Annotated in this window: 42 protein-coding genes (1 of these 42 cut by a window edge); 26 read left to right on the forward strand and 16 right to left on the reverse strand. The window is 68.4% G+C overall.

From position 1 onward, the window contains the following. Positions 1 to 738 carry the 5' portion of an MFS transporter gene (locus VK92_RS01270; RefSeq protein ID WP_021159225.1) on the reverse strand. The gene continues 612 nt to the left of window position 1, outside the view, so only the first 738 of its 1,350 coding nucleotides appear in the window; the start codon lies at positions 736 to 738; its stop codon lies beyond the left edge, outside the window. A gap of 180 nt (positions 739 to 918) precedes the next feature. Continuing rightward, a complete protein-coding gene (locus VK92_RS01275) occupies positions 919 to 1,878 on the reverse strand; it encodes an MBL fold metallo-hydrolase (RefSeq protein ID WP_048023110.1) in 960 nt (319 codons plus the stop codon). A 177-nt stretch (positions 1,879 to 2,055) separates the two neighbouring features. Here VK92_RS01275 and VK92_RS01280 point away from each other — a divergent pair, with 177 nt between their 5' ends. Next, positions 2,056 to 3,705, forward strand: coding sequence for an IclR family transcriptional regulator (locus VK92_RS01280; protein ID WP_048023112.1), 1,650 nt, complete (start codon positions 2,056 to 2,058; stop codon positions 3,703 to 3,705). An 836-nt stretch (positions 3,706 to 4,541) separates the two neighbouring features. Here the strand turns inward: VK92_RS01280 and VK92_RS01285 are convergent. Continuing rightward, positions 4,542 to 5,024 carry an Lrp/AsnC family transcriptional regulator gene (locus VK92_RS01285; protein WP_021159229.1) on the reverse strand — a complete coding sequence of 161 codons (483 nt, stop codon included), beginning with the start codon at positions 5,022 to 5,024 and terminating at the stop codon, positions 4,542 to 4,544. A gap of 284 nt (positions 5,025 to 5,308) precedes the next feature. Between VK92_RS01285 and VK92_RS01290 the strand changes: the two genes are divergently transcribed. From VK92_RS01290 to VK92_RS01305, 4 genes are all read left to right on the forward strand, one after another. Next, the gene (locus tag VK92_RS01290) at positions 5,309 to 5,956 is read left to right on the forward strand and encodes a LysE family translocator (RefSeq protein ID WP_048023113.1); all 648 of its coding nucleotides are present in this window, start codon (positions 5,309 to 5,311) and stop codon (positions 5,954 to 5,956) included. Positions 5,957 to 6,076: 120 nt separating this feature from the next. Next, a complete protein-coding gene (gene kch, locus VK92_RS01295) occupies positions 6,077 to 7,252 on the forward strand; it encodes a voltage-gated potassium channel protein (RefSeq protein ID WP_021159231.1) in 1,176 nt (391 codons plus the stop codon). A gap of 189 nt (positions 7,253 to 7,441) precedes the next feature. Continuing rightward, positions 7,442 to 7,873 carry a YqaA family protein gene (locus tag VK92_RS01300; RefSeq protein ID WP_048023115.1) on the forward strand — a complete coding sequence of 144 codons (432 nt, stop codon included), beginning with the start codon at positions 7,442 to 7,444 and terminating at the stop codon, positions 7,871 to 7,873. 139 nt (positions 7,874 to 8,012) lie between these two features. Beyond that, on the forward strand, positions 8,013 to 10,004 hold the full coding sequence (locus tag VK92_RS01305; RefSeq protein WP_048023117.1) for a methyl-accepting chemotaxis protein: 1,992 nt from the start codon (positions 8,013 to 8,015) through the stop codon (positions 10,002 to 10,004). A 50-nt stretch (positions 10,005 to 10,054) separates the two neighbouring features. Here VK92_RS01305 and VK92_RS01310 read toward each other — a convergent pair whose 3' ends face one another. Then, the gene (locus VK92_RS01310) at positions 10,055 to 11,707 is read right to left on the reverse strand and encodes an acyl-CoA synthetase (RefSeq protein ID WP_048023118.1); all 1,653 of its coding nucleotides are present in this window, start codon (positions 11,705 to 11,707) and stop codon (positions 10,055 to 10,057) included. 167 nt (positions 11,708 to 11,874) lie between these two features. Here VK92_RS01310 and VK92_RS01315 point away from each other — a divergent pair, with 167 nt between their 5' ends. The 6 genes from VK92_RS01315 (at position 11,875) to VK92_RS01340 (ending at position 21,018) form a co-directional block, all read left to right on the forward strand. Further along, the gene (locus VK92_RS01315) at positions 11,875 to 12,630 is read left to right on the forward strand and encodes a Crp/Fnr family transcriptional regulator (RefSeq protein ID WP_021159235.1); all 756 of its coding nucleotides are present in this window, start codon (positions 11,875 to 11,877) and stop codon (positions 12,628 to 12,630) included. 238 nt (positions 12,631 to 12,868) lie between these two features. After that, on the forward strand, positions 12,869 to 16,036 hold the full coding sequence (locus VK92_RS01320; protein WP_048023120.1) for an efflux RND transporter permease subunit: 3,168 nt from the start codon (positions 12,869 to 12,871) through the stop codon (positions 16,034 to 16,036). 39 nt (positions 16,037 to 16,075) lie between these two features. Continuing rightward, positions 16,076 to 17,305: an efflux RND transporter periplasmic adaptor subunit gene (locus tag VK92_RS01325; RefSeq protein WP_048023122.1), complete on the forward strand. Its 1,230-nt coding sequence runs from the start codon at positions 16,076 to 16,078 to the stop codon at positions 17,303 to 17,305. Positions 17,306 to 17,310: 5 nt separating this feature from the next. After that, positions 17,311 to 18,822, forward strand: coding sequence for an efflux transporter outer membrane subunit (locus VK92_RS01330; protein ID WP_082160850.1), 1,512 nt, complete (start codon positions 17,311 to 17,313; stop codon positions 18,820 to 18,822). Between the two features lie 28 nt (positions 18,823 to 18,850). Then, complete coding sequence (locus tag VK92_RS01335) at positions 18,851 to 19,546, forward strand: heavy metal response regulator transcription factor (protein WP_021159240.1); 696 nt, start codon at positions 18,851 to 18,853, stop codon at positions 19,544 to 19,546. After that, the gene (locus VK92_RS01340) at positions 19,543 to 21,018 is read left to right on the forward strand and encodes a heavy metal sensor histidine kinase (protein ID WP_048023126.1); all 1,476 of its coding nucleotides are present in this window, start codon (positions 19,543 to 19,545) and stop codon (positions 21,016 to 21,018) included. The genes VK92_RS01335 and VK92_RS01340 overlap by 4 nt, the downstream gene beginning before the upstream one ends. A gap of 73 nt (positions 21,019 to 21,091) precedes the next feature. On the opposite strand, the gene VK92_RS01345 is transcribed toward VK92_RS01340, so the two are convergent. The 4 genes from VK92_RS01345 to VK92_RS01360 all read right to left on the reverse strand — a co-directional run bounded on the left by VK92_RS01345 (position 21,092) and on the right by VK92_RS01360 (position 25,917). Continuing rightward, on the reverse strand, positions 21,092 to 22,132 hold the full coding sequence (locus tag VK92_RS01345; protein ID WP_048023127.1) for a helix-turn-helix domain-containing protein: 1,041 nt from the start codon (positions 22,130 to 22,132) through the stop codon (positions 21,092 to 21,094). A 144-nt stretch (positions 22,133 to 22,276) separates the two neighbouring features. Further along, positions 22,277 to 23,803 (reverse strand): amidase, encoded by a 1,527-nt coding sequence (locus tag VK92_RS01350; RefSeq protein WP_048023128.1) that lies wholly within the window; start codon positions 23,801 to 23,803, stop codon positions 22,277 to 22,279. Positions 23,804 to 23,872: 69 nt separating this feature from the next. After that, a complete protein-coding gene (gene oxdA / locus VK92_RS01355) occupies positions 23,873 to 24,925 on the reverse strand; it encodes an aliphatic aldoxime dehydratase (RefSeq protein WP_048023129.1) in 1,053 nt (350 codons plus the stop codon). 95 nt (positions 24,926 to 25,020) lie between these two features. Further along, positions 25,021 to 25,917, reverse strand: a complete 897-nt coding sequence (locus VK92_RS01360; protein WP_048023131.1) for a transporter — start codon at positions 25,915 to 25,917, stop codon at positions 25,021 to 25,023. Positions 25,918 to 26,431: 514 nt separating this feature from the next. Here VK92_RS01360 and nthA point away from each other — a divergent pair. The 4 genes from nthA to VK92_RS01380 all read left to right on the forward strand — a co-directional run bounded on the left by nthA (position 26,432) and on the right by VK92_RS01380 (position 29,760). Next, positions 26,432 to 27,031, forward strand: a complete 600-nt coding sequence (gene nthA / locus VK92_RS01365) for a nitrile hydratase subunit alpha (protein ID WP_048023132.1) — start codon at positions 26,432 to 26,434, stop codon at positions 27,029 to 27,031. 44 nt (positions 27,032 to 27,075) lie between these two features. Continuing rightward, positions 27,076 to 27,729, forward strand: coding sequence for a nitrile hydratase subunit beta (gene nthB / locus VK92_RS01370; RefSeq protein WP_048023134.1), 654 nt, complete (start codon positions 27,076 to 27,078; stop codon positions 27,727 to 27,729). Further along, positions 27,726 to 28,988, forward strand: a complete 1,263-nt coding sequence (locus VK92_RS01375; RefSeq protein WP_048023135.1) for a GTP-binding protein — start codon at positions 27,726 to 27,728, stop codon at positions 28,986 to 28,988. The genes nthB and VK92_RS01375 overlap by 4 nt, the downstream gene beginning before the upstream one ends. A gap of 184 nt (positions 28,989 to 29,172) precedes the next feature. Further along, a complete protein-coding gene (locus VK92_RS01380; RefSeq protein ID WP_021159242.1) occupies positions 29,173 to 29,760 on the forward strand; it encodes a LysE family translocator in 588 nt (195 codons plus the stop codon). Positions 29,761 to 29,808: 48 nt separating this feature from the next. Here the strand turns inward: VK92_RS01380 and VK92_RS01385 are convergent, their stop codons facing one another. Next, positions 29,809 to 30,654, reverse strand: coding sequence for an AraC family transcriptional regulator (locus tag VK92_RS01385; RefSeq protein ID WP_048023137.1), 846 nt, complete (start codon positions 30,652 to 30,654; stop codon positions 29,809 to 29,811). A 170-nt stretch (positions 30,655 to 30,824) separates the two neighbouring features. Here VK92_RS01385 and VK92_RS01390 point away from each other — a divergent pair, with 170 nt between their 5' ends. Next, a complete protein-coding gene (locus tag VK92_RS01390) occupies positions 30,825 to 31,619 on the forward strand; it encodes an SDR family NAD(P)-dependent oxidoreductase (RefSeq protein WP_048023139.1) in 795 nt (264 codons plus the stop codon). Between the two features lie 27 nt (positions 31,620 to 31,646). On the opposite strand, the gene VK92_RS01395 is transcribed toward VK92_RS01390, so the two are convergent. The 5 genes from VK92_RS01395 to VK92_RS01415 all read right to left on the reverse strand — a co-directional run bounded on the left by VK92_RS01395 (position 31,647) and on the right by VK92_RS01415 (position 36,794). Beyond that, positions 31,647 to 32,021 carry a hypothetical protein gene (locus tag VK92_RS01395; RefSeq protein WP_042974870.1) on the reverse strand — a complete coding sequence of 125 codons (375 nt, stop codon included), beginning with the start codon at positions 32,019 to 32,021 and terminating at the stop codon, positions 31,647 to 31,649. 212 nt (positions 32,022 to 32,233) lie between these two features. Then, positions 32,234 to 33,304, reverse strand: a complete 1,071-nt coding sequence (locus VK92_RS01400; protein ID WP_048023141.1) for an AI-2E family transporter — start codon at positions 33,302 to 33,304, stop codon at positions 32,234 to 32,236. A 125-nt stretch (positions 33,305 to 33,429) separates the two neighbouring features. Next, the gene (locus tag VK92_RS01405) at positions 33,430 to 34,539 is read right to left on the reverse strand and encodes an NADH:flavin oxidoreductase/NADH oxidase (protein WP_048023142.1); all 1,110 of its coding nucleotides are present in this window, start codon (positions 34,537 to 34,539) and stop codon (positions 33,430 to 33,432) included. A gap of 141 nt (positions 34,540 to 34,680) precedes the next feature. Next, positions 34,681 to 35,367, reverse strand: coding sequence for a type 1 glutamine amidotransferase domain-containing protein (locus tag VK92_RS01410; protein ID WP_048023143.1), 687 nt, complete (start codon positions 35,365 to 35,367; stop codon positions 34,681 to 34,683). Positions 35,368 to 35,753: 386 nt separating this feature from the next. Beyond that, positions 35,754 to 36,794: a substrate-binding domain-containing protein gene (locus tag VK92_RS01415; RefSeq protein WP_048023145.1), complete on the reverse strand. Its 1,041-nt coding sequence runs from the start codon at positions 36,792 to 36,794 to the stop codon at positions 35,754 to 35,756. A 187-nt stretch (positions 36,795 to 36,981) separates the two neighbouring features. Here VK92_RS01415 and VK92_RS01420 point away from each other — a divergent pair, with 187 nt between their 5' ends. Together VK92_RS01420 and VK92_RS01425 are read left to right on the forward strand one after the other, a co-directional pair. Further along, on the forward strand, positions 36,982 to 38,559 hold the full coding sequence (locus VK92_RS01420) for a glycoside hydrolase family 68 protein (RefSeq protein WP_048023147.1): 1,578 nt from the start codon (positions 36,982 to 36,984) through the stop codon (positions 38,557 to 38,559). Positions 38,560 to 38,733: 174 nt separating this feature from the next. Beyond that, the gene (locus tag VK92_RS01425) at positions 38,734 to 40,368 is read left to right on the forward strand and encodes a glycoside hydrolase family 32 protein (RefSeq protein ID WP_048023149.1); all 1,635 of its coding nucleotides are present in this window, start codon (positions 38,734 to 38,736) and stop codon (positions 40,366 to 40,368) included. Positions 40,369 to 40,462: 94 nt separating this feature from the next. On the opposite strand, the gene VK92_RS01430 is transcribed toward VK92_RS01425, so the two are convergent. Next, positions 40,463 to 41,212 (reverse strand): SDR family oxidoreductase, encoded by a 750-nt coding sequence (locus tag VK92_RS01430; RefSeq protein WP_021159252.1) that lies wholly within the window; start codon positions 41,210 to 41,212, stop codon positions 40,463 to 40,465. Positions 41,213 to 41,358: 146 nt separating this feature from the next. Next, entirely contained in the window at positions 41,359 to 42,276 is a 918-nt protein-coding gene (locus tag VK92_RS01435; RefSeq protein WP_048023151.1) for a LysR family transcriptional regulator, read from the reverse strand. A gap of 249 nt (positions 42,277 to 42,525) precedes the next feature. Here VK92_RS01435 and pdxR point away from each other — a divergent pair, with 249 nt between their 5' ends. The 8 genes from pdxR (at position 42,526) to VK92_RS01475 (ending at position 50,586) form a co-directional block, all read left to right on the forward strand. Then, positions 42,526 to 44,010 (forward strand): MocR-like pyridoxine biosynthesis transcription factor PdxR, encoded by a 1,485-nt coding sequence (gene pdxR, locus VK92_RS01440; protein WP_048023153.1) that lies wholly within the window; start codon positions 42,526 to 42,528, stop codon positions 44,008 to 44,010. A gap of 94 nt (positions 44,011 to 44,104) precedes the next feature. Beyond that, positions 44,105 to 44,542 (forward strand): carboxymuconolactone decarboxylase family protein, encoded by a 438-nt coding sequence (locus VK92_RS01445; protein ID WP_021159255.1) that lies wholly within the window; start codon positions 44,105 to 44,107, stop codon positions 44,540 to 44,542. 10 nt (positions 44,543 to 44,552) lie between these two features. Continuing rightward, positions 44,553 to 44,975, forward strand: coding sequence for a cupin domain-containing protein (locus tag VK92_RS01450; protein ID WP_021159256.1), 423 nt, complete (start codon positions 44,553 to 44,555; stop codon positions 44,973 to 44,975). A 333-nt stretch (positions 44,976 to 45,308) separates the two neighbouring features. Continuing rightward, entirely contained in the window at positions 45,309 to 46,007 is a 699-nt protein-coding gene (locus VK92_RS01455) for a TetR/AcrR family transcriptional regulator (RefSeq protein WP_048023154.1), read from the forward strand. Beyond that, positions 46,004 to 46,978 (forward strand): HlyD family secretion protein, encoded by a 975-nt coding sequence (locus tag VK92_RS01460; protein ID WP_048023156.1) that lies wholly within the window; start codon positions 46,004 to 46,006, stop codon positions 46,976 to 46,978. Before VK92_RS01455 ends, VK92_RS01460 begins: the two co-directional genes overlap by 4 nt. Further along, the gene (locus VK92_RS01465) at positions 46,975 to 47,934 is read left to right on the forward strand and encodes an ABC transporter ATP-binding protein (protein WP_048023158.1); all 960 of its coding nucleotides are present in this window, start codon (positions 46,975 to 46,977) and stop codon (positions 47,932 to 47,934) included. Before VK92_RS01460 ends, VK92_RS01465 begins: the two co-directional genes overlap by 4 nt. Then, positions 47,931 to 49,085: an ABC transporter permease gene (locus VK92_RS01470; protein ID WP_048023160.1), complete on the forward strand. Its 1,155-nt coding sequence runs from the start codon at positions 47,931 to 47,933 to the stop codon at positions 49,083 to 49,085. Before VK92_RS01465 ends, VK92_RS01470 begins: the two co-directional genes overlap by 4 nt. Positions 49,086 to 49,095: 10 nt before the next feature. Then, positions 49,096 to 50,586: an efflux transporter outer membrane subunit gene (locus VK92_RS01475; protein ID WP_048023162.1), complete on the forward strand. Its 1,491-nt coding sequence runs from the start codon at positions 49,096 to 49,098 to the stop codon at positions 50,584 to 50,586. Positions 50,587 to 50,897 lie beyond the last annotated feature (311 nt).

The raw sequence follows: 50,897 nt of genomic DNA on the forward strand, positions 1-50,897 counted from the left end.
GTGGCCGCGGCCGTCGGCGCACAGCGCGGCGACCCGCGCCTTTTCATCGGCCGTGAGCCACGTGGCATCCTGCGGCCGGTCGACCAGGAACGTGAACGCGGCGAACGCGAGCAGGATCGCCGGCGCGCCTTCGATCGCGAACATCCACTGCCAGCCGTGCAGGCCGAGCACGCCGCCCATGTCGCGCATGATCCAGCCCGACATCAGGCCGCCGAGCACGCCGGCCACCGCGACGCCCGCGAAGAACACCGAGATCGCGGCCGCGCGCCGGTTCGCGGGGAACCAGTAAGTGAGGTACAGCACGATGCCGGGAAAAAAGCCGGCTTCGAACACGCCGAGCAGGAACCGCAGCACATAGAAATGCGACGGCTGCGACACGAACATCATCCCGGTCGACGCGATGCCCCACAGCAGCATGATCCGCGTGAAGGTGCGGCGCGCGCCGAAACGCGCGAGCAGCATGTTGCTCGGCACTTCGCAGAACACGTACCCGACGTAGAAGACCGCGGCGCCGAGGCCGTACATCGCGTCGCTGAAGCCGAGATCGTGCTTCATCTGCAACTGCGCGAAGCCGATGTTGATGCGGTCGAGGAACGATACGACGTAGCAGAGGAACAGGAACGGCACGATCCGCCATGCGATCTTGCGGAACAGCAGCGCGTCGTCCGTGGCGGCGGATGCGGAAGCCGAGGCGCTCGCGTGCGCGAGCGTCGCTTCGGCATGAAGCGATTGGGGCATGTCTCTCTCCAAACAGGCTGCGCGATTCGGGCGCGCAGCCGTCTCCCAGGGCGTACGTGCGCCCTGCTTTCTTGTGAGCTCGGATCACGGCGGACGGCAAGACGGCGGAACGCCGCGGCCGGTCGCCGCTTCAGAAAAAAGGCGGAGCGCCCTGTCGGACACCCCGCCTGTGCAAGCCGCTCAGTCCTGCAGCGCGGCCCACATTTCCTTGTCGCGCTGCGCGGTCCAGATGCGCGGATGCGTGATGCCGCTCGCTTCGTCGAACGCACGCGACACGTCGAACGGCAGGCAGTGCTCGTAGATGAACACGTGGCCGAACTTCGGGTCCATCGCTTCGCGCGTGAGCGCCATCGACGCCTTCAGGTCGAGCTTCTGCTCGACGGCCTTGCGGCCCTGCGCGAGCAGCGTCGTGACGAAATCCTTCGTGTAGTCGAGGCCCTTGTTCACGTCGGCCGGGTTCAGCAGCGCGGGGCCACGGCCCGGCACCAGCTTCTCGGCGTTCAGCGCGCGCAGCGCCTCGAGCGTGGCCGGCCACTGTTCGAGCTGGGCATCGCCGCAATAGCACGCGGCGTCGTATTCGACGAGGTCGCCCGAGAACAGCACTTTCTGCGACGGGATCCAGACGATCGTGTCGCCCTTCGTGTGGCCCGAGCCCACGTGCATGATCTTCACCTCGAGCTTGCCGAGGAACAGCGTGATCTCGCGTTCGAACACGAGCGTCGGCCAGGTCAGGCCCGGCACCGTCTCGACACCGGCGAACAGGCGCGGGAAACGCTCGATCTCCGACTTCATGTCGGCCTCGCCGCGCTCGACGATCATCTCGTACGTGCCACGGCTCGCGATCACGTGCTGCGCGCCTTCGTCGAAATACGCGGACGCGCCGAGCACGCGCACCGCGTGGTAGTGCGACAGCACGACGTGCTTGATCGGCTTGTCGGTCACGCTGCGGATCTTCGCGATCAGGTCCTGTGCCATCGCAGGCGTCGCGGTCGTGTCGACGATCAGCACGCTGTCGTCGCCGATGATCACGCCCGAGTTCGGGTCGCCTTCGGCGGTGTACGCGTACGCGTTCTCGGACAGCTTCGTCCAGGTGACTTTCTTCTCTTCCAGATCGGCTTGGGAGGCGAATGCTTTGGCCATGTTGCGTTCCGTGGCTGCGAGCCATGTGTTGAGGGGAGTGAGCGGATCATCTTCTCGTGCCGAATATTTGTCAATGACAAAGTCGCTTGCTATTGTCTAATGCGGGTAAACCTGCGGGCTGGCGCGATAAATGGCGTCGGATACCATGCGGGGTTTCGTCAACGGAAGAATCATCGCGTGCAGAACCACGAAGTCAGCGCAGACGATGCGCCGCCCAAGGCGCAGCGCGGGATCCAGAGTGTCGAGGTCGGCGGCCGGCTGCTCGACGCGCTCGCGCGCCGGCGCAAGCCGCTCGGGCTGTCCGAGCTGGCCGCGGCGGCCGACCTGTCGACCGCACAGGCGCACACCTATCTCGTCAGCCTGACGCGGCTCGCGCTCGTGAAGCGCGACGCGCTCACCGGCAACTACGAGCCGGGCCCGTTGTCGCTGCGGCTCGGGCTGATGTCGATCGAGCGCCAGCCGGCCTATCGCGCGACGCTGCCGCACGCGGCACGGCTCGCGGAAGCGGTCGGCCTGAGCGTCGCGCTGTCGGTGCCGGGCGCGCTCGGGCCGACGATCGTGCGCATCGAGCACGGCGGTTATCCGCTGCACGTGAACCTGCATGTCGGTTCGGTGATGTCGCTCGACACGACGGCCACCGGCCGCGTGTTCCGCGCGTTCGGCGACCCCGCGCAACTCCGCGCGATGGCCGCCAGCCAGGCCGGCGCGGCTGACACGCTTGCAGGCGGCGAGCAGCCCGTGCCGGATACCGGCGTGCCGCAGGCCGAACTCGATGCGATCCGCGCACGTGGGATCGAGCGCGGTGTCGACCTGCCGAGCCCCGGCGTCAGCGCGATGTGCGTGCCGGTGTTCGACGCGGCGGGCGCGCTGCAGCTCGCGTTGACGGTGATCGGTTCGACGGGCTCGATCGACGTCGCGTGGGACGGCCCGATCGCGGCGGCACTGCGCGACGCGGCACGGCAGGCGAGCGCATCGCTCGGCGCGGCGCACGATGCCCCGCCGCCCGCACCCGGCGCAGCCCCGGCCGCTGCGCGCGTGCCGCCCGCGCTGGCCGACGATGCGAAGGCGCAGCGCGGGATCAACGCGCTCGACAGCACCGGCGAGTTGCTGCTCGCGCTGGTATCGGCGGGCCGCGCGCTGCCGCTGCGCGATCTCGCGGCGGCGGCCGGCATGCCGGCCGCGAAGGCTTTTCCGCATCTCGTCAGCCTGCAGAAGATCGGCCTGCTGAGCCGCGACGACGCCGGCTGCTTCGGCGGCGGCCCGCTCGGGCAGGCGCTCGGCCTGATCGCGATGCAGCGCGTGTCGCCGACGCGCGACGCGGAAGCCGAGATCGTCGCACTGGCCGGCGCGACCGACATGAGCGTGGCGGCCGCGACGCTCGGGCCGCTCGGCCCGACGGTGATCCGCCTCGAGGAATCGGCGCGGCCGCAGCATGTGAGCCTCCAGGTCGGCACCGTGATGTCGCTCGTCAATACGGCGATCGGCCGGATTTTCGCGGCCGGCATGTCCGACGACGTGCTGGCCGACCTGCTCGCCGACGAGCCCGTGCGCCTCGCGGGCCGCATCGCCCCGCCGGCCGAGGACGCATTCCGGGCGCGACTCGCGACGATCCGCGCGGACGCGCTCGATTTCGCGTTCGACGCGCCGGTGCCGGGCATCGGGACGGTCGCCGCGCCCGTGTTCGATCACACCGGCAGCATCCGGCTCGTGATCGCGATCATCGGTTCGTCGCGCGGCTTCCCGCGCGGGCCGGACAGCGATCTCGCGCAGGCGTTGCTCGCCGCGACGCGGCGGCTGTCGTGGCGGTTCGGGTGGATCGGCCGGTAAGCCGACGCCTGCTTCCGCCATCCTCCGCAGCGCCCGAATCCCCCTCTCTTGTTTCAGGCGAGGCCGTGCCGGCACGGCCTCGTCGCGCGCCAGCACGGCCGCGCCAGGGCACCCGATATTCATGTTGCGAAGCAGCAACACAAATTGTCAGTAATTCTCATATAACGAAATCGCATTTCACAAAGCGGAGATGTTTCGCTATGATTAGGGTTATCCCTAACTCGCCACCTATATGGGGCTTCGTCATGCAAACGTCTAATGTCTCCGACCGTTCCACCGAATCCGCTGGCTGGCTCGCACGTATGGGCGAGCTGATTGCAGAAGCTTGGGCACTCCACCTCGAGACCTGCGAAGTCATCGCTGAAGCACACGCCCGCCTGCCGCGCTGAGCGGTACGACCGGCCCACAGCCGGCCCCACGATGCCGTCCTGATCCGCTTGCCCGGATGCGCGCCGCAAGGCCGCGGCACCCGGCAACGCCCGGCGCGGCAAACAACGTGGAAACCGGCAAGCGTTGCCCCGGCTGACTGCGCTCCCGGTGTCGGGAGCGTGTCGGGGTCGCTTTAACGCCGATGCCGGCGCCAGTCCGCCTCGACGCGGTATCGAATCGGCTTCGGCGCGCATTTATCTGACGGCTGCCCGGGCGGGCAGCCGTTATCCAGCCAGCACGCGGGAAGGCCGGACCATCGCGGACGGAAGATTCATCCGCGTTGCCGGCGGCGGTACCGAATCGCGCCGCGCGGCTTCTCCCCCGCGCGATTGCCGGCTTTCTGCGCGCATACGCGCAGCCACTAGCGCCGTCGTTTCAACGACGGCCGCCTCTCACCCCTGCCTTCCTCACACCTGAATCGACGGCACGTCCTTCATGCAGCGCAGTGCAAACATCGAGCGGCTGTGACGGATGCTCGAAATCTTGTACAGCTTTTCGCGCAGGAAGCGCTCGTAGCCGGCCGTGCCGTCCACCGCGACCTTGATCCAGTAGTCGTACTCGCCCGACACCAGATACGCCTCGAGGACCTCGGGCAGCGCGGCGAGCTCCTCGCCGAAGCGGGCGAGCGCGTCGTCCTCGTGGCGATCGAGCGTGACTTCGAGGATCACGATGTCCGCATAGCCCAGCTTCCGCTGGTTGACGAGCGCCACATAACCGTCGATGTAACCGTCCACCTCGAGTTGCCGTGTGCGGTTCCAGCACGCGGTGGTCGACATGCCGATCTGTTCGGCCAGTTCGGCGTTCGACAGGCGCGCGTTTTTCTGCAGTGCACCCAGGATCTTGCGGTCCTGGCTGTCGAGCGTTTTCGGCGAGCGTTCACGTGTGGCCATGGCAGGAAGAATCTTCTACTGAAAAGCGCGATTCTATCTGAAGGACATTCCGGATTTGTGTCGGTTTGTGTGGAAATGCGGAAGCCTTTTAATCCGGCCCCTTGATATATTTTCCCCATGCCTGTTGTCCGGCACGCTCCCCGCGACAACCCCTTCGCAGCGGGACGCACGGCCGCAATCACGAGTTGCGGTGCCGGCCAGCAGGCATGCGATTCCCCGCCGCCCGCGCGCCTATCCGGCCGCGCGGCTTCGGCGCCCGTGTTCCTGTTCCCGCCCTACCCGTCATGTCGTTCAGGCTTTACCTCTCGTTTCTCGCTGCTTCCGCCGTTCTCGTCTACGCTCCCGGCCCCGTCAACCTCCTCACCATGAACCAAGCGCTGCGCGCCGGCTGGCGCCGCGCGCTGCCGTGCGTCTGGGGCGGCACGCTCGCCGTGCTGCTGCAACTCGCGCTGACCGCGCTGTGCCTGAATTCGCTCGTGCATCTCGACGAGCGCGCGCTGACCGTGCTGCGCTGGGCCGGCGCGGCCTACCTCGTCTGGCTCGGCTGCAAGCAATGGCTCAGCCGCGCGCCGGCCGGCGGGCCCGCCAGCGCGGCAGGGCCTGCCGGGGCTGCAACGCCGGAGACCGACTCGCACCGCGCGCTGTTCTGGCGCGGCCTCGCGACCTCGGGGCTGAATCCGAAAACGCTGCTGTTCTTCCCGTCGTTCTTCCCGCAGTTCATCGTCCCTGACGCCGACTGGAGCCTGAACCAGCAGTTCCTGCTGCTCTCGGCGACCTTCGCGGTGCTGTTCGCGGGCGGCGTCGCGTCGATGGCGCTGTTCTCGCATCGGCTGAGCCGCGCACTGCAGCGGCCCGCGCGGATGCGCGCGATGAACCGCGTCACGGGCGGGCTGCTCGTCGGGATGGGCGCGATCATGGCCGGCTGGAACTGAACGGCCGCCGCTACGCGCGTCGTCGCAACCGCCGCCGGCCCCGCGAAAAAGCAGCCGATCGCGGAATGCTTTAGGGTAGCGCCTGGTTCGTTGGACATGCCCGGCCTGCCGGGCGACTGAATGAAGCACGTCACTACCCGCCTGCGGCGCCTGTTCGCGCCGATCGGCCTGCACTGGTATCTCGCCCTTCTCCTCGCGCTCGATGCACTGATGGTGCTGCGCCCGGTCGTCGACAACGCGAAGCTCGGCCGCCACGGCGCGTGGCTTGCCGATGCGCTGAACCTCGTCGACAACGCGGGGCTCGTCGTGCTGCCGCAGGTCGTGATCGCGGCCGGCCTCGCGACCATGGCCATCGGCATCTTGCTGCGCGCGCGCGTCGCATGGGTGCTGTCGATCCTGCTGCTGGTCGCGGCTGCCGCGCTCAGCGCGCTCGGCGGCTATCCGAGCCACGGCGTGTTCGCCTACACGGCCGTGCTGGTCGTCACGCTGCTTTATTACTGGCGGCATTTCGACCGCGCGAGCATCGCCGCGAGCAGCCTGTTCGCGTTGCTGAGCATCGTGTCGCTGCTGATCTACGCCACCTTCGGCGTGCTGTATCTCGGCGACGAATTCACGCCGCCCGTCCACGACCTCGCCACCGCCGTCTATTTCTCGATCGTGTCGATGTCGACGGTCGGCTACGGCGACATCGTTCCGCACGCGCCGACCGCGCGGCTGTTCACCGCGTCGGTGATCGTGCTCGGCATCACGGTGTTCGCGACGTCGATCAGCGCGGTCGTCGGCCCCGTGATCGGCGGCAATCTGAAACGGATCGTCAAGGGAGGCATTTCGAACGTGATCCGCAAGCATCATTTCCTGATCGTCGGCGCGACGCCCGTCGCGCATGCGGTACACGACGGGCTGCGCAAGCGCGGCTACGCGGTGACCGTCGTCGTGCCGGCCGGCGTCGAGCACAACTACGCGGCGGCGACCGACCTGATCGTCGGCGACGCGACCGACCATGCGGTGCTGGAAAGCGCCGGCGCGGCGACCGCGCGCGCGGTGCTCGCGTTGCGCTCCGACGACGCCGAGAACGCGTTCATCATCCTCGCGATCCGCGAGATCGCGCCGTCGGTGCGCACGGTCGCGCTCGTGAACCAGCAGCGCAATCTTGAACGGCTGCGCCTGTTGAAGCCCGACATGGTGTTTTCGCCGCAGCAGCTCGCGGGCGAACTGCTCGCGAGCACGCTCAACGACGAACCGGTCGACAAGTCGATGATCTCGCACCTGCTGTTCGGCACGGCCGATGCCGCATGACCTGTCGGGCCCGTGACCGCGTGACCGCGTGAAATCATGACCTCATGACCTCATGACCTCATGACCTCATGACCTCGCGACCTCGCGACCTCGCGACCTCGTGACCTCGTGACCTCGTGACCTCGCGACCGCATAGCCTCGAGACCGCATGACCCCCGGCGGCCGGCATGCGCCCGGTACAATCGCGCGATGTCCGAATTGCTCACTTACGGCGGCCTGTTCGCCGTGTCGATGGTCGCCGCGACCCTGTTCCCGCTCCAGTCCGAAGCCGTGCTCGCCGGCCTGCTGCTCGCCGGGCGCGAACCCGTATGGGCGCTGGTGCTCGTCGCGAGCATCGGCAACGTCGCCGGCTCCGCGATCAACTGGGCGCTCGGGCGCGGCATCGAGCACTTCCGCACGCGCCGCTGGTTTCCCGTCAAGCCCGCCGCGCTCGCACGCGCCGAGCGCTGGTATGCGCGCTACGGCCGCTGGTCGCTGCTGCTCAGCTGGGCGCCCGTGATCGGCGATCCGCTGACGATGATCGCCGGCGTGCTGCGCGAGCCGCTGCCGAGCTTTCTCGCGATCGTGACGATCGCGAAGGTCGGCCGTTACCTGGCCGTCGCGTGGCTCGTCACGCACTGACACCCGCGTTCCCGCCGCACCTGCCGGCGTCGCCATCGACGACGCGCCGCTAAAGAATTCGCCGCTGCTGCCGTATTAAACGGTCGATCAGCGGTGACGCGTGCGTTCCGCCCCTCTCCCTCCCCACTCAGGAAGTTTCATGAGATTGACCCAATTGGGCCGGGTGAGCGTCGGCGCGCGTCTTGCCGCGCTGGCGTGCGCGCTCGTCGCCCTGCTGTTTACCGTGTTCGCATGGACGCTCGCCCATTTTGCCGGCCGGCAACTCGCCGAAGAGGCACACCTGCGGATCGCCGACAACGAGCAGTCGATTCGCGCGATGGTCGACCTGTTCGACAAGGCGCTGACCGCCGAAGCCGATCGCTCGATGTCGCTGTTCGCGAGCTTCCTGCCGGCCGAGTTCTCGCTCGACCCGGCGCGCACCGTCGACATCGGCGGCGTCGCCGCGCCGACGCTCGTCGCGGGCGGCCAGCCGCTCGACCTCGACTATTCGATTCCCGACCAGTTCCTGAAGAAAAGCGGTGCGATCGCGACGATCTTCGCGCGCGACGGCGACGATTTCGTGCGCATCACGACTTCGCTGAAGAAGCAGGACGGCGCGCGCGCCGTCGGCACGAAGCTCGACCGTGCGGGCCCCGCGTACGCCCCGCTCGTCGCCGGACGCGTGTACACGGGCCTCGCGAAGCTGTTCGGGCGGCCGTACATCACGCAATACAAGCCGGTAACCGACGCGACCGGCCGCGTGATCGGCGCGCTGTTCGTCGGCCTGGACATCGGCGCCGAGCTCAAGCTCGTCGAAGACGGCATCCGCGCGCTGAAGATCGGCAGCAACGGCTACTACTTCGTGCTCGACGCATCGCAGGGCCCGTCGCGCGGCACCTTCGTCGTGCATCCCGATGCGGCCGGTGCGCCCGCCGACGACACGCGCGCGCCCTACGCGCAGATGCTCGCGGCCGGCACGGGACGGCTTGCCTACACGTCAACCGACCCGGCCGCGCACGACAGCGGGCCCACCGCGAAATTCGTGTCGTTCACGACGATTCCGCAGTGGCAATGGCTCGTCGGCGGCATCGCGCTCGACGACGAACTGCTCGCCGGCATGCGCGCCACCCGCAACCGCTTCCTGATGCTCGGCGCGTTGCTCGTCGCCGCGTTCGCGACGCTGTTCGTCATCGTGGTCCGCCGTGTCGTGAGCCGGCCGCTCGATGCGGCGGCACGCGCCTCCGAGCGTTATGCGGCGGGCGATCTCAGCGTGCGCATCCGCGATGACGCAGCGATGCGCGGCAACGCGGGCCACGCCGGCAACGACGAGATCGGCCGGCTCGTGCAGGCCGTCGACGGGATCGGCGACGGCCTCGCCCGGATCGTCGAGCAGGTGCGCAACAGCTCGGCCGACATCGCGCGCGGCACGGTCGACATCGCGGCCGGCAGCGGCGACATGGCCGCGCGGATCGCGACGCAGGCGAGCAGCGTCGAACAGACCGCGGCCAGCATGGAGCAGATCACCGCCGCCGTGCAGCAGAGCGCCGAGCACGCGGCGCAGGCCAACGCGCTGGTCGCCCACGCGTCGGCCGCCGCGACGAACGGCGACGCCGCGGTGCAGCGCGTGGTCGCGACGATGGACGACATCGGCCGCGCAACACGCCGGATCGCCGAGATCACGGGCACGATCGAGGGCATCGCGTTCCAGACCAACATCCTGGCGCTGAACGCGGCCGTCGAGGCCGCGCGCGCGGGCGAACACGGCAAGGGCTTCGCGGTGGTCGCGGCCGAGGTGCGCACGCTCGCGCAGCGCAGCGCGGCCGCCGTGAAGGAGATCGACGCGCTGAGCGCCGAATCGTCGACGACCGTCGAACAGGGTTACCGGATCGCGGACGCCGCGCGCGGCACGATGCGCGACATCGTCGCGCGCGTCGACCAGGTCAGCACGCTGATCGGCGAGATCAGCGCCGCGTCGCGCGAACAATCGACCGGCATCGAACAGGTGAACCTGGCCGTCACGCAGATCGGCGACGCGACGCAGCGGAATGCCTCGCTGATCTCGGACGCCGAACGCGCAGCCGTCGCGCTGCGCGACCAGGCCGCGCAGCTGGCGGACGCGGTCAGCGTGTTCCGGCTCGAGCGGCACGCGTGACCGGAGCGGACGATGAACGACGGACGATCGGCCGCGGCCGGGCAACTCGCCTACTTCTTGTCGCCCGCCAGGTCGATCGCCTTGTCCGAGCCGACCGCGTTGCGCAGCTGGAATTTCTGGATCTTGCCGGTCGACGTCTTCGGCAGCTCGCCGAACCGCACGACCTTCGGCACCTTGAAGCCCGCGAGCAACTGCCGGCAATGCGCGACGATCTCCTCTTCGGTCGCGCTCGCGCCTTCGCGCAGCTCGACGAACGCGCACGGCACCTCGCCCCATTTCGGGTCGGGCATCGCGACGACGGCGGCGACCGCGACGGCCGGATGCCGGTACAGCGCATCCTCGACCTCGATGCTCGAGATGTTCTCGCCGCCCGAGATGATGATGTCCTTCTTGCGATCCTTGATCCGGATATAGCCGTCCGGCGTCAGCACCGCGAGATCGCCGGTATGGAACCAGCCGCCGTGGAACGCGTCGTCGGTCGCCTTCGGGTTCTTCAGGTAGCCCTTCATGCAGATGTTGCCGCGGAACATGATCTCGCCGAGCGTCTCGCCGTCGGCCGGCACCGGCGCCATCGTGTCGGGATCGAGCACCGTCGCGCCCGCTTCCAGGTGGTAGCGCACGCCCTGGCGCGCATTGAGCCGCGCACGCTCCTCATCGGGCAGTTCCTCCCAATGCGCCTGCTTCGCGCACACGGTCGCCGGGCCATAGACCTCGGTCAGCCCGTACACGTGCAGCAGGTCGAAGCCGATCTCCTTCATCTTCGCGATCACGGCCGGCGCGGGCGCCGCGCCCGCCACCATCGCATGCACCGTGTGGTCGATGCCTGCGCGGAATTCGGCCGGCGCGTTCGCGATCGCGCTCTGCACGATCGGCGCACCGCAGTAGTGTGTGATGCGTTCGCGGCGAATCAGGTCGAACACCGTCTTCGCGTCGAACTTGCGCAGGCAGACGTTCACGCCCGCGCGTGCCGCGACGGCCCACGGGAAGCACCAGCCGTTGCAGTGGAACATCGGCAGCGTCCACAGGTAGACGGCGTGCTTCGGCATGTCCCATTCGAGGATGTTGCTGATCGCCGCGAGATACGCGCCGCGATGGTGGTAGACGACGCCCTTCGGATCGCCGGTCGTGCCGGACGTGTAGTTCAGCGCGATCGCATCCCATTCGTCGGCGGGCGGGGTCCACGCGTAGTCGGCGTCGCCGCTGGCGACGAGCGCCTCGTAGTCGGTCGCGCCCGCGAAGCGTGCGGGGTCCGCCGGCATCGCATCGGCCACGCTGACGATCTTCAGGCCCGGCACCTCGAGCGCCGCGCGATGCGCGAATTCCGCATATTCGGTGTCGACGATCAGCACCTTCGCCTCGCCATGGCGCAGCATGAAAAGCACCGACGACACGTCGAGCCGCGTGTTGATCGTGTTCAGCACGGCGCCGGCCATCGGCACGCCGAAGTGCGCCTCGACCATCGCCGGGATGTTCGGCAGCATCGCCGCGACCGTGTCGCCGCGGCCGACGCCGAGCCGCGCGAGCGAGCTCGCCAGCTGCTTCGCGCGCGTGTAGGTCTCGCCCCAGGTGCGCCGCACGTCGCCGTGCACGATCGCGAGGCGCTCGCCGTAGACTTCGGCCGTCCTGACCAGGAAGTCGATCGGGGTGAGCGGCACGTAATTGGCGTCGCGGCGGCCGAGCCCGGCCTCGAACATCTGCGTCATGATCCTGTCTCCCGTGTCCTGTCGACCGGGGTGGATCCACCCCGGATCGTTTTGATGTGGTTCAATTGCCGACAGCCTAACGGGCGCTATTGTGAGCCGTCTGTCATCGAAACGACAGAGTGCCTTTCCCGCGCTGCGCGTTATCCCTATCCTCGCAAACCCGACCCATGCACGACCCTCTCGCCGCACCGCCCGACGCGCCCGTCCACCCGGCCGACGCCCTTTCCGCACCGGGCCCGCTGCCGGCGCTGTCCACGCTGTTCGGCCAGTGCGCGTGGTTCCGCACGCTCGCGCCCGAACACCAGGCGCTCGTGCTCGCGCAATCGCGCGTCGAGCAGTGCGAGGCCGGCGACGTGATCGCCCATCGGCTCGCGCCGTCCGAATACTGGATCGGCGTGCATCGCGGGCTGCTGAAGCTCGCGATCTTCAACGCGTCCGGGCGCGGCTGCACGTTCTCCGGCGTGCCGTCGGGCGGCTGGTTCGGCGAAGGCAGCGTGATCAAGCGCGAACTGCGCAAGTACGAGGTCGTCGCGATCCAGCGCTCGACCGTGCTGTTCGTGCCGGTCGACACGTTCCACGCGCTGCTCGACACGAGCCTGCCGTTTACGCGCTTCGTGATTCACCAGCTGAACAACCGGATGGGCGAATTCATCGCGTCGATCCAGAACAGCCGGCTGCTGGACGTCGACGCACGCGTCGCGCAGTCGCTCGCGCAGCTGTTCAATCCCGACCTGTACCCGGACACCGGCCCGTCGCTGTCGATCTCGCAGGAGGAACTGGGGATGCTCGTCGGCGTGTCGCGGCAGCGGATCAACCAGGCGCTGCAGCAGCTCGAGAAACTCGGCGTGCTGCGGCTCGCGTACAACCAGATCGACGTCGTCGACCTCGGTGCGCTCGCGCGTGTCGGGATGGAGCAGATCTGAGCGCGGGCCCATGAGCGGAACCGCCGCAGGCGCAGCCGGCCCGTCCGGTATCGCGACCGTTTTGCGGCCGTTTTCAGGCCAGCTCGCCGCGCGGCATTTCCTCTGCCGAATCGGCGTCGGGCCGCCCGCCGCAACCTGACAATTCCGCCAGTTTCGCGACAGTAACCCGTTCCACGCCGACGCCTATCATTCGGGTTCCCTTTACCGACGCCTGATCACCGCCTGTCCCGCTGCCTCCATGTGGATCGTCAATCTTGCGCTCAGGCGCCCCTACACGTTCATCGTCATGGCCATCATGATCGTGCTGGCCACCCCGCTTGCGCTGATGCGCACGCCGGTCGACGTGCTGCCCGCGATCAACATCCCCGTGATCAGCGTCATCTGGAATTACAGCGGCTTCTCCGCGACGGAGATGACGAACCGCATCACGTCCGTGCACGAGCGCATCCTGACGACGACCGTCAACAACATCCAGCACGTCGAATCGACGTCGCTGCCCGGCATCGCGGTCGTGAAGGTGTTCCTGCAGCCGGGCGCGAACGTGCAGACGGCGATCGCGCAGACGGTCTCGTCCGCGCAGGCGATCGTGCGGCAGATGCCGCAGGGCGCGACGCCGCCGCTCGTGATCACCTATTCGGCCTCGAGCATCCCGGTGATCCAGCTCGGGCTGTCGAGCAAGACGCTCAGTGAACAGTCGCTCGCCGACATCGCGCTCAACTTCCTGCGCCCGCAGCTGATCACGGTGCCGGGCGTGCAGATCCCGTTCCCGTACGGCGGCCGCACGCGCGTGGTCGCGATCGACCTCGATCCGCAGGCGCTGCTCGCGAAGGGGCTCACGCCCGCCGACATCGTCAACGCGGTCAACGCGCAGAACCTCGTGCTGCCGACCGGCACCGCGAAGATGGGCCAGACCGAATACCGGATCGACACCAACGCGTCGGCCGATACGGTCGCCGACATCAACAACCTGCCGGTCCAGACCGTCAACGGCGCGACGACCTATCTGCGCGAGGTCGCATCGGTACGCGACGGTTTCGCGCCGCAGACCAACGTCGTGCGCCAGAACGGCCAGCGCGGCGTGCTCATCTCGATCCTGAAAAGCGGCGACGCGTCGACGCTCAAGGTCGTGTCGGACCTGAAGGCGCTGCTGCCGAAGGTGATCCCGACGCTGCCCGAAGGGCTCACGATCACGCCGCTGTTCGACCAGTCGGTGTTCGTCGACGCGGCCGTCCAGGGCGTGATCCACGAAGCGCTGATCGCCGCCGTGCTGACCGCGATGATGATCCTGCTGTTCCTCGGCAACTGGCGCAGCACGCTGATCATCGCGATCTCGATTCCGCTGTCGATCTTCACGTCGCTGATCGCGCTGTCCGCGCTCGGCGAGACCATCAACATCATGACGCTCGGCGGGCTCGCGCTCGCGGTCGGCATTCTCGTCGACGATGCGACCGTGACGATCGAGAACATCGAGCGGCACCTGCATCTCGGTACGAACCTGCACGACGCGATCCTCGAAGGCGCGGGCGAAATCGCGGTGCCCGCGTTCGTGTCGACGCTGTGCATCTGCATCGTGTTCGTGCCGATGTTCTTCCTCACGGGCGTCGCGCGTTTCCTGTTCGTGCCGCTCGCGGAAGCCGTCGTGTTCGCGATGCTCGCGTCGTACGTGCTGTCGCGCACGCTGGTGCCGACGCTCGCGATGCTGCTGTTCCGCCCGCAGCAGGCGAGCGCCGGCCCGGATCGTTCGACGTCGCGCTTCGCACGCCTCCATCACGCGTTCAACGAAGCGTTCGAGCGGCTGCGCGCGTGGTACATCGTGCTGCTCAGCATCCTGCTGGTGCGCCGCCGCTTCTACGCGACGTGCTTCCTCGGCTTCTGCGTGCTGTCGACCGGCCTCGTGTTCGCGCTCGGCCGCGACTTCTTCCCGAACGCCGATTCGGGCAACATCCGCCTGCACATGCGCGCGCCGACCGGCTACCGGATCGAGGAAACCGCACGCCTCGCCGACCAGGTCGAGCGCGTGATCCGTGAAACCGTGCCGCCCGACGAGCTCGGCGCGATCGTCGACAACCTCGGCCTGCCTGTGAGCGGCATCAACCTGTCGTACAGCAACGCCGGCACGATCGGCACACTCGACGGCGAGCTGCTGATCGCGCTGAAACCGGGCCACCGCGCGACCCAGCATTACGTGCAGGCACTGCGCAAGGTGCTGCCCGAGCGCTTCCCGGGCGTCGAGTTCTTCTTCCAGCCGTCGGACATCATCACGCAGATCCTCAACTTCGGCCAACCGGCCGCGATCGACCTGCAGGTGCTCGGCAACGATCTCGCGAGTAACATGACTATCGCGAGCAGCCTGATGAAAAAGTTCAGGCAAATCCCCGGCTCCGTCGATGTGCACGTGCTGCAACGCAACGACGAACCGACCCTGCTGGCCGACATGGACCGTACGCGCATGCAGCAGCTCAACCTCTCCGCGCAGAACGTCGCACAGAACATGCTGATCTCGCTGTCCGGCAGCTCGCAGACGACGCCGTCGTTCTGGATCAACCCGCGCACCGGCGTCCAGTACCCGCTGCAGATCCAGACCCCGCAATACAACATCTCGTCGGTCGACGACCTGCTCGGCACGCCGATCTCGGCGAGCGGCCGCACCGGCATGCCGCTGCAACTGCTCGGCAACCTCGTGCAGGTGCGCAGCACCGCGAACCCGGCCGTGATCACGCACTACAACATCCGCCCGGCGATCGACGTGTACGTGAGCGTCGAGGGCCGCGACCTCGGCGCGGTCGCGGGCGAGATCGACCGCATCGTGTCGGACGCGCGCGCGACGCTGCCGCGCGGCACCGAGCTGACGATGCGCGGCCAGATCGAGACGATGCGCACGTCGTACCTCGGCCTCGGTGCGGGCGTCGCGATGGCGATCGTGCTCGTCTACCTGCTGATCGTCGTCAATTTCCAGTCGTGGCTCGACCCGCTGATCATCATCAGCGCGATGCCGGCCGCGCTCGCCGGCATCGTGTGGATGCTGTTCATCACCGGCACGCACCTGAGCGTGCCCGCGCTGACGGGCGCGATCATGACGGTGGGCGTCGCGACCGCGAACAGCATCCTGGTCGTGTCGTTCGCGCGTCAGCGTCTCGAAGCCGGCGCGCCGCCGCTCACGGCCGCGCTGGAGGCCGGCGCGACACGGATCCGGCCGGTGCTGATGACGGCGCTCGCGATGATCATCGGGATGGTGCCGATGGCGCTCGGTCTCGGCGAAGGCGCCGAGCAGAACGCGCCGCTGGGCCGCGCGGTGATCGGCGGGCTGCTGTTCGCGACCGTTTCGACGCTGCTGTTCGTGCCGCTCGTGTTCGGCGGCGTGCATGCGCGGCTGGCCCGCCGGCGCGCGCGCCAGGCCGGACACTGACTTTCTTTCGCCCACTACCCGGTTGAATTGGTTGAATTCATGGAAGAGAAACATCACAGCGCCGTCGGCATCCAGGTGGACGAACACGGCATGCACCTGCCGACACGCACGTCGGTGTCGCGACGCGGACGCATCGTCCTGATCGTGATCGGCGTGCTGCTGGCCGCCGGCGCCGCGCGCACGATCGTCGTCAACGTGCTGAACCGCAACCGGCTCGACACGGTCGCCGAGCAGAACACGCGCCAGTACGTGACCGTCGCGCATCCGGTCGATGCGGCCACCGGCGGCAAGCTGTCGTTGCCCGGCACGCTGCGCGGCTTCGTCGAGGCGCCGATCTATGCACGCGCGAGCGGCTACGTGCTGCGCTGGCAGGCCGACATCGGCGCGCACGTGAAGCAGGGCCAGGTGCTCGCCGAACTCGACACGCCCGAGCTGAACCAGGAACTCGCGCAGGCCACCGCGCAGCGCCAGCAGGCGCAAGCCGCGCTCGCGCTCGCGAAGACGTCGTTCGACCGCGCACAGCAGTTGCGCCAGCGCGATGCCGTCTCGCAGCAGGAACTCGACGACCGGCAAGGCGCGTTCAACCAGGGCACCGCGAACCTTGCCGCGGCCGACGCGAACATGCGCCGCCTCACCGAGCTGAAAGGCTTCCAGCGGATCGTCGCGCCGATCGACGGGATCGTCACGCAGCGCAACGTCGACGTCGGCGATCTCGTCAGCTCCGGCAACGCGGGGCGTTCGCTGTTCATGGTCGTGCAGGCCGACCGGCTGCGCCTCTACGTGCAGGTGCCGCAGGCGTACGCGCAGCAGGTGAAGGTCGGCCAGCACGTGAGCGTCGCGCAGGCCGAGCTGCCGGGCCGGACGTTCGACGGGACGATCACGCGCACGTCCGAGGCGATCGACGTCGCGACGCGCTCGCTGCAGATCGAGATCACGCTGCCGAACCCGGACGGGCGGCTGCTGCCCGGCGCCTACGTGCAGGCCACGTTGCCGATGACGCCGGTCGGCCGCCTGCAGGTGCCGGCCAATACGTTGCTGTTCCGCGCCGAAGGCCCGACGGTCGCGACGGTCGATGCGAACGGCCAGGTGCGTCTGAAACAGGTGACGGTCGTGCGCACGATCGGGCAGACGCTCGAGGTCGACGGCCCGCTCACGCCGAACGACCGCCTCGTCACGAACCCGAGCGACGCGCTCGCCAACGGCGATCAGGTGATCGTCTCGGCGCCGGCCGCGAAGCCGGCATCGAGCGCCGCGGAGGCGAAGTCGTGATCGCGATGCGCATCCGCCGGCGGCCCGCCGCCGTCTCCGCCACCGCCGTTGCGCTCGCCGCCGCCCTCGCCGGCTGCACGGTCGGCCCCGACTACCAGCGGCCCGACGTCGCCACGCCGGCCGCGTGGCGGCTCGATCCGGCCGATGGGTACTGGCACCCGGCCGCGCCGGCCCGCGCGCCGCTCGACCCGGCATGGTGGACCGCGTTCGGCGATCCGCAGCTCGATGCGCTGGAAGCCGAAGCGCTGCGCAACAACCAGAACCTGAAGGCCGTCGCCGCGCGCTACGACCAGGCGAAGGCGACGCTCGCGTCGGTCGCCTCGGCGCAGTATCCGGCCGTCGGCCTGAACGCGAGCGGCCAGCGCTTCAAGATCTCGGCCGACCGGCCGCAGACCAACTACGCGACGCAGAGCATGTCGACCGTGCAGAACGACGTCCAGGTCGGCGCGAGCGTCAGCTACGAGCTCGACCTGTTCGGCCGCGTCCGGCGCAGCGTCGAATCGGCGCAGGCCACCACCGAACAGGCGCGCGACGATTTCGCGAACGCGCGCCTGGTGCTGACCGCCGATCTCGCGTCGAGCTATTTCGCGCTTCGTGAATTCGACACCGAGATCGACGTCGTCAAGCGCTCGATCGACCTGCAGCAGAAGGCGCTCGACTACGTGAGCGCGCGGCACGACCTCGGCGCGGTGTCGGGCCTCGACCTGCTGCAGCAGCGCGCGCAGCTCGACGCGACGCGCACCCAGGCGCAGCTGCTGCTCCAGCAGCGCGTGCAGGTCGAAACCGCGATCGCGACACTGGTCGGCACGCCGGCCCCCACTTTCTCGATCGCGCCGCGCGTCGTGCCGATCAACGCGCCCGCGCTGCCGACCGGCCTGCCGAGCGACGTGCTGCAGCGGCGCCCCGACGTCGCGTCGGCCGAGCGCGCGATGGCCGCCGCGAACGCGCAGATCGGCGTCGCGCGCGCCGCGTATTTCCCGCGCATCATGCTGTCGCCCGACATCGGCTGGGACGCGACGCGCTTCGCCGGCCTGTTCACCGTTCCGGCGTTGCTGTGGTCGGTCGGCGGGTCGCTCAGCCAGCCGCTGTTCGAAGGCGGCAAGCTGAAGGCCGGCGTCGATTTCGCGCAGGCCGGTTATGTCGCCGCGCAGGCCAGTTACCGGCAGACCGTGCTCACCGCGTTCCAGGAGGTGCAGAATGCGGTCACCGGATTGTCGGTGCTCGCGGAGGCCGCGCAGCAGGCCTCCGCGGCCGTCGACGACGCGCGCAAGCTCGTGTCGCTCGCGCAGGATCGTTACGCGGGCGGCCTGACGCCGTTCATCGACGTGCTGACGGCCGAGCAGCAGTTGCTGACGAGCGAGCGGCAGGCCGTGCAGATCCAGGGCCAGCGCGCGGCGCTCGTCGTGTTTCTCGCGAAGGCGCTCGGCGGCGGCTGGGACGGCCAGGCGGCAAGCGGCCCGGCGCCGGCCGAGGTCGCCGCAGCCCCGGCACCGGCGCCAGCGCCCCCGGGCCCTTAACCGGATTACGCGGACAACGGATTCGAACATGAAAGTCCTGATCGTCGAAGACGAACCGAAAGTCGTCGAATACCTGAAGAGCGGCCTGACCGAGGAAGGCTGGGTCGTCGATACCGCGCTCGACGGCGAGGACGGCGCGTGGAAGGCCGTCGAATTCGACTACGACGTGGTCGTGCTCGACGTGATGCTGCCGAAGCTCGACGGCTTCGGCGTGCTGCGTGCGTTGCGCGCGCAGAAGCAGACGCCCGTCATCATGCTGACCGCGCGCGACCGCGTCGACGACCGCGTGCGGGGCTTGCGCGGCGGCGCCGACGACTACCTGACCAAGCCGTTCTCGTTCCTCGAGCTGATCGAACGGCTGCGCGCGCTGACGCGCCGCGCGCGCGTGCAGGAATCGACGCTGATCTCGATCGGCGACCTGCGGGTCGACCTGATCGGCCGCCGCGCGACCCGCGACGGCACGCGGCTCGACCTGACCGCGCAGGAATTCCAGCTGCTCGGCGTGCTCGCGCGGCGCAGCGGCGAGGTGCTGTCGAAGACGACCATCGCCGAACTCGTGTGGGACGTGAACTTCGACAGCAACGCGAACGTCGTCGAGACGGCGATCAAGCGCCTGCGCGCGAAGCTCGACGGGCCGTTCGCGGACAAGCTGCTGCATACGATCCGCGGCATGGGCTACGTGCTCGAGGCGCGCGAGGACGGCGATACCGAGAGGCCGGCATGAAACGCTCGATCGTCCTGCGGCTGTCGGCGATGTTCGGCATCGTGTCGCTGCTCGTGTTCACGCTGGTGGGCTGCGGGCTGTTCGTGATGATGGAGCGCCAGCTGTTCGCCGAGCTGCGCGCGACGCTCGATACGCGCACCAAGGTCGCCGAGATGATCGTGTCGCACGCGCTCACGTCCGAACGCGGGCGCCTCATGCAGGAAAAGCTCGCCGATCTCGAACCGCCCGACGGCTCGACGCGCTACCAGGTCGACAGCACGAATCCGGATTTCCGGTTCGGCAAGCCCGTCGACGGCGTGCCCGTCGGCGCGCCGTTCGGCGCATTCCAGCGCTACGCGCTGAACGACAGCAGCTACGACGTGATGACCAAGACCGTCACGGTGGCCGGCAACGGCGAGCGGCCGACACTGAGGCTGATCGTCGCCAGCTCGTGCGAGCGCACGCAGCGGATGCTGCGCCGCTTCGGCTGGACGCTCGCCGGGCTGATCGCGATCGCGACGATCATCACGCTGCTGCTGAGCCGCGCGGTGGCCCGCTTCGGGCTCGCGCCGCTCGACCGGCTGTCGCAGGATGCATCGGCCATCAGCCTCGCGAACCGCCGCCAGCGGCTGCACACCGACGCGCTGCCGGCCGAGCTGCGCGACCTCGCCACGTCGTTCAACGGCGCGCTCGATCGCATCCAGCAGACCTACGCGCGGCTCGAGGCGTTCAATGCGGACGTCGCGCACGAACTGCGCACGCCGATCAGCATCCTGATCGGCCAGACCCAGGTCGCGCTGACCAGCCGCGACCGCACCGTCGAGCGGATGCGGCAGACGCTGCAGTCGAACCTCGAGGAATTCGAGCGGCTGCGCGTGATCATCAACGACATGCTGTTCCTGTCGCGCAGCGACCGCGGCGAACGGGCAACCGACCTGAAGGACGTGTCGCTCGCCGACGAGGTGCGGCGCATGCTCGATTTCCTCGAGATCCCGCTCGACGAGGCGCAGCTGTGCGCCGAACTGCACGGCGATGCACGCGCGGCCGTCGATCCGTCGCTGTTCCGCCGCGCGATGACGAACCTGCTGATCAACGCGATCCAGCATTCCGCTCCCGGCGCGACGTTGCACGTGACGATCACGCGCCGCGACACGCTCGTCGAGATGGCCGTGTCGAACCCCGGCGAGCCGATCGATCCGGTGCAGCGCTCGCACGTGTTCGAACGCTTCTACCGGCTCGAGGAAGCCCGCGCGAACAGCAAGGAGAACCACGGGCTCGGGCTGTCGATCGTCAAGGCCGTCGCCGAGATGCACGGCGGCGGCGTGTTCGTCGCGTGCGCGGGCGGCGTCAATACGTTCGGCTTCTCGGTATCGACGGAACCCTGCGCGGGCGGACCGCTGCGCGCGGGTGACGCAACCGATGCCACCGGCGCGGCCGATTCGACCGACGCCGCCGCTTCGCGGCCGACGCACGCGCCACGCGCGCTGCACTGACGGCCGCCGCGCCTGTCGACGTCCGGCCGCCTACGATCGGCGCCGGCGGGCCCCGAACGCGGCCCGCGATGCATTACGCGCGCGGCTTGCCGCCCTGCTCGCGCCACGCCCGCGGCGACATCGCGAACCGCTCGCGAAACACCCGGCTGAAATGCGACATGTCGTTGAAGCCCCAGCGCAACGCGACGTCGGACACGCGCAGCGCCGCGCACTGCGGATTCGCGAGATCCTGCGCGCACCGTTCGAGCCGCAGGTTCCATACGTAACGCATCAGCGACGTCTCCTCGGCCTCGAACAGCTTGTTGATGTACCGCGACGAAATCCCGATCGACTGCTCGATCAGCATCGGATTCAGCTCCGGATCGTGCAGGTGCTCGAGCACATGCCGCTTCACGCGCGTCAGCGTCAACGCCTTCATCCTCGATTGCGCGAGGTCGTTGCGCTGGATGCCCCCCAGCGTCATCGCGATCAGCGAGATAGCGGTATCCGACAACTGCCGCATCTCGTCCTCGGTCACGCTGCGGATCTGCGACGACATCTGCTCGAGAAACGCACGCATGACGCTGCCGACGCCCTCGCCGGTTTGCGTCGGGCACGCCGTGCGGTGCTCCATCCCGACGACGAGCTGGTTCAGCGTCGCGCGGGGAATGCTGACGACGATCTCGCGCCACGACTGGCCGAACTGCAGGTGGTGCGGCCGTGTCGCGTCGTAGATCGCGAAATCCCCCGGATGCAGCGTGACGATCTTGCCGTCCTGCTCGACCGATTGGCTGCCCTCGAGCATCAAGACCCCGAAATACTTGTCCTCGTACTCGCTGCGCGCCTGGCGATAACGCCTGATCACGGCCTGCTCGCTCGCGTGGATTTCCGAGATGCGCATCTTCTCGCACTTGCGCTGCCGCACCTGGCCGAAGAAATCGGCTTTTTGCACGGCCGCGATCTGCACGTCCGCGAACAGGCGCAGAATCGTCTCGCGCCAGAACTCGATACGCTGGCTGACCGAGCCGTCGGTCGCCACCTCGATGGCCGTATTCGCCTGTTCGTCCAGCGGGCTGCCGGACGCCGGACCGGTCGCGTCGCCGCTTGCGGCGCGCGGGAGAGGACGCATCGTCATGGTCGTGCCCCACATGGATTAGCAAACACGCAGTCGACAGCGTGCCCGTTCAAAAGCGCATTGTCCAATCGATGACCGCGTACGCCGCATGGCCGGTCGAACCGGCACGCGGCGCAGCGGCGGCATGCTACCGCTCCGGACATGTCATGCGCACATCGTCTGACGCCAGTCGGACGACTGTTCATACGCATACGCAACGCGGTAGAGCGTCGCCTCGTCGAAACGGCGCCCGACCAGTTGCAGCCCGATCGGCAGATCGTCGGCTACCCCGCACGGCAGCGACATTGCCGGATGCCCGGACACGTCGAACGGCGCGGTATTCGCGAGCATCTCGAACGCCCGCGTCAGCGACTCGGACATCGCGCAACCGGGCTCCGGCAGCTTCGACGCGCGCATCGGTACGGTCGGCATCACCAATACGTCATACGATTGCAGCGCCGCGTCGTAAGCCGATCGCAAGCGCCGTGCGAGGTTCTGGCACTTCGCGTAGTAACGCCCGCGATACCGGCTCGTGAAGTATTCGCCCAGCAGCATCGTCACCTTCACGGTATCCGGCAACTCGTCGGCGCGCTCGCGCCAGCCCGCATGATGATCGATCATGCCGGTCACGTACAGGCCGCCCCAGTTGAAACCGTGGCTGTTGCCCTTCATCATCTGCTGCGTCGCCCCCTCGGCCGCGATCGGCAGCCAAATCGCGGTGCCGGCCGCATGCAGCGGCACCGACACTTCTTCGACGCGCGCGCCCAGCTTGCGCAACCGCTGCGTGGCGGCCAGCACGGCCTCGTCGACCACTTTCTCCGAATTGGCGAGCCCGAACGCCTCGCGCAGGATGCCGATCCGCAATCCCGCGATGCCGTCGCGGATCGCGCCGAGATAATCGGCGCGCGGCGGCAGCGCCCGCTGGCGCGGATCGAGCCCGTCGTCACCCGCGATCACCTCGAGCAGCAGCGCGTTGTCGAGCACGTTGCCCGTCATCGGCCCCAGGTGATCGACGGTCGCCTCGATCGGCATCGCGCCGGTGTACGGCACGAGCCCGTGCGTCGGCTTCATCCCGTAGATGCCGCAATAGGCGGACGGGATCCGCACCGAGCCGCCCTGGTCGCCGCCGAGCGCCATGTCGACCTCGCCGCTCGCAACGAGCGCGCCGCTGCCCGACGACGAGCCGCCGGACGAATGCCCTGCCTTGCGCGGATTGTGCACCGGCCCCGACGCGCTCGTGTGCGAGCCGCCGGAAAAACAGTAGTACTCGCAGGTCGACTTGCCGGCGATCGTGCCGCCGGCGTCGAGCACCCGCGTGACGACGGTCGCATCGACGTCGGGCACGTAGCCCTCGAACGTGCTCGCGCCGTTGCGCATCGGCACACCGGCCACGCAGATGTTGTCTTTCACGGCCACCGTCTTGCCGCGCAGCTTGCCGTCGGCGGCGCCGTGGATCGTGCTCTTTTGCGCCCACGCGCCGTAACGGTTCTCGTCGCCTTCCGGGCGGTAGCCGGGCGTGCGCGGGTACGCGACGACGGGCAGATAGTCGGGCAGCGCGTCGATGGCGTCGTACGCATCGAAGTTCGCCTGCAGCACATCGTCGTAGTCGGCGAGTTGGCGGGAATCGACGTGAAAGCCGAAACCGGCTGCAATGTCGGACAGTTGTTCGCGAGTCGGGCGTTTGATGGCCATCGACGTTCTCCAGTTCGGTAAGCGGCGCCGCCGGCCCCGGCGGCGCCGGCGGGATTCAGCGGGCGACGTTCAGCGGGCGACGGCGTCGCGCATCATCCCGGTGCGCGGATGGCAGTTCACGTATTCGTAGACCTGATGCTTCGCATCGAACACGGAAACCTCGTGATACAGCCGCAGTTTCGACAGCCCGGTCACGACACGGAAGAACGTGACGAAGATCCGCAGGTGCGTCGGATGGGATTCGGCCCAGCGCTCGAGGCGGTCGAGCGAACGCCAGTGGCCGATGTTGTAGCTCTCGTCGAGCACGTTGCCGTCGAGATCGATCGAGCGCACGTAGCGATTGCTGTAGCAGCCGACCTCCGCGCCGTTGTCGCGCAGGAATTCCATCCCGCTGCGCAGCGTCGGCTCGATCTCCTCGAGATACAGCCGGCGCTCGTCGTGTTCGGCCGCGCGCCAGTCCTGGCCGGAGCGAATCAGCGCGATGTTGTCGTGGGCCAGTACGACCACGCGGCCGCCGCGGGCCGGATCGCCCTCGACGATGCGCAACTCGCCGTCCGCGCGCATCCAGTCCGTCTGCGAGATCGGGAACCGGTCGCGCATCGATCCCCAGTAGCCGTGTTCCTCGATCTCGCCGCTGACGCCGTCCATGATCGCGCCGACGCCGGGGAAATCGCTGGTAAATGCGTAGAGCGTCTCGAACTGCTCGGCGCGCGGCGCGACGATTTCCCGGAAGTAGCCGATGCCGTCCGCGAGGCGTGCGTCGGACGCCCACCACTCGACGACTGCCGGCGACGCGATCCAGCGCGCATACGCGGCCGGATCGCGCCAGTAGCCGACGACGATCAGGTTGTCGTAACCCTGGTCGTCGGTGTGTTGCGTCAGATCGAAGTTGTTCGGGCCGTCCTGCGCACCGAAATCGGCGACGATCCGGCGCAACGCGGCCAGCGCCGCCGCGCGCTTGTCGGCGCCGCTGTATTGCACGCCGAAATAGCCCATCACGACCTGGCTCAGGTCTTCGGCGGCCCGGGCGACGTACATCGGGAACGGCGGCTGGTAGTCGTCGGCGACGCGGCGCGACAGCGTCCGCGGGCAGACCAGGTGTTTGTCGATGGCGGATTCCATGCATGACCTCTCTGGAAAGGGAATCGGATGTCGAGGTATCGACGTTGGGGAGACGGCGCGACAGGCACCGGGCGTATCCCGGCGCCCGCGGGTCGTCAGAAGATGTGCGCGTAACGCAGCCCGGCGAGCACACTGTTCTTCGGGCCGTTGCGCACGCTCAGATCGGTGCCGAGCTGGATTTGCACCTGATCGGACTTCGTCACGAATTTCGCCGCGGTGAGCCGCAGCCGCGTCGTGCGAAGCGCGTCGTTGTTGTCCGCGCCGTCGACGCTCGTTTCACCGCCCCAGAGCTGCGTGATGCCGATCCCGAGCGACGTGCCCGGATCGGGCATGTAACGCACCATCGCCTGCGCGCTGTAGCTCATCCGCTGATGCAGCGTCGCGCCGCTCGCGCCGTACGACGTGTTGTTGCCGTACCAGATCGCGTCGCCGACGAGATCGAGTGCCCACTGCGGCGAAAAGTGCTTGACGTAGGCCGCCTGGAAATCGAGCGACCAGCGGTTGGCGCCGAGATTGAGACCGCGGTTCTGGTCGTAGCTCCCGGTCGGCGCGTAGACGTAGACCGTCGCGGCGACGACGTCCTTCGCTTCGTTCAGGCGGAATTTCAACGGCGCGGTCAGGATCACGTCGCCGACACCGTTCGTACTGCCAAGCGCGCCGGCGTTGCCGAAGCTGCTGATGTGACCGAACGGCAGCAACACCTGCGGATCGATCGTGAGCCTGTCGGTGAGCTGGAACACATGCAGCAGGCGGGCGATGCCGACATTCGACTGCAGGTCGAAATCCGACGTCCGGTGGCCGTTCGCGTAGTAGGCGTTCGTCGCGGAGTAGTTGTAGTACAGCACGCCGATCGTCGCGCCGGCCGGATACTGCTCGTAATCGCCGGGATCGACCTCGACCGCGCCCGCGTAATGCGAGGCGACGACCATCAGCGACAAGCCGATCGCGCGCGCGATTCGCTTCAGTTTGATTCTGTTGACGTTGTCCATCATGCTCCTCACCTGGATGCGCAGGCACCGCCACGTCCGACGCATGACGAACGGGAACCGTCGCCGGACGATGGAATCGCGGGGTGCTGGCTGACTGTTGTTCCGCCGGTCCATCGGGGATGCCGGCGATTCGCGACATCGAACGGCCGTCGCTTGAGGATGAGAATAGGAAGGCAAAATCCGCAGTTCTGTTTTCCGGCGGAACAAGAAATTGGCTGTGGCGGACCTGCGCTTCCGATGTCATGCAGCGGTCGCAAAACGTGCGCCGGCTGCCGCTGTTTTCGTGCCGGGCGCCGCGCCAATTGCCGCCCGTCGCGGTGCCTCCGTGGCGCGTCGGCTCCATGCCGCGCCACGGGGCCGTCTCAGCACAGTTTCCGATCCGTGCCGGCAAAGAACCGCGCTTTTTCTCTTCTTACCCTGCTCGTCGAGCGTGACCGACACCACGCATCCACGCCCCGCCACGGCAATACCAACGCGATGGCGGCGGTCAACCCGAACCACGACAAGGAACCCCACGATGAGCGCGACCCCTTCCGCGGAAACAGCCTCGACGCCCGGCGAACGTGCCTGGGCGCTGTTTCGCGTGATGAAAGAGAAGAACCTGATCCCCGACGGCTATATCGAAGGCCTGACCGAGCTGATGTCCACGACCTGGGATCCGGCCAACGGCGCGCGCATCGTCGCGCGTGCGTGGGTCGACCCGGCGTTTCGCGAACTGCTGCTGAAGGACGGCACGGCTGCGTGCGCGCAGTTCGGCTACACCGGCCCGCAGGGCGAGTACATCGTCGCGCTCGAAGACACGCCCACGCTGAAGAACGTGATCGTCTGCAGCCTGTGCTCATGCACGAACTGGCCGGTGCTCGGGCTGCCGCCCGAGTGGTACAAGGGCTTCGAATATCGTGCGCGGCTCGTCCGCGAGGGCCGCACGGTGCTGCGCGAGCTCGGCACCGACCTGCCCGACGACGTCGTCGTGAAGGTCTGGGATACGACCGCCGAAAGCCGCTATCTCGTGCTGCCCGTGCGGCCGGCCGGCAGCGAGCACATGACTGAGGAGCAACTGCGCACGCTCGTCACGAAGGACGTGCTGATCGGCGTGGCACTGCCGCGCGCGCGCTGACTCCCACCCCGTTTCGCTCTCGACCTTCATCTCGGAGATCACATATGGACGGCTTTCACGACCTCGGCGGATTCCAGGGTTTCGGCCCGGTGCCGCATACGATCAACAGTCTCGGCTACAAGCCGGTCTTCAAGGAAGACTGGGAACATCTCGCGTACAGCCTGATGTTCGTGGGCGTGGACCAACTGAAAAAATTCAGCGTCGACGAGGTACGTCACGCGGTCGAACGCATCGACGTACGCCAGCATGTCGGCACGCGCTACTACGAGCGCTACGTGATCGCGACGGCGACATTGCTCGTCGAAACCGGCGTGCTCGCGCAGGATGAACTCGACCGCGCGCTCGGTTCGCATTTCCGGCTCGCGAACCCGCCGACATCCGGCGGCCGGGCGGCACCGCTCGACTCGACGCGGTTCGAGGTCGGCGAGCGTGTCGTCGTTCGCGACCAATACGTCAGCGGGCACATCCGTGCGCCGGGCTACGTTCGCGGCAAGGAAGGTGTCGTGCTGCACCGGACGACCGAATCGTGGCCCTTCCCTGACGCGATCGGCCACGGCGACACCGGCGCCGCGCATCAGCCGACCTACCACGTCGAGTTCCGCGTGAAGGATCTGTGGGGCGACGCCGCCGACGACGGCTACGTCGTGGTCGACCTGTTCGAAGGCTACCTGGATCGCGCGTCCAGGCAGAGCGCATGACGACGCCGGGGGAGCAACGCGCGCCGGCCGCCCCTGGCCCGAGGATTCCGGTCACCGTGCTGTCCGGCTTCCTCGGCGCCGGGAAGACGACGCTGCTGAACCACATCCTGCGCAATCGCGCGGGACTGAAGGTCGCCGTGATCGTCAACGACATGAGCGAAGTGAACATCGACGCCGACGATGTGCGGCGCAACGTCGAGCTGCATCGAGGCGAGGACGAACTGGTCGAGATGAGCAACGGCTGCATCTGCTGCACGCTGCGCGCCGATCTGCTGGAGCAGATCAGCACGCTCGCGCGGCAGCGTCGTTTCGATTATCTGCTGATCGAATCGACCGGCATCTCGGAGCCGATGCCGGTCGCGGAGACGTTTGCGTTTCTCGATCGGGACGGTTTCAGCCTGAGCGAGCTGGCACGGCTGGACACGCTCGTCACGGTCGTCGACGGCGAGACGTTCGAGGACATGATCGCGTCGGCCGAACCGGTCGCGCACGACGCGGCACTCGCGAACGACGGCGATTCCGGTCCGCCACGCAAGCTGTCGGACCTGCTGCTCGAGCAAGTCGAATACGCGAACGTGATCCTCGTGAGCCGTCTCGACCGGATCGGCCACGCAGGTTTCAACCGGCTGCGCGCGATGCTTGCGTCGCTGAATCCCTCCGCGCGAATCCTGCCGATGCAGCACGGCAAGGTTGATCCGTCGGACGTGCTGGATACCCGGCGCTTCGATCTGCCCACACTCGTCGAATCGCCGGGATGGATGCAGCGCATGCAGGCCGACGAACGACCGTCGGAATCGGATGCATACGGGATCGCGTCGTGGACCTATCGCGAACGTGCGCCGTTTCATCCGGCGCGCCTGCTCGCATGGCTGCGTCGTCCGTGGGACAACGGCCGGCTGCTGCGCTGCAAGGGCTATGTCTGGGCTGCGCACCGGTATGCCGACATCGCGATGCTGGTGCAGACGGGCGGCGCGTTCCAGTGGGGTTACGTCGGGCGATGGTGGCGATTCATCCCGCAGTCGGACTGGCCGCACGACGACTATCGCCGCGATGGCGTGCTGAAAAAATGGGAGGAGCCCGCAGGGGATTGTCGGCAGGAAATCGTGTTCATCGGGCAGTCGGTTGATCACGACCGCTTGCGTCGCGAACTCGATGCGTGCCTGCTGACGGTCGAGGAAATCGACGCGGGCCCGGAGTCGTGGCATCGGCTTCCGGAAGGCGACGCGTTCGACGCGCTCGCGGCGGCCGCTCATCCGTGACGTGAGACTCGATGCCTTCGGTTGCAACGCCTGCGTCCAACGACTTTCGAGCACCGTTGAGCGCTGTGCCCGGTTCGGCGTTGCCTGAATCCAGACAGCGCCGCCGAGGGCAGTTTTCTTCAATACCGGCACGCGCGGCTTCGTTAGTCTCGATGCGACTTTGACATTCGCATGGAGGCAATCAATGAGCATGCTGGTTTCGATGGCCGCGTTCGCGCTGGCGTCGTCGATCACACCCGGTCCCGTCAACATCGTCGCGCTCAGCGCGGGCGCGCGCCACGGTCTCGGCGCAAGCCTGCGGTATGCGGCCGGCGCGACGCTCGGCTTCGTCGCGCTGTTCCTGCTGATCGGCCTCGGGCTGCACGCGGCGCTCGCGCGCTGGCCGATGCTGACGACGGCCACGCAATGGTCGGGGATCGCGTTCCTGCTCTACCTGGCGCTGCGGCTCGCGCTCGACGATGGCCGGCTGTCGGCCGACCCGGACGTGGCCGGCCCGTCGGCGGCGTCCGGCGCCGCGATGCAGTGGCTCAATCCGAAGGCATGGCTCGCGTGCGTGGCCGCGATGGGCGCGTATGCGGCCGACGGCGACCGCGCGCAGGTCTGGCAGTTCGCCGCGCTGTATCTCGTGATCTGTTTCGCGTCGATCGCGTGCTGGGGGTATGCCGGCGCATCGCTGCGGCACCGGCTCGCGAACGCGCGGAGGATGCGCGTGTTCAACCGGCTGATGGCGCTGCTGCTCGCGGGCAGCGCACTCTTTCTGCTCGACACGTAGGGCGCGCCCCGCCCGGCTCGCCGCTCAACGCGTCGCTCAGCTCGCCGCTTAGCTCGTCGCGCTGCGGTACTGGCCGGGCGTCGCGGCCGCGATCCGCCGGAACGCGCGCTGGAAATGGGCCTGGTCGGCAAAGCCCGCGTCGAGTGCAACGTCGGCGATCGGCCGGCCGCGGCGCAGCTCCGTGCGGCCGTACTGCACGCGGCGGTCGATCAGGAACGCATGCGGCGTCATGCCGTAGCGCGCGTTGAACGCGCGGATCAGGTACGACGGCGACAAATCGGCGGCCGCGCAGATCTCATCGAGCGTGACGCCCTCGCGGCAATGCGCGGCGATGTAATCGGCCGCGCGCGCGAGCTTGGCGTTGTCGTCCCCGGCGCGCGGGCCAGGCAATTCGCGGTCGAGCGCGCCGTGCAGCGCCGTGAAGAATTCGACCGCAGCGCTCTCCTTGCCGAGCGGATCGACCGAAGGCGACACGAGCGTGCGATAGAAACCGCCAAATTGCGCGAACAGGTCGTGCCGTTGGGTCAACTTCGGCGAAAAGCCGTGAAAATCGCCATTCGGATCGCGGCCCAGCGAATGCTGCAGCCGCGCGAGCCACGGCACGTCGACATAGACCATCCGGTACGCCCACGCGTCGGGGCCGTACGGATTGCACGCATGCACCTGTTCCGGATCGATGATCACCAGCACGCCGCGCCCGACTTGCTCGTGCGTCGCGCCGTTCACGTACGTGCTCGTGCCGCCGACGATCGCGCCCACCGAAAACGTGTCGTGCGTGTGCTTCGCATAGCAGATCGCGCGGCCGTCGTCGACGGTGCGCGCTTCGATGAACGGCAGCGCGGCATCGCGCCAGAACGGCGACGGATCGATGGATCGGTTGGCGGTACGGCTCACGCGGCGGGCTCCCGGTTCGGACGGCGAACGCTCACCGTACAAGACTGTGCGGCGCCGCGCAACCGGATCCATCCACTTCGACGCGGGATCTCGCCGTTTCGCCTAAGCTTTGTGTTCCGGCCGCCGCGGCGCACGCGGCGGTTTTCGTTCACTCCTCTCCCGTCACGCTCATGCACATCGATCTGAAAGGCAAGACCGCGCTCGTCACCGCTTCCACCGCCGGCATCGGGCTCGCGATCGCCGAAGGGCTCGCACGCGCCGGTGCGCGCGTCGTCGTCAACGGCCGCAGCGACGCGTCGGTGCAGTCCGCGCTCGCGCACCTGCGCGCGGCAGTGCCCGGCGCAAGCCTCGAGGGCGTCGCCGCCGACCTGTCCGACGCGGCCGGCGTCGCGCGCATCACGCAGCACACACCGGAGGCCGACATCCTCGTCAACAATGCGGGCATCTACGGCCTGAAGGCGTTCTTCGAGATCGACGACGCCGAGTGGGAACATTACTTCCAGATGAACGTGATGTCCGGCGTGCGGCTCGCACGGCATTACCTGAAGGGGATGATCGAACGCAATGCCGGGCGCGTCGTGTTCATTTCGTCGGAATCGGGCTTGAACATCCCGGTCGACATGATTCATTACGGATTCACGAAAACCGCGCAGTTGTCGATCGCACGCGGCCTCGCGAAGCTCGCGGCCGGCACCAGCGTGACCGTCAACTCGGTGCTGCCGGGGCCGACGATGTCGGACGGCGTGCGCGCGATGCTGAAGGAAACGGCCGACGCATCCGGCCGCAGCGTCGACGACGTGGCCGTGGAGTTCGTGCGCAGCCATCGTTCGAGCTCGATCATCCAGCGGCCGGCAACGCCCGAGGAAGTCGCGAACCTGGTGGTCTACGTGTGCTCGCCGCAGGCTTCGGCGACAACCGGCGCCGCGCTGCGTGTCGATGGCGGGGTGGTCGATACGATCGCGTAACGGCCGGCGCCCGCGGGCCGCCGCGCACTAGCGCGAAGCGGCCTTGCCCGACTGGAGCGTGCCCTTGCGGTCGGCGTTCATGCACGAATCGAAGCCGTGTTGCGTAACGATGCCGGCCCTGTCGAACACGACGAAATATTCGCGGTGATCGTTGCCGTGCTCGATGAAGTAGTTGTAGCAGACGCCGCTGCCGTTGCGGACCATCCACACGCTGCGCGGGTTGCCGGCCGCGCGGACGACATCGGCGCGCGTCGCGCCGTGCCGCGACGCGGCCCGCGCGAGCGGCGTGCGTGAATACGAAAATGGCAGCCACGAGTCGAACCACGCGCAGCCGTGCAACATCAGGCAGCTGGCGGCCAGGGACAGCGTCGCTGCGGGACGGGCCATCGAAATCAATCGCATGCTTGAGGAAATCTGCTGCGCCGCGCCGGCGCGATCGAAAGCCCCATGCTACTCGACCTTTGGGTCCGGATCGAAAAGAAATGTAGAGATCTTTATACGAATCCCTGCATGGTCATGCCCGCGCGCCAGCCGGTCGTTGCGGCCCGAGCATGCTTGTACATGCATCGAACCCGCCGCGCCGACGCGTCAAATCGGCACAACGTCGCGCATCGTCACGCGATCCACTCGGCCCACAGCATCGTCAGCACCGTCATCAGCGCGGGGCCGACGAACAGCCCGATCAGGCCGAACGTCTCGGCACCGCCGAGGATGCCGAACAGCACGAGCAGGAACGGCAGCCGCGTGGAGCCGCCGATCAGCACCGGCCGCACGAAATGCTCGGCGACGAACACGACGACGAAACCGAGCACGGCCACCACGACGGCCCACACCGTCGCACCCTGCACGAACAGCCAGAGCGCCGCGCCGCAGAACACGATCGGCGCGCAGAACGGCAGCATCGCGGCGATCGCCGTGACGAGGCCGAGCAGCGCCGCATGCGGGACGCCGGCCAGCGCATACGCGATGCCGAGCAGCGCACCCTCGCCGAGCCCGACGACGACGAGCCCCGTCACCGTGCCGTACACGGCCTTGACCATCCGGTCGATCAGTTCCGCGCCGTTGTGCCCGAACGCGCGCCGCGCGCCCTGCAGCAATGCGCCCGACAGCTTGTGGCCCGCGCGCAGGATCACGAACAGCGTGACGAGCATGAAGCCGAATTCGAGCAGCACATGCGCGACCTTCGTGCCGAACTGCCGCCCGAACGCGAGGAATTTCTCGCTGTTGACGCTGTGCATCGCGCTGGCCGCATGCAGCGGATGGCCGAGATTGGCCTGCCACCATTCGGTGATCTGCGCCGAGCCGTAAGGCAGCCGGCTGACGACGTCCGGCAACGGAATGCCGCTGTCCTGGACCGACTTCAGCCAGTCGCGCAGGTCGTGCGCCTGCCCGATCGCCTGGATGGTCGCGACCGCGACCGGCAGCACGACGAGCAATGAGATCGCGGCCGTGATGACGGTCGCGATCAGCGTCGGCCGGTCACGGAACAGCCGGTGCGATTCGAAGCATTTGAGCAGCGGCCACATCGCGATGGCGATCACGCAGGCCCATGCGATGGCGGGAATGAAGTCGCGGATGATCCACAGCGCGAGCACCAGCAGCGCCGCATACAGCACGGCGCGGGCAATCTGCTGCGCGCGCGGCCGTGCGGCGGAGTCGTGAGACGACGGGACATGTGCGCCCATGGCACCTCTGTCGAAATGAAAAAATGGCGGTTCGCGCAGGCAACCGGCCTGCATGAACCGCCATTCTATCCATCGGCGCCGGATCGGCGACGCGCAAGATGCGTGCGCCGTGTCGTCAACGCGGCTCAGGCCGCCTTGTCCGCGATCCGGTAGCGCTCGAGCCAGTGCGCGTACGGCGCGGGCAGCGTCCACGACGGACGCTCGACGCCGAGCTGCCTGGCCGCGTAGTACGGCCAGTGCGGATCGGCCAGATGCGCGCGCCCGACCATCACGAGATCGAGCTGCGCTTCCGCCACCACGCGGTTCGCCAGTTGCGGCGTGTCGATCCCCCATGCGGACGACACCGGCAGCCCAGCCTCGCGGCGCACGCGCTCGGCGATCGGCGCGAGGAACGCCGGGCCCCACGGAATCTGCGCGGCGGGCGTCGAGAAACCGACCGACACGCTCAGCATGTCGAGCCCTTCCCGCTTCATCCGCTGCGTGAGCGCGATCGACTCGGCGAGCGTCTCTTCGTCGCGGCCGTCGTATTCGATCACGCCCAGGCGCGCGGTCAGCGGCAGGTGCTCGGGCCAGACCTTGCGCACGGCCGCGAGCGTGTCGACGAGGAAGCGGCCGCGATTCTCGGCCGAGCCGCCATATTCGTCGGTGCGGTGGTTCGAATGCACCGAGAAGAAGCTCTGGCCGAGATAACCGTGCGCAAAGTGCAATTCGAGCCATTCGAAGCCGAGATCGCGCGCACGCTTCGCCGATGCGACGAAATCGGCCTGCACGCGGGCGATGTCGTCGTGCGTCATTTCACGCGGCACTTTCGGGAGGTGCGCGCCGAACGGCACGGCCGACGGGGCGATAGTCTGCCAGCCGCGCGGATCGCCGTCGGCGATATGGTCGTCGCCTTCCCACGGGCGGTTCGCGCTCGCCTTGCGGCCCGCATGCGCGATCTGGATGCCGGGCACTGCACCGGCCGCCTTGATCGCCGCGACCGACGGCGCGAATGCTTCGGCCTGCGCATCGGTCCACAGCCCCGCGCAACCCGGCGTGATGCGCCCTTCCGGCGACACGGCCGTCGCCTCGGCGATCACGAGGCCCGCGCCGCCGCGCGCGATGCCGGCCAGATGCACGTGATGCCAGTCGTTGACGACGCCGTCCTCGGCGACGTACTGGCACATCGGCGGCACCGCGATACGGTTGCGCAGCGTGACATCCTTGAGTTTGAACGGTTCGAACAGGGCAGACATCCACGGCTCCTTTGCTTGGTTCTGCAAAACGACGGGAAACGCGCCGTGCGGTGCGCACGACGGAACGATTCGGGCCGTCGCCGGACGGCTTGCGCCCGGCGACGGATACGGTGCGGCGCCGGCCCGGCCGGCGCCATCGGCTCAACGGTGGCCGAGTTGCGCGAGCAGCGCCTCGGCGGCGGGCGCCGACGACGCGGGGTTCTGCCCCGTGATCAGCAGCCCGTCGGTGACGATATGCGGCGCCCAGTCGGCGCTGCGTTCGAATTGCGCGCCGTTGGTCTTCAGCATGTCCTCGACGAGGAACGGCACGACTTCCGTCAGTTCGACGGCCGCTTCCTCGCTGTTGGTGAAGCCCGTCACGCGCTTGCCGCGCACGACCGATTCGCCGGTCTGCGGATTCTTCACGTGACGCAGCACGCCCGGCGCGTGGCAGACGGCCGCCACCGGCTTGCCGGCCGCCAGCGCGCGCTCGATCAGGCCGATCGAATGCAGATCCTCGGCGAGATCCCACAGCGGGCCATGGCCGCCCGGGTAGAACACGGCGTCGTAATCGTCCACGGACACGTCGGCCAGCTTGCGCGTCGACGCCAGTTCGGCCTTGGCCGCCGCATCGGCTTCGAAGCGGCGCGTCGCGTCGGTCTGGGCGGCCGGATCGCTGCTTTTCGGGTCGAGCGGCGGCTGGCCGCCCTTCGGCGATGCGAGCGTCAGCTCGACGCCCGCATCCTTGAACGCGTAGTACGGCGCGGCCAGTTCCTCGAGCCAGAAGCCGGTCTTCTTGCCGGTGTCGCCGAGCGTGTCGTGAGAGGTCAGGACAACCAGAATCTTCATGATCGGACACTCCTTCGAAAAGTTGTTGGGAACGGGGCCACATGATCCAAAAACCGGCCGGCGCGGCGCGCCTGTCCGTTAGTCAGTTGTGACGCGTCATCGTGCGACCCGCGTATCCGAATGCAGCATGCGCCTATTAGACCAGTCGTCTAGAACATTCAAAAATAAAACGACGGCGTCTCGCCGCGCTACCAGCACCACCGCGCGAGATGGCATTTTCGCGCCTTGCTTGCATGCGCCACGGACGTCGCCGCATTCACGAGGACGGATGATAGTCGTGGATTAGACCAGTCGTCTAGTAAATGGATAATCATCCCTGCCGCCGTCATGGGCTTTCTCGAGGGGTGCGATCCGTCGGTGTCCGCAGGTGCTCGCGCCCCTCGCCTTCATCGCGCCGGCTGGTCGCGCAACGGACCGTCGGTGTCGCCCGCCTCGATTGCCGGCGCCTCGAGCCGGTGCTCGCGCACGCCGTTGCCCAGCAGGCGCAGCATCAGTTCCGCGAGCGAGCGCCCGGACGCGTGGCCGGTCGGCTGCACGACCGCCGTCACGCGATGCGGGTGCGCGAGGCCCGGCGGCACGCCGTCGTAGACGATCAGCGACATGTCCTCGCCCAGGCGCAGCCCGCTGTCCACGAGCGCCCGAAACGCGCCGCCGCCCGCGATATTGTTGTCGACCAGCAGCGCCGTCGGCCGCTCGGCGCGCGCGAGCAGCGCCCGCACCGCCTGCAACCCGCCGTCGTGCGTGAACGGGCACTCGACGAGCAGCGCCGGGTCCGGCTCGATGCCGGCTTCGCGCAGGGCCGACAGATAGCCTGCACGGCGCTGCGCGGCGAAATTCAGCGCAAGCGGCGCGCTGATCATCGCAATGCGCCGGTGCCCGAAACCCGTCAGCCGGCGCACCGCGTCCCGCGCGCCCGCTTCGTTGTCGAAGTCGAACCACGCGTACGGCTCGGCCATCCGGGTCCGGCCGTAGGCCACGTACGGAAACGCGCTCGCCTGCAGGTACGCGATGCGCGGATCGTCGACCAGCGTGCGCGCGACGATCAGGCCGTCGACGAGTTTGCCTTCGACGATGCGCCGATAGGTGTCCAGTTCCGCGTTCGGCCGCGCCGACGCGATGATGAAATCGAGATTGCGTTCCGCGAGCCGCTCGGTGATGCCCGCGACGACCTCGCCGAAACGCGGATCGCCGAGGTCGCCCGCGCCGAACGGATAAACGATCCCGATCATGTCGGCCCGACCGGTCGCCAGCCGGCGCGCGGTCGGATCGGCCACGTAGCCCATTTCCCGTGCCGCCCGCGCCACGCGCTCGCGCGTCGCCTCGCTGACGTCGTCGTAACCGTTCAGCGCGCGGCTGACCGTCGTCCGCGACAGCCCGAGCGCGTCCGACAGCGCCTTCAGATTCACCTTCACCGTCACTCCTCGCATTCGCCGATCCGCCCGGCCGCCCGAACACCGGGATGCACCGGCCGGGTAATTATTTCCAATTGGTAACGATTACCGTCAAATAAATATCTTTTGCGTTCCAAACCGGTTTGAAATAGCATCCAAACCGGTTTGGACATCGATGCCCACTCAGCCGTTCACTTTCACCTTGCCAGGGAACAACGACGAGATGACACACTTTCCCCTTTTCCGCCCGATCGCGACCAAACGTTTGCTCCTCGCTGGCGGCGCACTTGCCGCCTTCGCGTCCGTCGCGCACGCGCAGTCCAGCGGCACGGGCGCGCCCGTGCCCACGCCCCATACGCAGCAGGCCTACGATCCCGAAGGCAACTTCACGATGCGCTGGACGCGTGCGGACATCCGCCAGATCGTCGCGCAGTCGCACACCGCCGGCGCCGACAAGAACTCGCTGCCGCAAGCGCTGACGATGCCGGACATCCCGCAGGATTTCCCGCTGATCAACTCGAACGTGTGGGTGTGGGACACGTGGCCGCTGGCCGACCTGCGCGCGAACCAGCTCAGCTACAAGGGCTGGGAGGTGATCTTCTCGCTCACCGCCGATCCGCACGCGGGCTACACGTTCGACGACCGTCACGTCCACGCCCGCATCGGCTTCTTCTATCGCCGCGCGGGCATCCCCGCGTCGCAGCGCCCCGCCAACGGCGGCTGGACCTGGGGCGGCCACCTGTTCCCGGACGGCGCGAGCGCCAAGGTATTCGGCACCGCACCGATGACCAACAACGCCGAATGGTCGGGCTCCGCGCGCCTCACGAACGGCAGCAACGTCAGCCTGTACTACACGGCGACGTCGTTCAACCGCTCGGCACCCGGCGGCGCGGACATCACGCCGCCGCAGGCGATCATCACGCGCGCCGACGGCAACATCCACGCCGACAACACGCACGTGTGGTTCACCGGCTTCGACAATCACAAGCCGCTGCTGCAACCGGACGGCAACTACTACCAGACCGGCCAGCAGAACACCTACTTCTCGTTCCGCGATCCGTTCGTGTTCACCGACCCCGCGCATCCGGGCAAGACCTACATGGTGTTCGAAGGCAACACCGGCGGCCCGCGCGGCGCGCGCACCTGCACCGAGGCCGATCTCGGCTATGCACCGAACGATCCGAACCGCGAAGATCTCAACGCGGTGATGAATTCGGGCGCAGTGTATCAAAAGGCCAATGTCGGCCTGGCGGTCGCGACGAACCCGCAACTGACCGAGTGGAAGTTCCTGCCGCCGATCCTGTCGGCGAACTGCGTCGACGACCAGACCGAGCGCCCGCAGATCTACCTGAAGGACGGCAAGTACTACCTGTTCACGATCAGCCACCGCACGACGATGGCGGCCGGCGTCGACGGCCCGGACGGCGTGTACGGTTTCGTCGGCAACGGCATCCGCAGCGACTTCCTGCCGCTGAACGGCGGCAGCGGCCTCGTGCTCGGCAACCCGACCGACTTCTCCGCACCGGCCGGCGCACCGTATTCGCAGGATCCGAACCAGAACCCGCGCGAATTCCAGTCGTATTCGCACTACGTGATGCCGGGCGGGCTCGTCGAGTCGTTCATCGATGCGATCGGCCCGCGTCGCGGCGGCACGCTCGCGCCGACGGTGAAGGTGAACATCAACGGCACGTCGACGGCGGTCGACCGCACGTATGGACGCGGCGGCCTCGGCGGCTACGGCGACATTCCGGCGAACCTGCCCGCGACGGGCGCCGGACACAACGACGGCAACAGCCAGTGAAGTCGGGATAACCAACCATAACAATCATCGATAAAGGCACGGGGTTAGGGAGGCGCATATCGCGCGTGTCGCGTGCGCGCCTCCGCTTTTTCCATCCATCCATTGCGCGCACCGCCGTCGAAAGCGGCAGGCGCCCATCTTTCCCGCCTTGCACGGCGAAGCACGACACCCCGCATGATATCGACGTCTTTTCGCTTTTCCGCCCTGATCGCCCGGTTGCTGCTCGCCTGCGTGGCCACCCAGGCCGCTGCCGCGCCTTGCCACGCGCCGGCTGACGACGGCACCCCGCAATGGCGACCCGCGCTCCATTACACGCCGCAGCGCAACTGGATGAACGACCCGAACGGGCTCGTCTACGACAACGGCCGCTATCACCTGTTCTACCAATACAATCCGCTCGGCAACGACTGGGGCAACATGTCGTGGGGCCACGCGACGAGCACCGATCTCGTCCACTGGCGCGAGCAGCCGGTCGCGATGCGCGCGAACGCGACGGAGGAAATCTTCTCCGGCTCGATCGTCGCCGATACGCTGAACACGTCCGGTCTCGGCACACCGGGCCACACGCCGCTCGTCGCGCTTTATACGAGTGTCTACAAACCCGGTTCGGGTCACGCACCCGGCATACAGGCGCAGTCGCTCGCGTACAGCCTCGATCAGGGCACGACCTGGCAGCCGTATACGCACAACCCGGTGCTGACCCTCGACCCGGAATCGAAGCAATTTCGCGACCCGAAAGTGTCGTGGTATGCGCCGGGCGGCTACTGGCTGATGACGACGGTCGTCGCCGATGCGCACGTCGTGAAGCTCTATCGCTCGGACGACCTGATCCACTGGAATTTCCTGAGCGACTTCACGCGGCCGGGCGTGCCGCACGACGGCGCGCTGTGGGAAATGCCCGACCTCGTGCCGCTGCCGCTCGACGGCGACCCCGCACAAACACGGTGGGTCATGATCGTCAACGTCAACCCGTGGTCGATCGCCGGCGGCTCGGGCGCGATGTATTTCGTCGGCCACTTCGACGGCCGCACGTTTACGCCGGATCGCGTCGCCCCCGCCGGTTCCGATCCCGCGCAATTCCACTGGGTCGACCATGGCGCGGATTTCTACGCAGCCGGCACCTTCTCGGGCGCACCCGGCTCACGACCGGTCGCGATCGCGTGGATGAGCAACTGGGATTACGCGGCAAAAGTGCCGACTACGCCGTGGCGCGGCGCGACGACCCTGCCGCGTGAACTCTCGCTGAAAACGATCGACGGCGAACCGACGCTCGTCGTCGCGCCGGCGGCCGCGTTCGACGCATGGGCGGACGGACGGCCCGCCGTTCACGAAGGCGACCTCACGGTCGATTCCGCGACACGCGCGCTGTCGCCCGCGACGCGCGGCACCGTCCAGCGCATCACCGTCACGATCGAGCCGCGGCACGCGGCGCGTGCCGGCCTGATCGTCCGCCGCTCGGCTGACGGCTCGGTCGGCACCCGGATCGTGTACGACACCGTGAAGCGCACGCTGACGCTCGACCGCTCCCGCTCCGGCGAAGCGAATTTCGCCGGCACGTTCAGCCGCGAACACATCGTGGACCTGCCGCTCGAGCACGGGCGGTTGCGGCTCGAGATCGTCGTCGATCGCGGCTCGGTCGAAGTGTTCGCGAACGGCGGCCGAGTGGCGCTCACCGACCTGATCTTCCCGCCGCCCGACGCGGACCGCGTCGCCGTGTTCGCCGAGCACGGCCGCGCGACGTTCTCCGGGCTCACGGTGACGCAGCTCGAAGCCGGCGGCGACAGGCATGGCACCTGTGCGGCACGATAGAAGCAACGCGCGGACGCGATACGTCCGCCGGTGACGTGGGCTGTCCGCCCGGCGCAACGCCGGGCGGTTGCAGCCCCCGCCGGGGCCTCGCCGATCAGAGCAAGCCCATCCCGCCCGACGCGATGATCTCCGCGCCGACGATGAACGCGGATTCCGGCGCGCTGAGGTGCAGCACCGTCGACGCGATCTCGTCCGGCGTGCCGAACCGGCCGACCGGCACGAGGCCCTTGATCTTGTCGGCCGTCTCGTCGAGCGTGGCCGCGTCGAGCCCGAGCTTGCCGTAGAGCGGCGTCTGCACGGGCCCCGGGCTCACGACGTTCACGCGCACGCCGTGCGGCAGCAGTTCCGTCGACAGTGTCTTCGCGAACGAATTGACGGCCGCCTTGCTCGCCGCGTACACCGACGAGCCGGGCATCCCGATGTGCGCGTTGATCGAGCCGTTGATCACGATCGACGCGCCACGGTTCAGCAGCGGCACCAGCGACTGGATCTGGAAATACGCGCCCTTCACGTTGGTGTTGAACACGAGATCCCACATGGCCTCGTCGCTGTCGGCGAACGGCGCGAGTTTCGCGACGCCCGCGTTGATGAACACGGCGTCGAGCCGCGCTCCCGCCGACGCGATCGCATCGGCCAGCGCGCGGGCCGACGCGACGCTGCCGGCCTCGTTGCGGATCGCGAGCGCATCCGCGCCGAGCGTTTGCCGCGCGGCCTCGAGCGTCTGCGCATCGCGCCCGGTGATGATGACCCGCGCGCCTTCGGCCGCGAATGCCCTGGCGGCCGCCAGGCCGATGCCGCTGTTGCCGCCCGTGACGAGGACCGTCTTTCCTTCGAAGCGTTGCATGATGTTCTCCCGTGAACCGGTGAGTTGACCGTGGACACAGGATGCGCGCCGCGCCCGGCCTTGCCGTACGACGGGCGCGACGAACACGTTCGAAATCGTCGAACGTGTTTGCGCGGACGGGTTCGGTCGCGCGGTTCCGCGCCGCGTCAGCCGGCCACGTCGATCCCGTCGAGCAGCCGTTGCGCGAGCCTCGGTTCGCGCAATTGCTCGAGCCACCATTGCAGCGCCCGGCCGTCCCGGTCGCCGTGCCACGCGACATACAGCCGGTTCGGCTCGCGCGGATCGGCCGTCTGTCTTTCCACGAGTTCGCCGCGCGCCAGCAGCGACGCCACGCGCCGGCGCGGCACCCAGCCGACGCCCAGCCCGTCGCGCTGCGCGAGGATCTTCGCGCGCATCGACGGCACCGCCAGCACGGCCTGCCCGCCGAGCAGGCCATACGCGCGGCCGGACGCGCGCCGCGACGAATCGGCGACGACGACCGCCCGGTGCGCGCCGATCGCATCTCGCGTCAATGCGCCGCTCACGGCGGCCAGCGGATGGCGCGGCGATACCGCGAACACCCACTCCATCGCCCCCAGCTCGAACCACTTGAAGCCGGGAATCGCCGGCGGCTCGTTGGTCGCGCCGACCACCAGGTCCGCACGGCCGTCGCGCAGCGCTTCCCAGGTACCGCCGAGCACTTCGTGCGTGAAACGCAACGACACGCCCGAATCGAGCGCATCGAACGCGTGGACGACGGGCAACAGCGTGTCGAACTCCAGCACCTCGTCGCTGACGATCCACAGCCGGTCTTCCCAGCCGCTCGCGACCTGCCGCACACGCTGCGTCAGTCGCGCGACGTCCAGCGCCAGCCGCGCCGCCTCGTCGGTCAGCAACTGTCCGGCCGGCGTGAGCTGCAGCCGGTAGCCGCGCCGGTCGAACAGCAGCGCGTCGAAACGCGTTTCGAGCTGGCGCGCCGCGTGCGACACCGTCGACGGCGCCTTGCCGAGCCGCGCGGCCGCCCGCGACAGGCTGCCGGTGGCGCGGATCGCGTCGAGCAGCGCAAGTTCGTCTTCGGACAGCATGGGGTCGCTCCGGTGTGGGGTTGTCGTGGATCGTAAGGCAGCGGCGGGCCAAGGTCCAATCGGGTGATGCGGGCCGGTCGTGCCGGTCACGCGCGCGTCCCGCCCGGTCGGTTCGGCCGGCCTCCGCGCGATTCCTTGCGCTCCGGCGGCCGGCACAGGCATCCCGTCACGCCGCCACGTCGCCCGCACCACGCCGCCTTCCGGTATGCTGATTGACTCGAAATCACGGTAACCGAGGTAACCACTGCGATGGACATCGCGATCCGCATCGAAGGCCGTCACGACCTGACGGGGCAGATCTTCCGGCAACTGCGCACCGCGATCGTCGACGGGCGCCTCGCGGGCGGCGCGCGGCTGCCGTCGACGCGCGACCTCGCGAAACAGCTCGGCGTCTCGCGCAAGACGACGCTCGACGCGTTCGAGCGCCTGGTGGCCGAGGGCTACCTGAATACCCGCGCGGGCGACGGCACGTTCGTCGCCGACGGCCTCGCGCGCGTGCCGCACGCCGCGTCCCTGTCGGCGCCGTCGCTCGTCGACGGCACGCCGCGCGTCGACGCGGTCGATGCGCGCGCGCTGTGGAACGACCTGCCCGACGCGCTCGCGATGCCCGCCCCGCAGGATGCGCCCGCCTTCGACTTCCGCGGCGGCGTGACCGACAAGACGCTGTTCCCGTTCGACGCGTGGCGGCGCTGCCTGCATCACGCGCTGCGCCAGCAGATGCGCGGCCCCGCCCAGTATCACGACCCGGCCGGCGATCCGCAGTTGCGCGGGGCGATCGCGCGCTACGTCGGATTCAGCCGCGCGGTCGCATGCAGCTGGGACGACGTGCTCGTCACGCAAGGCGCGCAACAGGCGCTTGACCTGATCGCCCGCGTCGTCGTGCGGCCCGGCGATGTGGTCGCGGTCGAGGATCCCGGCTACCCGCCCGCGCGTGCCGCGTTCGCGTCGCTCGGTGCGACGGTGATCGGCGTGCCGGTCGACGCGCACGGCCTCGTGACGGAACGGTTGCCCGACGACGCGCGCCTCGTCTACGTGACGCCGTCGCATCAGTTCCCGCTCGGGATGCCGATGACGCTGGACCGGCGCGTCGCGCTGCTCGAATGGGCACAGCGCCGCCGCGCCGTGATCATCGAGGACGATTACGACGGCGAGTTCCGCTTCGAGGGCCGGCCGGTGGAGTCGCTGAAGAGCCTCGACCGCACGGGCCTCGTCGCGTATGTCGGCACCTTCTCGAAGACGATCTTTCCGGAGCTGCGGATCGGCTACGCGATTCCGCCGCGCGCGCTGCGCGGCGCGCTGGCCAAGGCGAAGCAGATCGTCGACTGGCACACCTGCACGCTGACGCAGGCGGCGCTCGCCCGCTTCATGCTCGAAGGCGACTTCGCACGGCACCTGAAGCGCGTGCAGAAGCACTACGATGCGCGTCGCAAGATGCTGATCGCGCATCTGCGCGGCGAACTCGCGCCGTGGTTCGACGCGATCGTGCCGACCGCCGGGATCCATCTCGCCGCCCGCCTGAAGCCGGGGCTCGACGAGGCGGCAGTCGTCCGCGCCGCCCGCGCGCAGGACATCGGCCTGTACGGTATCTCGGCATTCCACGTCGCCGTGCCGGTCAGTGCAGGGCTGCTGTTCGGCTATGGCGGGATCGACGCGCTGCGCATCGACACGGCGCTTGCGAAGCTCGCCGGCCTGCTGGGTTCGGGCAGCGTCGGCGGCCCGGCACTGGTTACCTGAATTTTCCAGAAATTGGCCATTCAAGAAGGCCAGCTTGCGCCCTAAAGTGGGTCCTGTCGCGCCACCGTGCGCTCCAACCGAAAAAGGACCTGCCATGCAACCGCGCCTGAACTTCTATACCGCCAGCCCGAACGCCATCAAGGTGATGCGCAACGCCGAGGACTTCATCGCGAAAAGCTCGATCGAGAAGCCGCTCGCCGAACTCGTCCGCCTGCGCGCGTCGCAGATCAACGGCTGCGCGTTCTGCGTCGACATGCACACGACCGACGCACGCAAGGACGGCGAAACCGACCGCCGTCTCGCGACCGTCGTCGTGTGGCGCGAAACGCCGTTCTTCACCGAGCGCGAACGCGCCGCGCTGGAATGGACCGAGGCGCTGACGCTGGTGGCCGACAACCACGTGCCCGACGCCGTCTGGGAGGCCGTGAAGCCGCATTTCACCGACGAGGAACTGTTCGACCTGTCGATGCTGATCGCGACGATCAACACGTGGAACCGCTTCGCGATCGCGTTCCGCAAGATGCCCGAGTAAGGAGACGACGATGACGTACGCCACGCTCCGTCGCGCCGCCCTCGGCGCATGGCTCGCGGCCGCGGCCGCGCTGCCGCCGGCCGCCGCCCATGCACACGACACCGGCGACAACGTGCACACGATCATGCAGCAGGCGGTGCCCGAAGCGCCCGGCAAGCTCGCGGTCGTCGCGACCGTCGACTACGCGCCCGGCCAGGCTTCGGAAGCCCACCGGCACCTCGGCTCGGTGTTCGCGGTCGTGTCGAAAGGCGAAGTGCTGTCGCAGGTGAACGGCGGCCCGCTGCACCGCTACCGCGCCGGCGAAGGCTGGTACGAGGCGCCCGGCTCGCGCCACCAGGTGTCGCGCAACGCAAGCGCGACCGAACCCGCGCAGCTCGTCGTGTTCGGGCTGACCGGCGAACACGTGCCGCTGACGTCGCCGATCGATCAGTAAGCGCTTGCCGGGGGGGCGCGTGCCGTTGTCTACGCACGTGCCCCCGCTGCACGACCGGGTTCGCCGCCGTTTCGCTTACTGAGCCCCGCCGCTCCCCGCCGGTTTTCCCTCGGCGCTTCTCCGCCGTTTCTCCGCCGTTTCTCCGCCGTTTCTCCGCCGCTTCCTCGCCGTTTCCGCATTAGCCGCTCCCTACACTCCGCGGTCGGCTTGCCGCACCGCACCGCGCCACATCCCGGCCCGCCCGCGCCCCCGTTCGACGCTCGCCTGATCTCGATCAACCCGGTCGAAAACCCTTCCTTGAAATTAACTAACTCATCAATTAGCGTCGATTCCATGAACGCGAAATCCACCGTCGCCAGGCCGCGCGGGCGCCGCCCGTCGGTCGACGATTTCGACCTGCGCGACCACATGCTCGACGTCGCGATGCAGTTGTTCGCCGAACGCGGCATCGCCGCGACGACCGTCGCGCAGATCGCCGCCGCAGCAGGCGTCACGTCGGCGATGGTCCACTACTACTTCACGAATCGCGAGCGGTTGCTCGACGCGATCGTCGAGGAACGGCTCGCACAGGCGATCGCGTTCGTGTGGCGACCGACCGAGCCGCGGATCGACGACGATCCGTTCGCACTTGTCGGCGAACTCGTCGACCGCTTCTTCGACGTCACGCACCGCATGCCGTGGCTGCCGTCGATCTGGCTGCGCGAGATCGTCCACGAAGGCGGGCTGCTGCGCGAACGGATGGTCCGGCGCATTCCGCTCGATCATGTCGGACGCTTCGCCGAACGCATCCGCGGCGCGCAGCAGGCCGGCACGCTGAACCCCGCGCTCGAACCCGCGTTCCTGTTCCATTCGATCATCGCGCTGGTGATGCTGCCGCTCGCGACCGCGAAACTGTGGCAAAGCGCGCGCGGCATGCCGCCGATCGATCGCGACGTGCTGCACCGGCACGTCCGCGCGCTGCTCGGTTCGGGAATGCAGCCACCCGCCCCCGCGCGTCGCGCTCGGGCCCGCTCGCCACGGAGGCCGTCATGAACCCGCTCCGCGCACGGCCGCTGGCGACGGTTGCCGCGGTTGCCGCAGTCGCCGTGCTCGCCGGCTGCGGACGCCCGGCAGACAACGGCACGACCTACCAGGGCTACGTCGAAGGCGAATTCGTGTACCTGTCGTCGTCGCAATCGGGCACGCTGACGCAGTTGGCGGTCGCGCGCGGCCAGACCCTCGCCGCCGGCGCACCGGCCTTCTCCCTCGAGGCCGTCAGCGAAACCGCTGCGCTGTTGCAGGCGCAGCACCAGCTCGCGGCCGCCCGCGCGCAGCTTGCCGACCTGCAGACGGGCAAGCGCCCGCCGGAAATCGCGGTCACGCAGGCGCAGCTCGCCCAGGCCACCGCGCAGGCCGCGCGAGCCGCCGCGCAACTGGCGCGCGACGAACGCCAGTACGCGGCCGGCGGCCTGTCGAAGCAGCAGCTCGACGATTCGCGCACGTCCGCGCAAACCACCGCCGCGCAGATGCGCGAACTTCAGAAACAGGTCGACGTCGCGCGCCTGCCGGGCCGCGCGCAGCAGGTCGCCGCGCAGGCCGCGCAGGTCGACGCCGCGCAGGCGGCCGTGGCCGAAGCGCAGTGGAAGCTCGACCAGAAGCGCGTCGCCGCCCCCGCCGCCGGGCGCGTGTACGACACGCTGTACCGTGTCGGCGAATGGGTGCAGGCCGGCAATCCGGTCGTGCAGATGCTGCCGCCGCAAAACCTGAAGGTGCGCTTCTTCGTGCCCGAGGCCGCCATCGCGTCGCTCGCACCGGGGCGCACCGTCGCGATCCACTGCGACGGCTGTGCGGCCGACGTGCCCGCGCACATCACCTACGTATCGAGCGAGGCCGAATACACGCCGCCCGTGATCTACAGCAACGAGAGCCGGACCAAGCTCGTGTTCATGATCGAGGCACGCCCGGCCGTGGCCGACGCGCCGAAGCTGCATCCGGGCCAGCCCGTCGCCGTGAGGGTGCCGTGAACACGCCCTCCGCCCCGTACGCGATCGACGTCGATCGCCTGAACAAGCATTTCGGCGACAAGCATGTCGTGAAGGACGTGTCGCTGCGCGTCGCGCGCGGCGAGATCTTCGGCTTTCTCGGTCCGAACGGCAGCGGCAAGACCACGTCGATCCGGATGATGTGCGGGTTGCTTACGCCCGACTCGGGCAGCGGCACCTGCCTCGGCTACGACATCGTGCGCGACAGCGCGCAGATCAAACGACGCGTCGGCTACATGACGCAACGCTTCTCGTACTGGGAAGACCTGTCGATCCGCGAGAACCTCGATTTCGTCGCGCGCGTGTACGGGATGCCCGACCGCAAGGCGGCCGTCGCGCGCGCCCTCGACGGGCTCGGCCTCGCGAGCCGCGCCGACCAGCTCACGGGCGCGCTGTCGGGCGGCTGGAAGCAGCGCCTCGCGCTGGCCGCCTGCATGCTGCACGAGCCGGCCCTGCTGCTGCTCGACGAGCCCACGGCCGGCGTCGACCCGGCCGCGCGGCGCGACTTCTGGGAAGAACTGCACCGGCTGGCCGCCCAGGGAATTTCGGTGCTCGTCAGCACGCACTACATGGACGAAGCCGAACGCTGCCACAAGCTCGCGTATATCGCGTACGGCGAGTTGCTCGCGCAGGGCACGTCGGCGGAGATCGTCGCGTCGCAGGGGCTCGCGACCCGCGCGATCACCGGCGGGCACCTGGCCGAACTGTCCGCGCGACTGCGGACGATGCCGGGCGTCGACCAGACGGTCGTGTTCGGTTCGGCGCTGCATGTGAGCGGCCGCGATCGCGCGCGGCTCGACGCGACGCTCGCGCAGGTCGCGGTGCAGGCCGGCGGGGCCGCCGCGCTGCAGGTCGCGCCGATCGACACCGGCCTCGAGGACGTATTCATCTACATGATGGGCCGCGCGTCTGCGCCGCCCGGCGGAGCGTCGTCATGAACGCGTGGGCGCGCTTGCGCGATGCGTTCTCGGTCGCGCGCTGGTGGAGCATCGTGCTGAAGGAATTCCTGCAGCTGCGCCGCGACCGCGTGACGTTCGCGATGATCGTCGGCGTGCCGATCATCCAGCTCGCGCTGTTCGGCTTCGCGATCAACACCGATCCGAAGCACCTGCCGACCGCGGTGATCGTCGCCGACGCGAGCCCGTTCGCGCGGAGCTTCGTCGCCGCGATGCGCAACTCCGCGTACTTCGACATCGTCGAGACGTTGCCCGACGAAGCGGCCGGCCAGCGTGCGCTCGCGCGCGGCGACGTGCTGTTCGTATTGAACGTGCCGGCCGATTTCTCGCGCCGGCTGCTGCGCGGCGAACGTCCGTCGCTGCTCGTCGAGGCGGACGCGACCGATCCCGTCGCGACCGCGTCGGCGATCGGCGCGCTCGCCGGCCTCGTGCAGCCGGTCGCGGACAAGGACCTGACCGGCCCGCTCGCGCACCTGAACGGCCGGCCGGCCGCCTTCGACGTCGTGCTGCACCGGCTCTACAACCCCGAGGGCATCACGCAGTACAACGTCGTGCCGGGCCTGATGGGCGTGATCCTGACGATGACGATGGTGATGATGACGGGCCTCGCGATCACGCGCGAACGCGAGCGCGGCACGATGGAGAACCTGCTCGCGACGCCCGTGCGGCCGCTCGAGGTGATGACGGGCAAGATCGTCCCGTACGTGCTGATCGGGCTGATCCAGGTGTCGATCATTCTCGCGGCCGCCCGCTTCGTGTTCGAGGTGCCGTTCGTCGGCGGCGCGTTCGCGATCTACCTGTCCGCGCTGCTGTTCATTGCCGCGAACCTGACCGTCGGCATCACGCTGTCGTCGCTCGCGCAGAACCAGTTGCAGGCGATGCAGCTCGCGGTGTTCTACTTCCTGCCGAACATCCTGCTGTCGGGCTTCATGTTCCCGTTCGCCGGGATGCCGAAGTGGGCGCAGTTCATCGGCAACCTGCTGCCGCTCACCTACTTCAACCGCCTCGTGCGCGGCATCCTGCTGAAAGGGAACGGCTGGAACGACCTGTGGCCATCCGTGTGGCCGGTCGCGCTGTTCACCGTCGTCGTGATGGGCATCGCGTTGCGCTTCTACCGGCGCACGCTCGACTAGGCACCGCACGATGAAACCGGCTTCGCGTCGCCCCCTCCACGCCACCCGCTGCTGCACGCTGGTCGCTGCCGTGCTGCTCGTCGCCGGATGCGCGGTCGGGCCGGATTTCCACGCGCCGGATGCGCCCGCCACGCAGCGCTACACGCGCGGCGAACCACCGGCGACGACGGCCGCCGCCGCCGGCCCGGCAGGCGATGGCCAGACGTTCGCATCGGCCGAACACACTCCGCAGCACTGGTGGACGCAGTTCGGCTCCGAACCGCTGAACCGGCTCGTCGATACCGCGTGGCGCAACAGCCCGACGCTTGCCCAAGCCCGCGCGCGGCTCGACGAAGCGCGCCAGAACCATGCAGCCGAAGCCGGCGCGACGATGCTGCCGAAAGTCGATGCGAGCCTGTCCGCGACGCGCGAGCAGGTCGACACGACCGCGTTCGGCCTGCCGGCCAGCGTGCCGAGCCCGGGGCCGTTCACGCTTTATGACGCGTCGGTGAGCGTGTCGTACGTGCTCGATGTGTTCGGCGGCAACCGGCGCGCGCTCGAGGCGTTGCGCGCGCAGGTCGACTATCAGGCCTATACGCTCGACGCCGCGCGCCTGACGCTCGCGGGTAACGTCGTCGCCACCGCGATCCTGCGCGCGTCGCTCGCGCAGCAGGTCGCGCTCACGCGGCAGCTGATCGACGCGCAGACGCGTCAGTTGCGCATCGTCGAAGCGCGTTTCGTTGCCGGTGGCGTATCACAGGCCGATGTGCATGCGCAGCGCGCGTTGCTCGCGCAGACGCAGGCGTCGCTGCCGCCGCTCGCGACCCGCCTCGCGCAGTCCGGCCACCGGCTCGCGATCCTGCTCGGCGCGCCGCCCGCCGACGCGATGCTGCCCGACCTCACGCTGGATACGCTCGCGCTGCCTCGCACGCTGCCCGTTGCGCTGCCGTCGACGCTCGCACGCGAACGGCCCGACATCCGCGCCGCCGAAGCCGTGCTGCACCAGGCGAGCGCGAACGTCGGCGTGGCCACCGCGAACCTGTATCCGCGCTTTTCGGTTTCGGCGGGGATCGGCTCGGAGCGCACACGTATCGCGGATATCGTGAGCGGGCTCAATGTATGGAATGTCGGTCTCGGTTTCACGCAGCCGCTCTTTCACGGCGGTGAACTGCGTGCGAAGAAACGCGCGGCCGAAGCGGCGTACGACGCCGCGTTCGCGAGTTACCGGGAAACCGTGCTCGAGGCGCTGCAGCAGGTGGCCGACGCAATGCGCGCGGTCGAGCACGACGCTGCCGAGCTGCGGGCGAGAGACACCGCTGCGCAGGAAGCGGCGGCAAGCAACGCGATTGCCGGCGATCGTTACGCGGCAGGCGGAATCAGCACGTTCGACCTGCTCGACGCGCAGCGGCAGGCACTGCAGACGGCGCTCGACCGTACGCGCGCACAGGCCGACCGGCTTGCCGATACGGCGGCGCTGTTTCAGGCGCTGGCGGGAAGCTGGATGGATGATGCGGCGGAGTGAGTGCGCGGTGGAGGCTCAATGCGGCGATCGAAGCGGAGCAATCGCGCGACGCGGGCTTGACCCAGCGATAGAAACGGAGCGATCACGCATGCAGGTTCGCCGCAGCGGTAGACGCGCAGTGATCGCGCGGTGCGCGGGCTTGACGCAGCGATCGAAGCAGAGCAATCGCGCATGCAGGCTCGACGCAGCGATAGAAGTGGAATGATCGCGCGGTGCGGGTTTGACCCAGCGATCTCAGCGCGACATTCGCCCGAATTGCGCAGCCATGAAAAAACCGGCCCGAAGGCCTAATGCCGTTCAGTTAAGGTTTT

The organism is Burkholderia sp. LK4, from assembly GCF_001043615.1.
Taxonomy (GTDB): domain Bacteria; phylum Pseudomonadota; class Gammaproteobacteria; order Burkholderiales; family Burkholderiaceae; genus Burkholderia; species Burkholderia cepacia.

What these genes read in the sequence shown, in the direction of transcription:
- VK92_RS01400 (WP_048023141.1), bottom strand. Translation starts at nt 33,304, where the DNA reads ATGGGCGCACATGTCCCGTCGTCTCACGACTCCGCCGCACGGCCGCGC.
- VK92_RS01460 (WP_048023156.1), top strand. Translation starts at nt 46,004, where the DNA reads ATGAACCCGCTCCGCGCACGGCCGCTGGCGACGGTTGCCGCGGTTGCC.
- VK92_RS01275 (WP_048023110.1), bottom strand. Translation starts at nt 1,878, where the DNA reads ATGGCCAAAGCATTCGCCTCCCAAGCCGATCTGGAAGAGAAGAAAGTC.
- VK92_RS01340 (WP_048023126.1), top strand. Translation starts at nt 19,543, where the DNA reads ATGAAACGCTCGATCGTCCTGCGGCTGTCGGCGATGTTCGGCATCGTG.
- VK92_RS01395 (WP_042974870.1), bottom strand. Translation starts at nt 32,021, where the DNA reads ATGCGATTGATTTCGATGGCCCGTCCCGCAGCGACGCTGTCCCTGGCC.
- VK92_RS01315 (WP_021159235.1), top strand. Translation starts at nt 11,875, where the DNA reads ATGCACGACCCTCTCGCCGCACCGCCCGACGCGCCCGTCCACCCGGCC.
- VK92_RS01380 (WP_021159242.1), top strand. Translation starts at nt 29,173, where the DNA reads ATGAGCATGCTGGTTTCGATGGCCGCGTTCGCGCTGGCGTCGTCGATC.
- VK92_RS01445 (WP_021159255.1), top strand. Translation starts at nt 44,105, where the DNA reads ATGCAACCGCGCCTGAACTTCTATACCGCCAGCCCGAACGCCATCAAG.
- VK92_RS01390 (WP_048023139.1), top strand. Translation starts at nt 30,825, where the DNA reads ATGCACATCGATCTGAAAGGCAAGACCGCGCTCGTCACCGCTTCCACC.
- VK92_RS01290 (WP_048023113.1), top strand. Translation starts at nt 5,309, where the DNA reads ATGTCGTTCAGGCTTTACCTCTCGTTTCTCGCTGCTTCCGCCGTTCTC.
- VK92_RS01475 (WP_048023162.1), top strand. Translation starts at nt 49,096, where the DNA reads ATGAAACCGGCTTCGCGTCGCCCCCTCCACGCCACCCGCTGCTGCACG.
- VK92_RS01470 (WP_048023160.1), top strand. Translation starts at nt 47,931, where the DNA reads ATGAACGCGTGGGCGCGCTTGCGCGATGCGTTCTCGGTCGCGCGCTGG.
- nthA (WP_048023132.1), top strand. Translation starts at nt 26,432, where the DNA reads ATGAGCGCGACCCCTTCCGCGGAAACAGCCTCGACGCCCGGCGAACGT.
- VK92_RS01415 (WP_048023145.1), bottom strand. Translation starts at nt 36,794, where the DNA reads ATGCGAGGAGTGACGGTGAAGGTGAATCTGAAGGCGCTGTCGGACGCG.
- nthB (WP_048023134.1), top strand. Translation starts at nt 27,076, where the DNA reads ATGGACGGCTTTCACGACCTCGGCGGATTCCAGGGTTTCGGCCCGGTG.
- VK92_RS01420 (WP_048023147.1), top strand. Translation starts at nt 36,982, where the DNA reads ATGACACACTTTCCCCTTTTCCGCCCGATCGCGACCAAACGTTTGCTC.
- VK92_RS01455 (WP_048023154.1), top strand. Translation starts at nt 45,309, where the DNA reads ATGAACGCGAAATCCACCGTCGCCAGGCCGCGCGGGCGCCGCCCGTCG.
- VK92_RS01425 (WP_048023149.1), top strand. Translation starts at nt 38,734, where the DNA reads ATGATATCGACGTCTTTTCGCTTTTCCGCCCTGATCGCCCGGTTGCTG.
- VK92_RS01435 (WP_048023151.1), bottom strand. Translation starts at nt 42,276, where the DNA reads ATGCTGTCCGAAGACGAACTTGCGCTGCTCGACGCGATCCGCGCCACC.
- VK92_RS01325 (WP_048023122.1), top strand. Translation starts at nt 16,076, where the DNA reads ATGGAAGAGAAACATCACAGCGCCGTCGGCATCCAGGTGGACGAACAC.
- VK92_RS01350 (WP_048023128.1), bottom strand. Translation starts at nt 23,803, where the DNA reads ATGGCCATCAAACGCCCGACTCGCGAACAACTGTCCGACATTGCAGCC.
- VK92_RS01360 (WP_048023131.1), bottom strand. Translation starts at nt 25,917, where the DNA reads ATGATGGACAACGTCAACAGAATCAAACTGAAGCGAATCGCGCGCGCG.
- pdxR (WP_048023153.1), top strand. Translation starts at nt 42,526, where the DNA reads ATGGACATCGCGATCCGCATCGAAGGCCGTCACGACCTGACGGGGCAG.
- VK92_RS01300 (WP_048023115.1), top strand. Translation starts at nt 7,442, where the DNA reads ATGTCCGAATTGCTCACTTACGGCGGCCTGTTCGCCGTGTCGATGGTC.
- VK92_RS01320 (WP_048023120.1), top strand. Translation starts at nt 12,869, where the DNA reads ATGTGGATCGTCAATCTTGCGCTCAGGCGCCCCTACACGTTCATCGTC.
- VK92_RS01375 (WP_048023135.1), top strand. Translation starts at nt 27,726, where the DNA reads ATGACGACGCCGGGGGAGCAACGCGCGCCGGCCGCCCCTGGCCCGAGG.
- VK92_RS01410 (WP_048023143.1), bottom strand. Translation starts at nt 35,367, where the DNA reads ATGAAGATTCTGGTTGTCCTGACCTCTCACGACACGCTCGGCGACACC.
- VK92_RS01310 (WP_048023118.1), bottom strand. Translation starts at nt 11,707, where the DNA reads ATGACGCAGATGTTCGAGGCCGGGCTCGGCCGCCGCGACGCCAATTAC.
- VK92_RS01430 (WP_021159252.1), bottom strand. Translation starts at nt 41,212, where the DNA reads ATGCAACGCTTCGAAGGAAAGACGGTCCTCGTCACGGGCGGCAACAGC.
- VK92_RS01335 (WP_021159240.1), top strand. Translation starts at nt 18,851, where the DNA reads ATGAAAGTCCTGATCGTCGAAGACGAACCGAAAGTCGTCGAATACCTG.
- oxdA (WP_048023129.1), bottom strand. Translation starts at nt 24,925, where the DNA reads ATGGAATCCGCCATCGACAAACACCTGGTCTGCCCGCGGACGCTGTCG.
- VK92_RS01305 (WP_048023117.1), top strand. Translation starts at nt 8,013, where the DNA reads ATGAGATTGACCCAATTGGGCCGGGTGAGCGTCGGCGCGCGTCTTGCC.
- VK92_RS01285 (WP_021159229.1), bottom strand. Translation starts at nt 5,024, where the DNA reads ATGGCCACACGTGAACGCTCGCCGAAAACGCTCGACAGCCAGGACCGC.
- VK92_RS01345 (WP_048023127.1), bottom strand. Translation starts at nt 22,132, where the DNA reads ATGACGATGCGTCCTCTCCCGCGCGCCGCAAGCGGCGACGCGACCGGT.
- kch (WP_021159231.1), top strand. Translation starts at nt 6,077, where the DNA reads ATGAAGCACGTCACTACCCGCCTGCGGCGCCTGTTCGCGCCGATCGGC.
- VK92_RS01330 (WP_082160850.1), top strand. Translation starts at nt 17,311, where the DNA reads ATGCGCATCCGCCGGCGGCCCGCCGCCGTCTCCGCCACCGCCGTTGCG.
- VK92_RS01450 (WP_021159256.1), top strand. Translation starts at nt 44,553, where the DNA reads ATGACGTACGCCACGCTCCGTCGCGCCGCCCTCGGCGCATGGCTCGCG.
- VK92_RS01405 (WP_048023142.1), bottom strand. Translation starts at nt 34,539, where the DNA reads ATGTCTGCCCTGTTCGAACCGTTCAAACTCAAGGATGTCACGCTGCGC.